The organism is Nonomuraea purpurea (assembly GCF_042650645.1).
Lineage (GTDB): Bacteria > Actinomycetota > Actinomycetes > Streptosporangiales > Streptosporangiaceae > Nonomuraea > Nonomuraea purpurea.
The window spans coordinates 1-56,635 of record NZ_JBHSBI010000048.1 but is presented as its reverse complement, the minus strand read 5'-3'; the positions used below and the strand labels follow the sequence as shown (position 1 = coordinate 56,635).

Here is a 56,635-nt window from a genome sequence, read left to right as displayed (position 1 = left end):
AGTTCCTGAGCCGCCTCATCGACGATCAGCCGGCTGACGACGACGCCCAGGGGGACCCCCAGCAGCAGCACCGCGATTACCGCGACGACCAGGGTTGAGGAGAGCAGTCGGCGGCGCATCTCCTACTCGCGCTCGAAGCGGAAGCCGACTCCCCGGACGGTGGTGATGTAACGCGGCTTGGCGGCATCGTCGCCGAGCTTGCGCCGCAGCCAGGAGATGTGCATGTCGAGTGTCTTGGTGGAGCCCCACCAGTTGGTGTCCCACACCTCCCGCATGATCTGTTCGCGGGTGACGACCTTGCCCGCGTCGCGTACGAGCACGCGCAGCAGGTCGAACTCCTTGGTCGTCAGGTGCAGCTCCTTCTCCCCCATCCAGGCGCGCCGGGAGTCGGCGTCGATGCGGACCCCCTGGACGACCGGGGTTTCCGAAGTTCCGCGGCGCAACAGTGCGCGAACTCGGGCCAGCAGTTCGGCCAGCCGGAACGGTTTGGTGACGTAGTCGTCGGCGCCGGCGTCGAGGCCGACCACCGTGTCGACCTCGTCGACGCGGGCAGTGAGTATGAGAACCGGGGTGCCATGGCCCTCGGCCCGAATCCGGCGGGCGACCTCCAGGCCGTCCATTTCAGGCAGGCCCAGGTCAAGGACTATAAGGTCGATACCGCCCGACAGAGCCCTTTCCAGGGCCTGAGGGCCGTCGGGGCTCACCTCTACCTGGTAGCCCTCACGGCGCAGTGCGCGCGCGAGCGGCTCGGAGATCGAGGTGTCATCCTCGGCGAGAAGTACGCAGGTCATAAAGCGATCGTAGGACCTTAGGCGATCGTTTCCCGGGCGCAGCGCGCGGTTTGACTCGTCGTTGACCTATCCATTGACCTGGGCAAACACGACTAAATATCGGTTAGTCGTGATTAAATTACCGCCTTTGCCGGCGCTTTCCCGATAGTTATCGAGAGGCGGTCGCGCCAAAGCGTCCCGAGGTATTTTCATCGGGAGGGCCGGACGCACCGCGGTGCGAGCGGGCGGGCGGGCCGACGGCCCGCCCGCCCGGAACGCGGTCAGTCGTCGGAGGACGGCGGCTCGGCGTAGCGGGCCAGGTAGAGCTGCTCGCCCAGCGAACGGATCAGCGAGAGCTCGGTTTCGAGATAGTCGATGTGCTCTTCCTCGTCCTCCAGGATCTCCTCGAAGATCCGGGCCGAGGTGATGTCGCCCTTCTCGCGCATCAGCGCGATCGCCGGTCGCAGCCGCTGCACCACCGACAGCTCGACCTCCAGGTCGGCCCGCAGTTGCTCTTCGACGGTCTGGCCGATGTGCAGGGTGCCCAGCCGCTGGTAGTTGGGCAGGCCCTCCAGGAAGAGGATGCGATCGGTGAGACGCTCGGCGTGGCGCATCTCGTCGATCGATTCCGCGCGTGTGTGCTCGGCGAGCTTGGTGTAGCCCCAGTTCTCCTGCATCTTGGCGTGCAGGAAGTACTGATTGATCGCGGTGAGCTCCGCGGTGAGCTGTTCGTTGAGGAGTTCGATGATCTGCTTGTCGCCCTGCATGAAACGGGCCCCTCGTAGCTATCCGACTATGCGGTCGTGAGTTCTTCAGACCGTTTCAGGATGGCACAGATCTTCCGTACACAACGGGCACAGTCACCACCAGCACCTGTGGTGTCGCGGATCTGCTTCGCACTCGTGGCCCCAGAGGCGATGCAGTCGTGCACCTCATTCTCGGTAACAGCACGACATATGCACACGTACATCCAGGGACAGGCCTCTCACGAAGGGGTGGGCACCATTAGGTTAGGCACACCTAAGATAGCTCACTTCGGTAAGGCTTGCCTATGTTAGTCGCGCCACACTCGCGTACCCCTAGTGACCTCGGGTGATCCACTCCTCCAGATGCGGGGCCTCCGCGCCGATCGACGTCGAGTCGCCGTGGCCGGTGTGGACGACGGTCTCGGGCGGCAGCCCCAGCAGCCGTTCCCTGATCGACTCGATGATCGTGTCGAAGGACGAGTAGGACCGGCCGGTCGCGCCAGGTCCGCCCTTGAACAGCGTGTCGCCGCTGAACAGCACCGACAGCTCGGGAGCGTACAGGCAGACGGCCCCGGGCGCGTGGCCAGGCGTGTGCAGGACCTGCAGCGCGATCCCGCCGACGGCGATCTTCTCGCCGTCCTCCATCGGCTCGTACGACACCGCGTCGCCGTAGTGCTGCTCCCACAACACCTGGTCGGCGGGGTGGAGGCGGATCGGCGCGCCGGTCAGCTCGGCGAGCTCCCCCGCGGCGTTGATGTGGTCGTTGTGCGCGTGGGTGCAGACGATGGCCTTGACCGTGCGCCCGCCCACCCGCTCGGCGATCGCGGCGGCGTCGTGGGCGGCGTCGATGACGACGACCTCGCGGGCGTCGCCGACCAGCCAGATGTTGTTGTCGACGTCCCAGGTGCCGCCGTCGAGTGAGAACGTCCCCGAGGTGATGACGCGGTCGATCATCTAGAGCCTCACCACCGAACGCAGCACCTCACCGCGGTGCATCTTGCCGAACGCCTCTTCGACCTGGTCGAGCGCGATGGTCTCGGTGACGAACTTGTCCAGCGGCAGCCTGTTCTGCAGGAACAGGTCGATGAGCATCGGGAAGTCGCGCGAGGGCAGGCAGTCGCCGTACCAGGAGGACTTCAGCGCGCCGCCTCGGCCGAACACGTCGAGCAGCGGCAGCTCCAGCTTCATCTCCGGGGTCGGCACGCCGACCAGGACGACCGTGCCGGCCAGGTCGCGGGCGTAGAAGGCCTGCCGGTACGTCTCCGGCCGCCCCACCGCCTCGATGACCACGTCGGCGCCGTTGCCGCCGGTCAGGTCGCGGATGGCGGCGACCGGGTCGTTCTCGCGGGAGTTGACCGTGTGGGTGGCGCCGAAGTCGCGGGCCCAGGCCAGCTTGCGGTCGTCCACGTCCACGGCGATGATCGTGGCGGCTCCGGCCAGCGAGGAGCCGAGGATGGCCGCGTCGCCGACGCCGCCGCAGCCGATGACGGCCACGCTGTCGCCGCGCGTCACCGCGCCGGTGTTGACGGCCGCGCCCAGCCCGGCCATCACACCGCAGCCGAGCAGGCCCGCGACCTCGGCGGGCGCCTCGGCGGAGACCTTGGTGCACTGACCGGCGGCCACCAGCGTCTTTTCCAGGAACGCGCCGATCCCCAGCGCGGCCGACAACTCGGTGCCGTCCTTGAGCGTCATCTTCTGCTTGGCGTTGTGGGTGTTGAAGCAGTACCACGGCCGGCCGCGCAGGCAGGCCCGGCACTGGCCGCACACCGCCCGCCAGTTGAGGATCACGAAGTCGCCCGGCTCCAGGCCGGTGACCCCCTCGCCGACGGCCTCGACGACGCCCGCCGCCTCATGACCGAGCAGGTAAGGGAAGTCGTCGCCGATCCCGCCCTCCCGGTAGTGCAGGTCGGTGTGGCAGACACCGCACGCCCGCACGTCGACGACCGCCTCGCCCGGCCCGGGGTCCGGCACGACAACCGTTTCGAGTGAAACTTCCTGGCCCTTGGCTCGGGCGATGACGCCCTGCACTTCGTACGGCATGGCAGCCATCTTGTGTCAGGAGGATGATCTCCGCAAGACACAGGGCTGGACGACGAGTACTAGCGTCCGTCGATCTCGCCGTCGGAGGCGTCCTCGACGAGCCTGAACAGGTCGGTGCGGACGTCCTGGATCCTGGGGATGTCGCGCAGCACGATCTCGCCCCGGTCGCCGGCGGATTCGACGGTCAGCGTGCCGCAGCCCAGAAACCGCTCGGCGAAGGTCTGGTCGGAGCTGACCGTGTTGACCTTGGCGATCGGGATCTCGTCCGTCGACTTGTTGAGCACGCCCGTGCTGATCGTGAAGCGGTGGGTGGTGAGCACGTAGCCGGTGTTCTTCCACTGCAGGTAGGGCACGAACGACCAGATCGTCAGCAGGATGAGGGCGATGACACCGATCGCGATCCTGACGTAGGCGGCGTACTGTCCCCAGTCGGCGGGGACGAAGTAGATCGCCGCGCCCGAGGCGGCGGCGATGAGGATCAACGCGACAAAGGGGCCGATGAGCCGCTTCCAGTGTGGGTGGAAGGACCGTATGCGCCGCTCACCCTGCGTCAGATGATGGTCGGGAATGGTCATGGCCCAAATCGTGCCACCAATCGCCACCCGGCTGCTACGTCGCGGGGCGCACGTGCACGACGTCACCGGCGCTCAGCGTGTACTGCTCGCCCTCCGCGTCCAGCAGGAGGTGCCCGAAGTGGTCGACGCCCGTCGCCAGGCCGGTCAGTGACTGCTCGTTCGGCAGCTCCACCCTGACCCGCCGTCCGATCGTGGCGCTGGCCGCCAGGTACGCCGAGCGCAGCCCGGACGCCTCGGCGTCGCCGCCCGCCTGCGCCCACTCCCTGTAGTGGGCCTCGACCTCCCGCAGGACGGCCCGCAGCAGCGGGTCGCGGTCGAGGCAGGCCGCCTCCTCGATGCCCAGCGACGTGGCCGTCTCGACGGGCAGCTCCTCCGGCCTGAGCGTGACGTTCAGGCCCATGCCGATCACGACGGCGTCACCGACGCGCTCGGCCAGCACGCCGGCCAGCTTGCGCTCGCCGATCAGCAGGTCGTTGGGCCATTTGAGGCGGACGTCCACCTCGGCCAGGCGGCGTACGGCCGAGGCGGCGGCGACGCCGTACAGCAGGGACAGCCAGCCCTGAGCGGCCGGCGGCGCCTCGGGGCGCAGCAGGATCGAGAACGTCAGCCCGGAGCGCGGCGGCGCGGACCAGGTGCGGCCCAGCCTGCCGCGGCCCGCCTCCTGGGCCTCCGCCACCAGCACCGCGCCCTCCTCGGCGCCCCGGCGGGCGGCCTCGGCCAGGTCGGCGTTCGTGGACCCGGTGCTCTCCACGACGGTGACGCCCGTCCACAGGGAGCCGGGGCGCACCAGGGCGCGGTTGAGAGCCGCCTCCGACAGGGGCGGGCGTTCGAGGTCGGAGTATCGAGAGTCGGGCATCCCCCTATCTTCGCAGCGAGGAGGATGGAGAGATGGATGCAAGGAACTCGCCACAGACGCACACCCCCGACGACAACGCCCTCAGGCCGCTGTGAAGGCGCGACCGGGCCCCACCACCCGGGTCAGGATCAGGGAGCTGTCCGGCGCGTCCGCCACCGACCGCCGCGACGACCTGGCCACGGAGGAGCCGCTGGAGATCCGCCTCGCCGCGCCCGACGGCACGCGCAGGACCGTCGCGATCACCATGCGCACGCCGGGACACGACTTCGAACTGGCCGCCGGGTTCCTGCACGGCGAGGGCCTGGCCGGCCCCGAGCGGATCGCCGCGATCGCGTACTGCACCGACGAGGACGTACCGCCCGAGGCCCGCTACAACACCGTCACCGTACGCCTGCACGGCCCCATCCCCGACCTGCCCGTGCTTGAGCGCCACTTCCTCACCTCCAGCGCGTGCGGCGTCTGCGGCTCGGCCAGCCTCGACGTGCTGCGCGACCGCTGCAGGCCCGTCCCGGGAGGCTCGCTGAAGCTCACCCCCGGCCTCCTGTACGGCCTGCCGGACACCCTGCGCGCGGCCCAGGGCGTGTTCGGCAAGACGGGCGGCCTGCACGCGGCCGGGCTGTTCTCGGCCTCGGGGACGCCGGTGGCGGTGCGCGAGGACGTCGGCCGCCACAACGCGGTGGACAAACTGGTCGGCTGGGCGGCGCTGACCGGGCGACTGCCGCTGGCCGAGCACGTGCTCATGGTGAGCGGCCGGACCAGCTACGAGATCATGCAGAAGGCCCTGGCGGCGGGCGTTCCCGCGGTGTGCGCGGTGTCGGCGCCGTCGTCGCTGGCCGTGGACGTGGCCAGGGAGTTCGGCATGACACTGGTCGGGTTTCTCAGGGGCGAGCGGTGCAACGTGTACGCGGGACAGGAGCGGATCGTCATGGAATAAACCACTTCGCTCCTGCCCCGCGCGCGGGTCAGCCGGTGTTCTGCAGGCCCGCCGCCACCCCGTTGACCGACAGCAGCAGGAGCGTGGACAGGCGCTCGCGCTCCTGCTCCGACGGCTGCCCCGTGCGCAGCGCGCGCAGGGCCCGCAACTGCAGGTGCGACAGCGCGTCCACGTACGGGTCGCGGAGCTGGACGGCCCGCGACAGCACCTTGCGGTTCTCCAGCAGCCGCTTGTGGCCCGTGACCCGCAGCACCAGGTCGCGGGTCCTGTCGTACTCCTCCATGACCTGCCGGCTGAAGTCGTCCCTGCCGCCGAGCGCCAGGTAACGCTCGGCGATCGAGCGGTCGGTCTTGGCCAGCGACATCTCGGCGTTGTCGAGCATCGCGTTGAACAGCGGCCACTCCTGGTAGGCCGCGCGCAGCTCGTCCAGGGAGCCGGCCTCGGCCAGGCCGGTGCCCAGGCCGTACCAGCCGGGCAGGTTGACCCGCGTCTGCGCCCACGCGAACACCCACGGGATGGCCCGCAGGTCGTCGAGCGAGCGCGGCGCGCCCAGGCCGCGGCGGGCCGGGCGGGAGCCGAGGCGGAGCGTGCCGATCTCCTCCAGCGGGCTGACCAGGGCGAACCACTCGGGGAAGCCCGGCGCCTCGGTGAGCGCGCGGTAGGCCCGCTCGGAGGCCGTGGCGACCTCTTCCGCCAGCCCGCGGAAACGGTCGGCGGCGGCGGCCGTGCGGGCGCCGACGGTGGGCGAGGAGGCCAGCAGGACGGCGTTGGTGACCTGCTCCAGATGGCGGCGGGCGATGGCGATGTGGCCGTAGCGGGCGAAGATGACCTCGCCCTGCTCGGTGACCTTGAACCGGCCCGCGACCGAGCCGGGGGCCTGGGCCAGCACCGCGCGGTTGGCCGGGCCGCCGCCCCGGCCGAGCGCGCCGCCCCGGCCGTGGAACATGCGCAGCTTGACGTCGTGCTCGGCGGCCCACGCGGTCAGCGCCTCCTGCGCCTCGTACAGGCGCAGCGTGGCGGCGGCGGGGCCGAGTTCCTTGGCCGAGTCGGAGTAGCCGAGCATGATCTCCATACGCCGGCCGGTGTCGGCGAGCCGTTCCTGGACCTGCGGGATCTCCAGCATCCCCGACAGCACGTCCGGGGAGTTGGCCAGGTCCTGGCCCGACTCGAACAGCGGCACCACGTCGAGCACGGGCGCGCGGTCGCCGAGCGCGTACCCGGCCAGCTCGTGGACGGCCGCCATGTCGGCGGCCGAACGGGTGAACGACACGACGTAGCGCGAGCAGGCCGTGGTGCCGAACCGCTCCTGGATCCAGCCGATCACCCGGATCGTGGCCAGGACCTCCTCGGTGCGCTCCGACAGCTCGCCGCCGGCCCGCAACTCCGCAAGGGCCGCCGCGTGCACCTGGGAGTGCTGGCGCACCTCCAGTTCGGCCAGGTGGAAGCCGAACGTCTCCACCTGCCAGATGAGGTGCTGCAGCTCGCCGTACGCCTGCCGCGGCGCCGAGCCGGCCAGCGACTCCTGCGCGAGCTTGAGGTCGGCCAGCAGCTCGGCGGGCGAACGGTAGGCCAGGTCGAGATCGCGCCGCCGGGTGGCGGCGATGCGGGCGGCCACGAACAGCAGCCACTGCCGGTGCGGCTCGCGCGGCGACCTGGTGGCCAGCTCGGAGACGACGTCGGGGTAGGTGTCGACGGCCGAGGCCAGCGCCGACTTCAGCTTGGGCGCGCAGGGGACGAACTGCGCGGAGGCGGTCAACGTGCGGCCGATGCGCGTGCAGGCGGTCTCAAGAGCGGTCAGCACGTGCTCGGACTGGATCTGGATGGTCTCGCGGGTGACCCTGGCGGTGACGTTCGGGTTGCCGTCCCTGTCGCCGCCGATCCAGCTTCCGTACCTGATGAAGGGCCTGGCCTGCGGCGGACGGGTGCCGGAGCCCCCGTCGAGCGCCGCGTCCAGCGCCCGGTAGACCTGCGGCACCATGCGGAACAGCGTCTCGTCGAAGGCGGCCATGGCGGTGCGGACCTCGTCGAGCGGGTCGAGCTTGGTGGAGCGGAGCTGGGCCGTGCGCCACAGCAGGTCGATCTCCTCCAGCATGCGCCGCTTGTTCTCGGCCCGCTCGGAGGCGCCGCGACCGGGCGCGTTGTACTCGGAGAGCTGGCCGCTGATCCGCTGGATGGCGGTGACGACCGCGCGCCTGCGCGCCTCTGTGGGGTGGGCGGTGAGCACCGGATGCAGCTCCAGGCCCTTGAGCAACTCGGCGACGCGCTCGTGGCCCAGCTCCTGCACGGCCTGCGCCATCGACTCGCGCTGCACCCTGCCCTCGGCGTCACGTTCGCGTAGCGTGCGGATGCGGTAGTGCTCCTCGGCCAGGTTGGCCAGGTGGAAGTAGCAGGTGAACGCGCGGGCGACCTCGACCGCGCGTTCGATTTCCCATTCGGCGATCATGGCAGTGATCTCGTCGGCCGAGACCTCGCCTCTTCGTGCTGCGATGACGGCTTTGCGGAGTTTTTCGACGTCGGCCAGCAGGTCCTCGCCACCCTGTTCAGCGAGTACCTGGCCGAGCAGTTTGCCGAGCAGACGCACATCGTGGCGCAGCTCGTCCGGCATCTCGGTTACGGCGGCACTGCGACGCTCGAGCCCCTGGTCAATCATGTTTCGCAGAGTATCGAGTCGCCCGAATCGCCCGTAGACCGGTCTCACCCACTGGACTAGACCATTCAGCTCCCCTTGGAGATGGCCGCCAGCAGCTCGGGGAGGCGGGCGTAGCCGATGCCGGCCGCCAGGCGCCTGCCAAGCACCTCGGCCAGCAGGCCGTAGAACGGCGCCAGCGCGCTGACCCACAGCAGCCCGAAGGCGAGAGACACCACGAGCGGCACCGCCAGCAGGACGACGCCGAACGTCGCGCCGAGGGCCGAGGCGAACGCCAGCCCGCCCTGCCCGGGTGCGGCGCCGCTGAAGGCGTTCATCCGCTCCGGGACGGAATAGGGCAGGACCACGCTGGTCACCGAGCCGACGCCGAGCCCGATCCCGAGTGCTCCCCACCCGGCCAGCGCCGCCGGCACGATCATGGCGGGATGGCCGGTGAACACCCCGGTCGCGACCGCGATGACGGCCAGCAGCGGGACGGCGATCAGCGCGTTGGCCAGGTGCCGCCCGGCCAGGTCGGTGGCCAGGGCGCGCCGGTCGCCGAACGCGACGGCGTTCATCCACAGCGAGCGCCCGTCGATGCCGAACACGTTGCCCGCCTGCAGCGCGATCATCAGGGCGCCGACCGAGGTGAGCACGATCGGCAGCCCTTCCGCGCCGCCCGCGCTGCGGCCCAGCGAGAACGACAGCGCGATCGTGACCACGATGGCGCTGAACCAGCCCACCCGGAACCTGGGCTCACGCCGGATGTACTTCAGCTCCTTGTTCACCACCGCCGCGAGCGGCCCGTCGGGCAGGAACCGGTCGGCCAGCCCGCTGCCCTTGCGCACCGAGGCGCCCTGGGTGGAGACGTCGGGCGTGACCAGGGCCCGGCTCAACGCCTTGATCCACAACCAGCCGAGCAGCACGACGAGCGCGGCCACCCCGGCCAGCTCGGCCAGGCCCACCAGACCGCCGTCGGCGATCGCGTGCGCCGCCATGCCGGGCGGCGTCCACCTGAGCACCGCGGCCATCTGGTGCAGCATGGCCTCGGGGTCGCCGAAGCCGCGGTTCATCAGCAGGTTGGGCAGTTGCGCGAGCACCACCACGAGCAGAGCGGCCACGCCCAGCACGTCGCGTCCGCGCCGGGTGCGCAGCGCGCTGGACAGCGACGTGGTGATCAGCCGTGAGGCCACCACGCAGAGCGCGAACTGCAGCAGCACGGCCGGCACGCCGAGCAGCAGGCCGCCGGGGCCGCGCGCCAGCCCGGCCAGCGCGCCGAACATCACGATCAGCGTCGCCACCGGCCACACGCCGGTGACGGAGGCGGTGAACATGCCGACCGCCAGCTCGCGCGTTCGCAGCGGGAACAGCGACAACTTGGCCGGGTCCAGCGTGTCGTCCAGGCCGAACGCGAGCAGCGGCACGATCATCCAGCCGATGAGGAAGGACGTGAACGCCACGATCACCAGCGAGGCGGCGATGTCGCCGGGGGCCAGCCGGAGCAGGCTCATCAGGAAGAAGCCGAGCACGGCCAGGCCGGCCGCGATGAGCAGGGTGAAGACGAAGCCGAGCCTGCGCTGAAGGTCGCCGCGCAGGTTGCCGGCCAGCAGGCGCAGCTTGAGCTGCGCGAACAGCAGGACGATGGTCATTCGCCGGCCCCAGGCTCGGCGGTCTTGGATCCCAGCCAGGTCAGGCCCGCTTGACCGCTTCCACGCGGGCCGCCCACCAGCTCCAGGAACGCCTGGTTGAGGCTGCGCCCGCCGCGTACGTCCGCCAGCGGACCCTGCGCCACGATGTGGCCCGCGCTCATCACCGACACCCAGTCGCACAGCCGCTCGACCAGGTCCATCACGTGGCTGGAGAAGATGACGGTCGAGCCGGAGGCGGTGAAACGCTGGAGGACCTCGGTGAGGGTGTTGGCGCTGACCGGGTCGACGCCCTCGAACGGCTCGTCCAGGAAGAGCACCGACGGGTTGTGCAGCAGCGCCGCCGCCAGCCCGATCTTCTTGCGCATGCCGGTGGAGTAGTCGACGACGAGCTTGTCGGCGGCGCCGGACAGGTCCATCACGGCCAGCAGTTCGTCCGCGCGCTGCTCGACGTCGGCCTTGGGGATGCCGCGCAGCCGGCCGTTGTAGAGCAGCAGCTCGCGGCCCGACAGCCGTTCGAACAGCCGCAGCCCCTCTGGCAACACGCCGATGCGGGCCTTGACCTCGACGGGGTCGCGCCACACGTGGAAGCCGTCCACCTCGGCGGAGCCGCCGTCGGGACGCAGCAGCCCGGTGATCATGCTTAATGTGGTCGTCTTGCCTGCCCCGTTGGGCCCGACGAGCCCCGCGAAGCTGCCCGCGGGCACGGTGAGGTCGACTCCCGCCACCGCGATCTGCCGGCCGTAGCGCTTGTACAGGCCGTGGGTCGCAACCGCAGTCGTCATGGATCCACCATAGGAGGAGGGACTAGCCTTGCGCGCATGAGCACAGCCGCGGCACCTCTACCGGGCAAGCCGGATATCCACACCACCGCCGGGAAGATCGCCGACCTGGAGCAGCGGCTCGACGAGGCCCTGCACGCGGGCTCGGCGGCGGCGGTGGACAAGCAGCACGCCAAGGGCAAGATGACCGCGCGCGAGCGGGTGCTCGCACTGCTGGACGAGGGCTCGTTCGTGGAGTTCGACGAGTTCGCCAGGCATCGGTCGTCGATGTTCGGGCTGGACAAGCGGCGGCCGTACGGCGACGGCGTCATCACCGGGTACGGCACGGTGGACGGGCGGCAGGTCTGCGTGTTCTCGCAGGACGTGACCGTCTTCGGCGGCTCGCTCGGCGAGGTGTACGGCGAGAAGATCGTCAAGGTGCTCGATCTGGCGATCAAGACCGGCTGCCCGATCATCGGGATCAACGAGGGCGGCGGCGCGCGCATCCAGGAGGGCGTGGTCGCGCTCGGCCTGTACGCGGAGATCTTCAAGCGCAACGTGCACGCGTCCGGGGTGATCCCGCAGATCTCGCTCATCATGGGCGCCGCGGCCGGCGGGCACGTCTACTCCCCCGCGCTGACCGACTTCGTGGTGATGGTGGACCAGACGTCGCAGATGTTCATCACGGGGCCCGACGTGATCAAGACGGTGACGGGCGAGGAGGTCACCTTCGAGGAGCTCGGCGGGGCCCACGCGCACAACACCAAGTCGGGCGTGGCCCACTACCAGGCCGCCGACGAGGAGGACGCGCTCGAGTACGTCAAGGGGCTGCTGTCGTACCTGCCGTCCAACAACCTCGACGAGGCGCCCGTCTTCGAGGCCGCCACGGACCTGGAGCCCGACCCCGGGCTCGACGGGCTGATCCCCGACTCGCCGAACCAGCCGTACGACATGCACCGGGTGATCGAGCACGTGCTGGACGACGGGGAGTTCCTGGAGGTCCACCCGCTGTTCGCGCCGAACATCGTGGTGGGGTACGGCCGGGTCGACGGTCAGAGCGTCGGCGTCGTGGCCAACCAACCCATGCATTTCGCCGGATGTCTGGATATCAACGCTTCAGAGAAGGCCGCACGCTTTATTCGAACATGTGATGCTTTTAATATTCCGATACTGACTTTTGTTGATGTGCCGGGTTTCCTGCCCGGGACGGATCAGGAATGGAACGGAATCATCCGCAGGGGCGCCAAGCTCCTGTACGCCTACGCCGAGGCCACCGTGCCGTTGATCACGGTGATCACGCGGAAGGCGTACGGGGGCGCGTACGACGTCATGGGATCCAAACACCTCGGCGCGGATGTGAACCTGGCCTGGCCCACCGCGCAGATCGCGGTCATGGGCGCCCAGGGCGCGGTCAACATCCTCTACCGGCGCGACCTGGCCGCCGCCGACGACCCGGAGGCCGAGCGGGCCAGGCTCGTCACCGAGTACGAGGACACGCTGGCCAACCCCTACATCGCAGCCGAGCGCGGCTACGTGGACGCGGTGATCCGGCCGGCCGAAACCCGGGAGCAGGTCGTCAGAGCGCTGCGGGCGCTGCGGAACAAACGGGCGACACTGCCGCCCAAGAAGCATGGGAACATCCCGCTGTGACGGCACATCTGCGAATTGTCCGGGGCGACGCCACGCCCGAGGAGATCGCCGCGTTGGCGGCCGTACTCGCCGCGCGAGGGACCTCGCGAGCCGAACCGAAGTCCGCTCCCGCACCCCCTCGACAAACATGGCGAAACCCGGCTAGAGGTATGCGTAACCCTGTCGTCCCAGGGAAGTCGGCATGGCGGATGAGCGCTCTACCCTAGATAGATCCTGGGAATCGGGTGTCAAGTTCCCCGGGAGTTGGGACTATCTAGAGAAAGTAGGCGTATATAGTCAGCCGATCAACTAACACCGCGGCCTGGAGGACGACATGGCCATCCCAGACCTCATGCCGCATCCTGTGGCAGCCAAGTACGCCGTCCTAGTGGATGTCGGTTATCTGTACGCTGCGGCAGGCGAAGTGCTGCTCGGCGCGAAGGAGCGCAAGGAATATCGGGTGGCCGCGGATGAGCTCATCCAGAGTCTACAGAAACATGCAGAGGAACGCATTTCCGGCGAACTCCTGCGGATCTATTGGTATGACGCGGCCCGAGATCGTGTGCCCACCGTCGACCAGCGTGTCATCGCCCAGCTTCCCTGGGTCAAGGTGCGGCTTGGCAACCTGAACGCCCGTGGTCAGCAGAAGGGCGTGGACGCGCAGATCCGCAGTGACCTGGAAGCGCTCGCCCGGCATCATGCGGTCACCGACACGATCCTGCTGGCGGGCGATGAGGACATGGTTCCCGCGGTCGAGGCGGCGCAGGCGTACGGCGTGCGCATCCATCTGTGGGGGGTCGAGCCGCCGTACGGCACCAACCAGGCCGAACGCCTGGTGTGGGAGTCCGACACCGTGGAAGTGATCTCCGCTGATTTCCTGAGGCCGTTTTTCAGCCGTGCTCCCCAACCCGTGCCGGTCGCACCGCCCGCCGCCGCGCCCTCGCCCGCCCAGGTGTTCGCCGGGCGCGCACCCGTCAAACCCCACGCCAAACCCGGCCAGGTCGCCAAACTCGGGCCCAGCCGGCCGCGCGTGGAGGACGTGGGCGAGCACGTGGCCCAGAAGTGGATCCTCACCCGAGGCCGCGACAACATCCGCGACCTGCTGCCCGGGCCGATCCTGCCGACCGTCATCGACACCGAGCTGCTGATCGAGGCGGAGAAGGAACTCGGCCACTCGCTGCGGCCCTACCCGGAGGCCCGGGTCTGGCTGCGCGACGGGTTCTGGGCTCGCGTCTACCGGGAGTTCGACCTGGGAGTGGGAGTCTCGTCGAAGTAGGCGGCCCCGGCGTGGTGGACGCGGCCCGCGCTCCCGCGTCCACCACGCCGGGCAGCTGAAATACTCACGTCCGATTTCCGCTGATTTCCCCACCTCAAATCGATGGACGTCCACGTCCGATTTCCGCCGGTCGGCTCCCCCGAGGAGCGCGTACTGTCGGAGACATGTCACCACTAGAGCTCGATTTCGACTCCTGCTATCGGGCCGTCTCCGCCAGGGACGCCCGATTCGACGGGCGCTTCTACACAGCGGTGACGACGACGCGTATCTACTGCCGCCCGATCTGCCCGGCCCGCACGCCCTCGTCCCGCAACGTGCGCTTCTACCGGCACGCGGCGTCGGCGGAAGCGGCCGGGTTCCGGCCGTGCAAGCGCTGCCGTCCCGAACTCTCGCCCGGTGACCCCGGCTGGGACCTGCGCGGCGACCTCATCGGCCGGGCCCTGCGGCTGATCGACGACGGGGCGGCCGACGAGCAGGGCGTGGCGGGGCTGGCCGGCCGGCTGCACATCACCGAGCGGCACCTGCACCGGCTGTTCGCGGCCGAACTGGGCGTGGGGCCGCTGGCGGTGGCCAGGACGAAGCGGCTGCTGCTGGCCAAGCAGCTCCTGACGGAGACCGGTCTGCCGGTCACCGAGGTGGCGTTCGCGGCCGGGTTCGGGAGCGTGCGGCAGTTCAACGCGACGATGCGCGAGACATACGGCTTCACGCCGAGCGAGCTGCGCGCCACGGCAGGCGGCCTCAAAGACGCCCACGCGACGGGCCCGGCCACGCTGCGGCTCCGGCTGCACCGGCGCGAGCCGTTCGACGTGGAAGGGGTCTTCGCGTTCCTGGCCTCCCGCGCGATTCCAGGGCTGGAGGTGGCCGACCGGACCTCATACACCCGAACCGTGCCAGGTGGGACGATCACCCTCACACCACGACGAGACCACATAGCCCTGGACGTCGCGGTCGACGACACCCGGCAACTCGCCCGCGTCGTGGCCCGCTGCCGCCGCCTGCTCGACCTCGACGCCGACCCGGACGCGATCACCGCCGTCCTCGGGGAAACGTCGCTCGCGCCCCTGGTCAAGGCCCGTCCCGGGCTGCGCGTGCCGGGCGCGTTCGACGGCTTCGAGCTCGCCGTACGCGCGGTGGTCGGGCAGCAGATCTCGGTGGCGGGCGCGCGTACCCTGCTCGGCCGCATCGTCGCCAGGGCCGCCGCCCCAGAAAGCCTCTTCCCCACCCCCGGCCACCTCCTGGACACCGACCTCACCGGCCTGGGCCTGACGAACCGCAGAATCGACACCCTCAAGCACCTGGCCGCCCGCCTGGCCGAGGGCCGCATCGACCTCGACGGCGGCCAGGACCCCGCCGAGGCGGTGGCCGGGCTGCTGGAGGTTCCCGGCATCGGCCCGTGGACCGCCAGCTACATCGCCCTGCGCGCGCTGCGCGACCCCGACGCCTGGCCCACGGGCGACCTCGTGCTCAAGAAGCGCATGGCCTGCCTGGGCATCCCTGACAACCACATCGAGCGGTGGCGCCCGTGGCGGGCGTACGCCGCCCTGCATCTCTGGAGCTCATCATGATCACCGCACAGCTCGTACCGACCCCTGTGGGGCCGCTGGCCCTGCTGTCCCGCGCGGGAGTGCTGGTCGCGGGCGGCTTCACCGCCGACCCCAAGGAGATGTTCGTCCGGCTCACGCCCGCGCTGCAGGCGGAGGGCCTGGAGGTCGTGGACCCCGCCGGGCCCGCCGTGGAGGCCGTCCGCGCGTACCTGGCGGGCGACCTGGACGCCCTCGACGCCATCCCGGTCGAACAGCCCGGCACACCCACCCGCAAGCAGCTCCACAAGGCGCTGCGCGAGGTCGGGGCGGGGACGACCGTGTCCTACGGGGAACTGGCCGAACGCGCTGGGCTGCCGAAGACGGCGGCCAGGGCGGCTGGCTCGGCCTGCGCCCAGAACCTGATCGCGCCGTTCGTGCCGTGCCACCGGGTGCTGCCGCGGGGCGGGGGGTTTGGCGGGTACTACTACGGCGTACCGGTCAAAGAGTGGCTCCTTGCTCACGAAGCCGGACATAAGTAATACGCATTGTAATGACCTGACTGCGTTCGGTAATGATTTCGACATGCCAACGCATGAGCACGAGTTCCTGCTCGAGCTTGTCCAGCATCGCCCGTCTCTGGTCGCCACACTTCTGGCCGAGACGGGTGTGCCGGTTCCTGCCTACGAGAAGGCTCGTCTGGAGAGTTGCGATCTCAACGATCGCGAGCCCAAGGAATACCGCGCCGACTCTGTCGTCGCCCTAGTGGACGGCAAGGGGAAACCGCTGACAGCCGTCATCCTGGAGGTACAGCGCAGTTACGATAAGAGCAAGCACTGGCCCTGGCCCGTTTACCTGGCCACGCTCCGGGGACGGGTGAAATGCCCGACCGTACTCCTCGTCTTCTGCCCTGACACCGCAGAAGCCCACAAGTGTGCCGAAGCCATTCACATGGGGCATCCCGACTGGGTGCTCCGCCCCATTGTCCTCGGTCCGGACAATACGCCCATGATCACCGACATCCAGCGCGCCATCGCCGAGCCCGAACTCATGGCTCTTTCCTCGATCGTGCATGGTGCCGGCGACCAAGGCATAAAGATCCTCCAGGTGCTGTTCGAATCGCAGCAGCATCTAGCCAAAGAGCAGCAGAGTTATGCTGACTTCGTACTCAAATTGCTGCCCGAGTACATCACCGCCAGCTTCAAGGAGGCCGCAGTGGCAGTCCTGGATGACATCGAGGTCCCGTGGGTCCGCCGCTGGATCGACCACGGAGAAGCCAGGGGAGAAGCCAAGGCGCTCCTGAGAATCCTGGACGTACGCGGCCTTCCGATCACCGACGAAGCCCGCGCCCGCATCCAGGAGTGCAAAGACGAGGAGACCCTGTTCTCCTGGATGGACAAAGCCATCACGGCCACCAGCATCGACGAGGTGTTCGACTAAGTCGTGAGCCGCATCCCGAACCAAGCTACAATCCCCTGGGTCCACGAATGGATCGGGTACGCCAAGGGGCTGGGCATGGCTGTGGCGACGGCTAGAGCCATCCTATTCACCCTAAAAGTGCGCGGCATTCCGATTCCCGACGAAACGTACGCACGCATCTTGGAGTGCGGCAACCTGTTCATCCTGAGGCCACGCCTCGAAAAGGCGTTCACCGTGAACAGTGCCGAGGAGCTGTTCGAGTAGATCAGTAGGTAGGGCTGGCGCGCTGCGCCAAGCCAGCCCCGCCCAGTGGGATCAAGCGGGCACGAGACGCCGACGGGCCTGGGCCCCGGCGACGCCCGCCACCCCCAACCCCACCACTCCCAGCAGGGCAGCGGTCCAGGCAGGGGCCGTGTAGCCGAGGCCGGCGTCGATGGTGAGGCCGGCGGCGAAGGAGCCGATGGCGTTCCCGAGATTGAAGGCGCCGATGTTCGCGGCGGAGGCCAGTGTGGGAGCCCCGGCGGCGGTGTCCAGGACGCGGGTCTGCAGCGGCGGCACCGTGGCGAAGGCGGCCACCCCGAAGAGGGTGATGGCGACGACGAAGGCGACCTGGTTGCCCGCCACCAGCGCCACCATCACGGCCAGCAGTGTGAGCAGCGCGACCGATCCGTAGATGCTGGGCATGATCGCCCGGTCGGCGAGCCGGCCGCCTATGAGGTTGCCCGCGACCAGGCCCACCCCGAACACCGCCATCACCACCGGCACCGCCCCGGGCGAGAAGCCTCCGACCCCGGTCATGATCGGCGAGATGAACGTGATGATCGCGAAGACGGGCGCGAAGCCGAAGACGGTCATCGCCAGGGCCAGCCAGACGCCGGCGGTGCGGAACGCGGCCAACTCCCGCAGCACACCGCCCCCGGAGGGCCGGGGCTGACGGGGTACGAGGGCGAGGACGCCGGCGAAGCCCACCACGCCGATGCCCACCACGACCCAGAACGTGGCCCGCCAGCCGAACGCCTGCCCGATCCAGGTGCCGAGGGGCACGCCCAGGACGTTCGCGAGGGTCAGTCCCGTGAACATCAGGGCGATCGCGCTGGCCCGCTTCTGCGGCGCGACGAGGTCGGCGGCCACCACCGAGCCGACCCCGAAGTACGCGCCGTGTGCGAAGGCGGCCAGGAAACGGCCGACCATGAGCACCCCGTACGTGGGAGCCAGCGCCGACAGCAGGTTCCCCACGACGAACAGCACCATCAATGACAGCAGCATGGTCTTGCGCGACAACCGCCCGCCGAGCATGGTCAACGGCGGCCCGCCGACGGCGACGCCCAGGGCGTATCCGGACACGAGCAGGCCGGCGACGGGGATCGTCACGTCGAAGTCCGTGGCCAGGTCGGGCAGCAGCCCGTTGATGATGAACTCGGTGGTCCCGATGCCGAAGGCGCTGATCGCGAGGGCGAACAGGGCGAGAGGCATAGAATACTCCTCAGACGATGTTAGTAAGCGTAGGCATTATTTGCACACGCCGACTAACTCACCATACAAGCTTGCCGAGGAGGCCGTCACATGGCCATAGCCGACGACGCCGTGGAGGCGCGCGCCCAGGGCTGGCGCACCCTCGCCGCACTGCACGCCAAAATCGACGACAAGCTGGAGAAAGCCCTGCAGAAGGAGCACGGGCTCAGCGTGAGCGAGTACACCGTGCTCGACGTGCTCGGCCGCCAGGACGGCTGGCACATGCGCATGCAGCAGCTCGCCCGCGCCGTCGTGCTCAGCCAGAGCGCCACCACGCGGCTGGTCACCCGGCTGGAGAACCGCGAGCTGCTCAGGCGCTACCTGTGCGAGGACGACCGGCGCGGCATCTACTCCGAGGTCACGCCGGCCGGGCGCGAACTGCTCGACCAGGCGAGCCCGACCCATGACGCGGTGCTGAAGGAGGTGCTGGCGGAGGCGGCGGAGCAGCCCGAACTCGCCCCGCTCGCCGCCGTTCTGTCCTAAGGCCGGACGTTGCTCTGGATCTCGCCGACCGGAACGTCCCGGCTCGTGCTCACCTGCACGGGCTCGAACTGGGCCGGCACCACGTTGTCGACCACCTCGACCGGCCACACGGTGGTGACGGTCAGCACGTACTTCTCGCGCGACTGGTCGATCGACGAGCGCAGGTAACGCACGCCGCACGAGAACGTGCCGTCCTTGACGTACGGCCGGCCCGAGGCCCCGCACCCGTCCTCACGCACCTCGGCCCGATCCTTGCCGGCACCCGGATCGATCTTGATGTCCTGGAGCGTGGCCACCACGGTCGCGCTCATCACACCGGGGATCTCCGCGGTGACCGAGCGGCGCGGCTGCCCGATGCCTTCCAGCCAGACCCAGGTCGGCAGGTTCACGTAGCTCTTGGCGTCGGGGTTGAGCTTGATGGTCGGCTCGGGCACGGTCAGCGCGGCCCTGGCGATCTCGGCCAGTTCCTGAATCGTGATGCCGGACGGCGGCGTGTTGCCCGGCGGGACGAACACGAACGGGTCGAGGTCGGCCCAGCACGCGCGGCCCTTGGGGTCGGCGGCGTTGTAGGCGGGCCCCCACCAGCGCCCCTCCTGCCCGACCTTGTCCTTGAACTGCTTGAGGAACTCCTGGAACTTCTCCTCGGTCGGGTTCGGCGTGAACCTGAACCAGAGGTCCCGCACGCCCTCCTGCGTCTTCAGCATCTCGCTCGCGTCCGGGCCTGGCTCGTACCAGCAGGGCCGTTTGAGCACGTAGCCGTCACTCTTACCGCTCTTGGCGCCGTCCCCAGAGATCACGATCTTGGAGAAGGCCAGCTCGACGCCCCTGGTACGGCCGTTCGAGATGGTCTCGCCGGTCGGCGGCTCCTGAAGCAGCATCAGGCCGGCGACGGCCAGCGCGATCAGGCGGTTCATCCGGTGCACCCCTTTTGGTCGTAGAGGAACGCCCTGATCCGCCACACGCCATCGTCACCGCGATGCGCGAGCACGGCCTGGAGGTAGGGCCGGCGCACCCAGTCGGGCTGCGACGCGACGGCCTTGCCGGTACGGGCGGAGATGACGCGTACCTTCGTCTCATCCACACATGCGTTGACCTGAACGCCCTTGCCCACTTTTTCGGCGACGCGCAGGTTGTACAGCCGGGTGGTGCCTTTCACCGTCAGGTCCTCCTCGGTGAGCTTGTGCACCCAGTCGTACGCTTCGCGGACGCCGGAAAGTTCGAGATCCAGATCCTGCAGGTATCGATCGTTTCCCGACGCGAGCGCCTTCCTGGAGGCGCGGTAGAAGTCGGTGACGAGGTTGAGGAGCGGGTCGCGGTCCTGCGGCCACTCGATGACCAGCCGGTGCCGGCTGCCGGTCGTGTCCGTCTCCGGCCCGGAGGTGGGCGTCGACGGGCCGGAACTCGCGGCTGTGCTGGGCGACGGGACCTGCTGCGGCGCGTACGGCCGTTCGGCCTGCCCGCACCCGGCCACGATCACGATCGCCACCAACGCCATCACACGTCTCATGCCGTCGACTCCCTCACCACATGGATGCGCCACGTGGGCAGCAACTCCTCGATCAGCGCCTCGGTCTCCGGGGCCATGCCTTCGCCGTACGGATGCGAGGCCGACCTGCGGGTCAGTCCCTCGACGACGGCGCGCAGCCGGACGATGTCCCCGGTCGCGTGCGTGGCCCGCAGCAGGTCGCGCCAGAGGCCCTCGTCGTCGGCGGCCAGGAGCAGCGCGGCGCGTACGGCGGCCACGGCGGCGTCCGGCTGGCCCTGGGCGAGCCGGAGCTCGCAGAGCTGGTGGGCCGCGTCGGCCACGCCGGCGGCCACGTCGTACTCCAGGTCGTCTGCCGCCAGCCAGGCGTAGCGTCCGGGCTGGCGGCCGGTCAGCAGCGGGCCCCTGACCAGGCCGAGCGCCTTCTCCAGCAGGACGGCCCTGGCCGTGGGATCGTTCTGCGAGCGGCGTACGAGCTCGCGGAACAGCACCCAGTCCGTACGCACCTCGGGCCCCAGCCTGAGCCGGCCCGCCTCGTCGGTGAGCAGATGGTCGGGCCCGAGCCATTCCGCGACCCTGGCGATCGTGGCGTCCCTGACCATGGCCTGCACACCGCGCGGCCACAACACCCCGCCGAGCACCACGGGATGCACCCCTCCCGGATGCGTGGCCAGGTAGACCAGCAGCTCGGTGGCCAGCGCCATCCGGCCCTCCTCCAGCGGGCCGAGCCCCACGACCTCGACGGGGCCGAGCATCCTGATCTCGACGGCCGGCGGATGCAGCCCGGACAGCGGCTCCGTCTCGGGGATGAGCTCGCCGTCGAGCCGCTGCGCGGTGCGGAACAGGTCGATCAGGGCCTGGTAGTGGCGGCGCGGCAGGAGCTGGGCCTCCACCTCGAAGCCCAGCTCGGCGATGCTGGCCTTGCCGTCGTCGCTGATCTCCAGGGTCCAGGTGGCGTGCGGGACCTCGCCCGCCACGACGTACCCGGCGGTGTCCTTGCGGGCCAGCAGCGCCAGCCGTCTGGCCTCCTCGTGGGTGGGCGCCACCGCGGACAGCAGGTAGTGGGCCTCGCGCGGGCTGCCGGTGATGCGCCCGGTCATCACCTCCCTGCGCGGCGCCGCGATCGCCTCCAGCTCGGGCAGGACCTCGACGAAGCCGCCGACGGCCCTGATCCGGTCGGGCGCGATCGCGGTCAGCTCCTCGCCGAAGCCGACAAGTGTTATGCGCATGCCGTCGGACCAGCGGTTCGTGGCCAGCTCGACGGCGAGGGCGGCCAGCGCGGCCGTGGTCTGCGGGCCCCGCACGTTGATCAGGCCCTGGGCTGCCTCCAGGTCGATCAGCACCCGTCCGCCGGCGTCCGTGCCGATGGAGACCAGCCCCGGGTACGGCGCTCCGCCCGGCTGGTTCTCCAGCAGGCGGCCCTCGTGGGCGGGCAGCCGCCAGACCTGGCCGCCGTCCTGGGCCGTCCACGGTTCTGGCGGGTCGTTGTCCGGCGGATGGATCCACAGGTCGAGTGTGCGGGCCGACAGGTGCGCCCCGTACACGACGGGCGGCGTGCGGCCCTGGGCGGCCAGTTCGGCGCCGAGCAGCCTGAGTCCGATGTCCAGGATGCGGGCGCCGGGCGCGTCGCCGCCGAGCCGGAGTGCGACCTCGGCCTGGGCGGCATCGTCGCGCGGCCGGACGATCCTGCGTCCGAACATCCTGTGCCAGAGCTGCTCACGGCGTCGCTTGGCGAGCACGAGCAGCAGGCCGGCGGCGGCCAGCGAGGCACCGGCGAGGTAGGGGGTCAGGTCGGCGCCCTGGTTCTCCTGGATGATGGGCTGCTGCTGGTCCGGCTGGCGGTGCTTGGCCTCGGTCCGTTGTTCCTGTTTCGCCTCGGCTTGGTCGGTCTTCGAGCCTCGCTCGACGGGGCGCTCGACCTGCTTGGGCCGGTCGACGTGAGCTTTGCCGGGATGCTCCCGGAGTGTGCGTTCGCGGGACTGGTCGGCGGGGACGATGTGGACGTTCCTCGCGTCGTCCGGCATGTCGAGCACCCAGCCGGGCCTGATCAGGTCGGCCATGCGCAGGCGGGATCCGTCTGGCTGCTCCTTGGCCTGGTTGAGCCGGTAGATCTCGGGGTATCGGCGGCCGTCCCCGAGGCACTTCTCGGCGATCTCCCACAGGCTTTCGTGGTGGCGGCCGTGTGGCGGCTGCACCACGTACACCTTTTTGGTGTTGTTCGTCTCCAGCGCCTTCTCGACGATCGGCGCGGAGTACGCCACCGTCGTCACGGGCGGCGCGGCCGGCATCGGCGCCAGCTTGGCCAGCGGCACCACCATCGCCCCCGTCGTGAACAGCAGCAGCACTGCCCCGACCAGTTTGTTGGCCAGCGTCTGCATGCCGCCGGAGAGCGGCACGCGGGCGGGCATGCCGACGCGGCGGACCCCCGCGTACATCTCGACGATCACGCACACGAAGAGCTGGAACCAGGCCAGCCACACCAGCAGCCGCAGCACGGCGATGATCGTGCTCGGGCCGACGGTGTCGGTGAGCACGTCGAGGTTGAGCAGTTCGGGCGCGAGCGGCGGCCCGACGTAGGTGAGCAGCGCGTACGGCACCCCGCCCACGAGCGCCACCAGCACGGCCAGCGCCCCGAGCCCGGCGAGCACGTCGCCTGCGCTGCGCCTGGCCGGGACGCGCACCGGCACGTGGCGGCCGGGTGGACGCCCGGGCTCTCGCGTCGCCATCGCCCTCTCCCTTCGGTCTATCTCGCTTCGGGTGCGGCGGTGGCCTCGCCGTTCATTTCGGCGCCGGGGAACCCGACCGCGCTCAGGAAGAACGCCTTCCAGCGCACGGAAACGGTCACCGTGACCTGCGCCTGGCCCTGGCCGACGGAGCACGAGCCGCTGGTCACGTCGTCGCCGCCCTGGGCGGCCACGATCTCGTCGGCCCTGGCGCACACTCTGTCCTCGCCCAGCAGCCGCGCCTGGCCGGTGGTACGCAGGTGGTCGACGTCAAGCTGGTCGGCGCCCGCGCGGGCGGCCTGCTCGGCCACGTCGGCGGCGCGGAGCCTGGCGTTGATCGCGGAACCGCCGTCCACCAGCAGGCCGGCCAGCAGGAAGACGGCCACGGAGAACAGCACGGTGAACACGGACATGGATCCGCGCTCGGCTGCCCTGCCCTTGCGGCTCATTCGATCCTCCTGAACTGTTCCAGCGGCACCACCGCCGTGCCGGTCAACCGCTTGGTGCCGCCGAACCCCAGGAAGCCCAGGTCCAGCTCGCAGGTGACCTCGGCCTGGACCTGGCCGCCCTGCTCCCATTCGGAGCCGTCCAGGGACACCGCCGAGGACTGGCACTTGCCGTCGAGGGTGCCCGTGCCGATGGTCTGCGCCGCGGACTCGGCCTCGTCGAACGTCCGCTGCACCGACGCCGCCCGCGCCGCGTCCCTCGCCGCCCCGTCCACCCGTCCCTGCGACTCGACCAGCACCCCCGCGCCGGCCAGGAACAGCAGGAACAGCAGGAAGACCGGGGCCAGCATCACCGTCTCCACGGCCATGGAGCCGCGCTCGGTGTCGGTGCTCATTCGCAGTCCTCGCCGCCGTTGTCGGGGCGGAAGCATTCGACGGGCCCTCCCGCCGTGGCGGTGATCGTGAACGTGAGATCGGGCAGGAGCGGGATCACCTGCACGGCGCTGCCGGTCACCGTGACGAACCGCTCGTCCGGCTCCTTTTCGGACGTCGTCGCCTTGGCTCCGCTGAGCAGTTGAGGCCCGATGGCGCGCACGATGTCGGTGGCCTTCGTGCTGGCCAGGCCCTCCCAGTCGCCGGAGTCGAACGGTGCGGCCCTGGCCACGCGGGCTCCCTCCCTGGCGGCCGCCTCCGCGACCTGCCGGCCGTGGAACCAGAGCGCCACCTGCACGATCAGGAGCACGACGGCGAGGATCACCGGCATGAGCAGCGCCAGCTCGATCACCGTGGCACCGCGTTCGCCGTTGGACGTGGCCCCGCGGCCCTGCGTGGTGGCGCCGCGCTCGCCCCGGCTCTCAGCCGTTGTCGCCACCACCGCCGCCCCCGCCGAAGGTCTGCTCCAAATTGCCCTGCTGCTGCTCGACCAACGTCCTGATCAACGTGGCCAGACCGAGCGCGACACCGGCGATGATGGCGGTGATGATCACCCATTCGACAGCGGAGGCACCGCGGCTGGGCGCGGTGCGGGCGCGGTGCACGCGTTCGCCGAGGTAGGCGGTGAGGTAGACGATCCAGGGATGGTTCTTCACGAGACCCCCAACATCTTCATAGCGGCGGGAAAACTGAGAAAGATCACAAAACCGGCGCAGAGGAGGAGTTGGGCGACGAGCATCGACTGCGAACGTTCGCCCGCCCGGCCCTCGATCTCGGCCAGCTCGCGGCGGCGCAGCGTGGCGGCCCTGGCGGTCAGCGACGCGCGTACCTTGGCGCCGTCGTCGGCGACCAGGCCGAGCGCGGCCGACAGGTCGCGCAGCTCGTCGACGTTGATCTCCTCGCCGAGCTGGCCGAGCGCCTGCCACGGGGTGATGCCGACGATCCTGGCGCCGCTCAACGCGTCGCGGATGCGGCCCATCGCCCAGTTGGGCTGCTCGCCGCTGACCGAGACGGCCATCATCAGGGCTTCAGGGACGCCGCGGCCGCCGGCCAGATTCATGGAGACGAGGTCGAGGAACGCGCCCACGACGTGGCGGAAGTCGCGCCGCATGGCCGCCGCGTCCCTCTTGATCTGCAGGTCGGGCAGGAAGAAGAACACCATCGCCACCAGCACCGCCGCCCAGAACGGGATCGCGAGCGAGGTGGCCCAGCCCATGAGCGCCAGCCAGCCGAGCAGCAGCGGGAAGGCCAGCAGGCCGCTGGCCGCGAGCAGGACCTTGGTGGCCAGGAACGCCTCGAACGAGCGGCCCAGCAGGGCCAGGTCCGCCCTGATCGATCGTGCCTCCCAGCCGCGGGCGCCGTACAGGCGGGCCAGCCGGACGCCCAGACCGCGTCTGAACGCGCTGACCTCCTCGTCCGGCAGGACCAGTTGGATGCGGGGGCCGTCGGCGTCCTCGCGGACGGCGTCGAGGGCCAGCAGACGGGCCACCAGGCCGGGACGGGCCGGGAAGAGGGCTCTGAGCAGCACGAACAGACCCAGGCCGAGCGCGGCGCCGGCCAGCGTGCCTTCAACCATCACGGCCTCCTCTCAACGGCCCATCAGCCTTCGCCACCTGAAACGACCCGGCAGCCCCGGCCGTCATGAGCGGCCCGTCAACCCCCGCCGCTTGGAGCGACCCCGTAGCCCCGGCAGCCTTGGGCGGCCTGTCAGCCCTCGCCGCTGACAGGCCGCCGCCGGCCGTCACCGCTGAGAGGTCCTCAGCCGTCACGCCCGTTGTCGTCTTCGTCGAGTCGTCAGCCATCGGCGCTTCCCCCCATCAGCAGCCGGGTCGGCTTGTCGAACCTGGCCAGGCGCCGCATCCAGGCGAACCCCGCCCCGAACAGCCCGGCCACGACCACCAGAACGGCCTGGCCGAGGAACGAGGTGTACTCCTCGACGTAGGAAGGGTTGAACACCACGAGAATCCCGGCGAACGCCAGCGCGGTGCCCACCACGATCTGGACGCTGCGCCTGGTGGAACGGCGTTCGGCCTCGACGCGGCGGCGCATGTCGAGCTCTTCGCGGGCCGAGACCGCCAGCGCGCCCAGCACGTCGCGCAGCCCGGGCCCGCGCAGCCTGGAGTTGAGGATGAGCGCGGCCACCACCAGGTCGGCCGAGGGGTCGTCGAGTTCGTCGGCGAAGAGCGCGAGCGCCTCCGGCAGCGCCATCCTGGTGTGCAGCCGGTCGATCATGGCGCGCAGATGCGGCCTGAGGGTGGGCGCGGCGGCTCTGATGGACGAGGGGATGGCCTGTTCGAGCCCGGCCGCCCCGGCGATCGTGTCCCGCAGCGACTCGGTCCAGGCGGCGAGTCCTTCCAGGCGGCGCATGGCGGCGCGTTCCTCGGCGGCGCCGCCCGACAGTCCGCGCCAGGCGAACACGAGCAGCACCGTGCCCACCGCCATCACCGGCCAACCGGTGATCACCAGGACCATGGTGGCGGCCACGGCGGCTATCGCGGTGCGGGTGGTGAGCATTTTGACGAGGTGGCGCTTGGGCTGGGGCGGACGGGGGCGCAGGCCGTACAGGGCGACGAAGAACAGGAACAGACCGCCGCCCGCCACGGCGCCGGCCAGCATCGCGAACGGCTCGAAACTGATCACCATGGGTCACCAGCCCCCCGGGTGGTAGCCGTGGGCGGCGAGTTCTTCCAGGCAGGAGACGGGTGCGTGCGGCAGGGCCGTGCCGTCGGGGCCCGGCGCGAAGACCTCGCTCGACAGGACGCGCCCGTCGCAGCCGTTGACCTCGCGGACGCTGGAGACGTAACGGCGCAGCGTGCCACCGACGTGGTAGTCGTTGCGCTTCTCGATGAACACCACGAAGTCGATCGCTCCCGCGATGAGCATGTGGGTGGCGTCGATGGGCAGGCGTTCGCCGGCCTGGAGCGCGTAGGTGGAGATGCGGTTGAAGACCTCCATGCTGGAGTTGGCGTGGATGGTCGACAGGGAGCCGTCGTTGCCCTGGGTCATCGCGTTGAGCATGGTGACGATCTCGTCGCCGAGGACCTCGCCGACGATGACGCGGCTGGGGTTCATGCGCAGGGATCGTCTGACCAGTTCGGCCATCGAGATCTCGCCCTGGCCCTCGGAGTTGGGCAGGCGCTGCTCGAAGGCGACGACGTTGGGGTGGAGTTCGGGGAACTGGTCGAGGCCGAGTTCGAGGGCGCGTTCGACGGTGATGAGGCGTTCGCTGGGCTGGATCTCGTTGGCCAGGGCTCTGAGCAGGGTGGTCTTGCCGGCGTTCGTGGATCCGGCGATCATGATGTTCTTGCGGGCGGCGATGGCGGCCGAGAGGAACTTTCCTACGTCCGGGCTTAGCGTGCCGTTTCCAATCAGATCGGACATGAACACCTTGCCCAGGCGGGCCCGGCGGATCGAGACCGCCGGCCTGACCGTGACGTCCATGACCGCGCTCAGCCGGGAGCCGTCGGGCAGGCGCAGGTCGAGCTGTGGGTTCGCGGTGTCGAACGGTCTGCTGGACAGGCCCGAGTACGCCGCCAGGATCTGGATCAGCTCGGTCAGCTCGTCGTCGGAGTCGGCGACCGGATCGTGCATGATCTCCTGGCCGTCGGCGTAGCTCACGAAGACCCTGTCGCAGCCGTTGATGTCGATGTTCTCGACCTCGGTGTCGTCGAGCAGGGGCTGGAGGCGGCCCACGCCGAACAGCGCCGCGTGGATGCCGGCCGCGAGCGCCTCTTCCTCCTCGACCGTGGGCGGGGTGCGGCCGAGGCCGATCTCGCTGCGCGCGTGCTCCTCCAGCACCTGGGAGATCAGCGCCCTGGCGAACTGACGCTCGTCCTCCCCGGTCATCGCGGGCAGGCCGTTGGCCTGGTCGAGTCTGCGTTGATGGGCCAGGCGGTCGCCGACCTCCTGGCGGAATCGTTTGACGAGCGAATGATCGATCATCGGTGGCTCACCAGCCTTGCCGCCAGGTCGCGGGCCGTACGGATGAGAAGAGAGCGGTCCAGTCGGCCGCCCCACTGGCCGCGCAGGAGCTCGGCGCCCTTGGGGTCGTACGCGAGGCCGTAGACGAACTGGACGTTCGGGCCGACGATCCTGCGTACTTCCTCGATCGAGCCTCGGTAGTTGCGTGGGTCGGCGATCACGACGACGCCGTGGGCCTTGGTGATCTGGAGGCGTTCGCGCAGGTGGGCGACGTGGTCGAGGGTCGCCCTGGTGAGCAGCACGACCTGCTCGGCCTCGGCGGTCAGGTCGGCGATCTGCGGGTGGGCGCCGAGCCGGCCGCAGTCGGCGATGACGTCGGCGTTCGGGACGGCGGCCAGCGCCCTGCCCAGCGGGCCCCAGAGCCAGGTGAGCCCCGCGGCCTGTTCGCCGTGGGTGAGCCCGGCCAGCACGTCGAGCCCACCGATGATCTTCTGGGTGTGCTGGTGGATCTGCGCGGGTTCGAGGCCGCGCCGCGCCGTGGCGCCCAGCGTGAGCAGGCCCTTGCCCGGGTTGACCACGCCGCCGTCAGCGGCGGGCAGCCGGTAGGCCAGGTCGCCGCCCGCCGGGTCACACTCGGCCAGCAGGACGGGCCTCGGCCATACCGCCGCCAGGGCCGTCGCCGCTGTGGTGACGCCCGGCGCGCCCTTGTCGGCGGCCAGTACGATCAGCGCCACGTCAGCGTGCCCCCGGGAGTTCGGCCACAGCGATCTCTCCACTGGAGGCGAAGGCCACTATTTCCGGCGACGCCGATGAATCCACGACCACCGTAATCTGACCGGAATTATTGCCCGTTCTGGACTTGTCGCCGACCGCGGACACGAGCGCGCTGGCGGCGAGCACGCGGGTTTCTCCCTGGCTCGCCCTGGTGGGGACATATACGATCTGGACGCGGTCGCCCTGTTCTATGCCCGCTGGCATTTGCCCTGGTTTGAGGGAGAGTCCGACGGTCGCCTTCCCCTGGCCCAGTTCGGTGCTGACGCCGACTCCCATCTGGTGTGTCAGCAGGGTTCCGGGGAGGATCGTGACGGCCGCGAAGCTCTCGGACACCTTTTCCCGCTGGGACCAGGAGACGTATTGGATGTCGTTCACCGCGATCTTGACTTCCTGGAGCGCCGCCAGCGGGAACTTCTGGCCCGCGCCCACCTGCTGGGTGACCCGGATGGCGGAGACACGGTCGCCGCTGCGCAGCACGAGCAGGGTCGTGGCCAGCGCGCCGCCGAGTATGAGCAGGACGGCCAGCGCGGCCAGGGCCGGCTTGCGTTCGCGGGGTGGCACGGGGAGCTTACGCGAGGCCGGGCCGGACAACCCCGCCGCCGCTGTCCTGACGTCGGCAGGCTTTTCACTGGTCCTCATGGGTGGGGGGCTCCCAATGTGAATTGTGGAATTCACGCCATTATGTGGGCCTGAGTGGAGTGGTGGGGGCGGAATGCGAGGACCCATGCTCGTTTCGCAGGTGGCAGGATGTCAACTCGGAAAAATTGATGCCTGTTCTTTCTAACGAGTTGACGGCCAGTGATTTTTCCGGCTAGCCACCACTTGAATCACTTTGTTGATCTTTTTTCACATTTTTACCTTCAACCCCACCCACACCAGCCGCCCTCACCGCGGAGATCCAGACACGTCTCCGCCCCTAACCCCCGCATCAACCCGCCGCAATGCCACAATAACGCTCTGTAACTCTCTCTCGCCTCCGCATTCCTGTGCAGGCGATGTGTCCGCACCGCCACATCCCACTCACCAACGCATCGCCCACGCCACCACCACGCACCCTCGCGTGCACCACCCGGTCCCCGACCCCCGCCGGCACGCTCCTCGCACCGCCGCGCGATCTTCACCACGCCCCACATCGCCGTGGTCATTACGCCCCGTATCACGGCATTCATCACGCCCTGCATCCTCTGCCACCACCTCCCAGGCAGTCGGTCAGCCAGGCCGCCCAATCAGCCACCACGCCCATCCCGACCCCGAGTTATCCACAGGCGGTTGGAACTCCACCCACCCCCATCCGCAGAACCGTTCAACCATGCCTTTGCCGTCAACCAACGCGCCTACTCTCGCTGCGGGCGCTACCTTGGCGCCCGAAGTCGACCGAGGAGACGGCCCATGCGGATCATGCTCACCGTGCTCGGCGGGCAAGGCGACCGTGACGTCGTGATCGACGGCGACGACGGCGCCACGGTGGCGAAGGTGAGCGAGGCGCTCAGCGATCACGGCCCGTTGGCGAAGGTCGTCCGCCTGCCCAGATCCCGAGCCCCCTACGGCCTGTCGCCGACCGGCGGCAACGGCCCCCACGTGCCCCGCCCCCGCAAGCCGGATCGCGGGCCTGAGCTGCCCGCCGACCAGCCGTCCACGCTCTGGCGCAACGGCAGACCGCTCGATCCGCACATCGCGGCGGCCACCGTGCTGCGCGACGGCGACAGGGTCACGCTCGACGCACAGCTCGCCCGTGCCACCATCATCGAGGAACCGGCCGGGGTGGCCGAGGTAAGAGTGGTGGGCGGCCCGGCCGCCGGGGCGGTGCACCGGTTGGGGCTCGGCGTGCACGTCATCGGCTCCGATCCGACGTGCGCGATGACGGCCGCCGATCCCGCGCTCGCGCCGGAGGCCGTCACCGTACGCGTGACGCCGGAGAAGATCACCGTCGATCGCGCGTGGCGACAACACCCCGGCGAGGCCCCCAAACTCAAGCTCAAAGGACGCTGGGCCGAGGAGGTCGCCGAGCTGACGGCGCGGGTCGCGGAGCGGGAGGTGGCCGAGTTCCTGGCCGACTACGGAGAGAACCCGGAGCTGGACGGCCGGCCGCTCACCGAGCCGGTCGAGTGGCCCGACCAGGCGGTGCTGACCTGCGGCTCCTCGGTGTTCGTGCTGACGGCGATCGAGCCGAAGGACGCGCACCTGGCGCCGAGGAGCGAGGGCGGCGTGGCCTACAACCGTCCGCCGCGGCTGCGCCGTCCCGAGCCTGAGCGCACGTTCGTCCGGCCGAAGGAGCCGAGCAGGAACGAGGGCATGCGTCTCCAGTTGCTCGCCGCGTTCCTGCCCGCCGTGCTGGGCCTGACGCTGGCGATAGCCCTGCGCCAGTGGTACTACCTGCTCGTCGCCCTGATGACCCCCGTGATCATGATCGGCCAGTGGTGGAGCGACCGCCGGCACGGCAAGAAACAGCACAAAATTGCGATCAAGGAGTACAAGGAGCAGCTCCAGGCGTACGACGAGGCGGTCGAACGGGCCAGGGTGGCCGACGAGGCGGCGCGCAGGTCCGACGCGCCGGATCCCGCCCAGGTGCTGCTCACGGCCACCGGGCCACGCAGACGTCTGTGGGAGCGCAGGATCCACGACACCGACGCGCTCAGGCTCAGGGTCGGGCTCGCCGACCTGCCCGCCGACCTGGCGCTGTCGGAGGAGCAGGGCGGGCCGCTAGAGCCGCCGATCTGCCGTTCCGTGCCGGTGGCGCTGCCCATGCGCCGGCTGGGGGTGGCGGGCGTCACGGGTCCGCGTACGGCCGCGACCAGCCTCGCGAGCTGGCTGATCGCCCAGGCCGCGACCCTGCACAGCCCTCGCGACCTGGCCATCGTGGTGGTGTCGGCGCACCCCGACGCCGAGCGCCGCTGGGGCTGGATGCGCTGGCTGCCGCACTGTACGCCGCGCGCCGGCGAGGAGTGCGTGGCGCTGATCGGCACCGACCCCGAGTCGGCCGCCCGCCGCGTCTCGGAACTCGCCGCCCTCATCGACGAACGCCAGAACACCAAGATCCCCGAGCTGGGCAAGGTCCCCAGCGGCTGGGACGATCTCGGGGGTCCCGAGAAGCCCTCGTTCTCCTCCTATGACGTACGCCCGTACGACGTCCTGGTGATCCTCGACGGCGCCCAGGTCCTGCGCGGCCTGCCCAACATGCCGCAGGTGCTGCGGCAGGGCCCGCGTTCCGGCGTGTTCACCCTGGCCATCGACGACGACCAGCGTCTGCTGCCCGAAGAGTGCCAGACCGTGGCCGCGTGCGGCACCGACGGGCTCGTGCGCCTGCGCGGCGGCGGCCTCGACGTCATCGGCCCGGTGCTGGCCGACCTCGTCTCGGCCACCTGGTGCGACCGTCTGGCCAGGGCCCTGTCCCCGATCCGCGACGTGAGCAGGGACGATCCGTCGGGCAACCTGCCGGGCGCGGTCCGCCTCCTCGACCTCATGGGCCTGACCGCCCCCTCGGGTCAGGAGCTGGCCGCGCAGTGGCGGGTCAGGGGCTCCACCCGCGCGCTGATCGGCATCGGCCCGGACGGCCCGTTCACGGTCGACCTGAAGCTCGACGGCCCCCACGGCCTCATCGCGGGCACGACGGGCGCGGGCAAGTCCGAGCTGCTGCAGACGCTGATCTGCTCCCTGGCGGTGGCCAACCGGCCCGACCAGCTCACCTTCGTGCTGATCGACTACAAGGGCGGGGCGGCGTTCAAGGAGTGTGTACGCCTGCCGCACACCGTCGGCATGGTCAGCGACCTCGACGGCCACCTGACGCAGCGCGCCCTCGACTCCCTGGCGGCCGAGATCCGCCGCCGCGAACGCCTGCTGCTGTCCGCCGGGGCCAAGGACATCGACGACTACACGGGCACGGACATGCCCCGGCTGGTGTTGATCATCGACGAGTTCGCGGCCCTGGTGGCTGAGTTGCCCGACTTCGTCACGGGCCTGGTGGACATCGCCCGCCGGGGCCGCTCGCTCGGCATCCACCTCATCCTGGCCACCCAGCGCCCTGCCGGGGTGGTCACGGCCGACATCCAGGCCAACACCTCGCTCCGGATCGCCCTGCGGGTGACCGAACCCGCCGAATCGAGCGACGTCATCGACACCCCCGACGCCGCCCACATCTCCACGTCGACGCCGGGTCGCTGCTACGTCCGTTCGGGAGTCGGGGCGGCCACCGCCGTACAGACCGCCAGGGTCGGAGGCCGCGCTCCTGCGCTCTCCCAAGACTCGCTCAGCGAATCGGGCGGCAACGTCCGCGTGGTCGCCGTCGACTGGCGTTCGCTGGGCAAGCCCCTGCCGCCGCCACCCGCGCCGCAGGAGGAGACGACGACCACGGACCTCACCCTCGTGGCCGACGCCCTCATCGAAGCCACCCACCTGGCCGGTGTCCCCCGGCAGCCCAGCCCGTGGCTGGACCCGCTCCCCACCCACTTCGTGCTGGACCTCACCCCCTCCCAAACGAGCACCCCGCCGGCACCGAACACCACCTCATCGGCGAACGACACCTCTTTCCCCGCCTCAGCGCAGAACTCTTCTCTCGGCCTGCCGGGGTCCCCCGCCCATGACCCACTCCAGGTGGTGTCCGGGAAAGGCTCCGGCCAGCCCTCCCTGAGACACCGTCCCCATGGCTCGGAAGACTCCTTTGCGGGAGGGCACCCCAGCCACCCAGCCGACGCCCAGGGAGCCCTCTCCCCGAGCGACCGCCTGCCGCATCCCACCACCCACCGTCCTTCGGACAACGCGGGATTCACGGTGGTGAGGCACCCCGCCGATGCCTCGGGACCCCTTCCTGCACGCAACCCGAACCCGGAGCAGTCCTATCCAGCGGTCCCAGGACATCCGCATGCGACATCCACGCCCGAGGGGCACCTTGCGGCATCAAGCACGGACAGCCACGAACCACCACCAACGGGCACAGGAGACTGGCAACAACCATCAAGCCTGACAACCGGCCACCAACCAGGCGGCCTGCGTCCTGGACAGCCACCATCCGGCGGAGACGGACAGCCGCCAGTCAGCCGGGCGCCCTGGGGAGAGCCGAACGGGTTCGTTGAGGTGGCGCCGGTGGCCTTCGGCATCACGGACCGGCCCTGGGCGCAGGACCGTCGCCCCCTGGCGCTCGACCTGGCCCACGGCGGCCACCTGCTCATCGCAGGCTCAGCGCGCAGCGGCAGATCCACGGCGCTGCGCACGATCGCAGGCTCGATCGCCGCGCACGCCTCCCCCGAAGACGTCCACGTCCACGCGGTGGACTGCGGCTCGGGAGCGCTCCTGCCACTGGTCGCGATGCCGCACTGCGGCGCCGTGGTGACCCGTGATCAGCTCGACCGGGTGGAACGCCTGCTGACCCGCCTCCGGGCCGAGGTGGGCCGCCGCCAGCAACTGCTGGCCGAGGCCGGACACGCCTCGCTCGCCGAATACCGCCAGGCCGGCCACCGCCTCCCCTGGCTGGTGTTCATGCTCGACCGCTGGGAAGGCTTCGTCGCCGCGTTCGAGAGCTACGACTACGGCCGCCTGATCGAGGCGCTCCTCCAGCTTCTGCGCGAGGGCCCGGCCGTGGGGTTCAGAGCAGTCGTCACCAGCGACCGTTCCGGCCTGCTCGGCCAGGTGTCGACAGTCTTCGAAGACCGCCTGCTCCTGCGCCTCGCGGACTCCTCCGACTACGGCCTGGCCGGCTTCCCGCTCAAGGGCCTGCCGGCGTCGATGCCGCCCGGCCGCGCCCTCTCGATCGGCGAGCACGGCATCGTGGAACACCACATCGCCCTCCTCACCTCCGACCCGGCAGGCCCAGCACAGGTCGCCGCCCTCCAGTCACTGGCCCGCGCGGCCGCCTCAGAGGAGACACCAGCTCGTACCACCTCCTCGGAGAACGCATCGGCCCGCACCACCACCTCGGATGGGACACCGGCCCACACCGCCACCTCAGGGAACGCACCAGCCCGCACCACCACCTCGCAAGACACGCCAGCCCGCACCACCACCTCGGAGGACACGCCGGCGGGTCGGCGAGGCTCCAGCCCGGCGCACGCACGCTCAACCACCGGCGGCAGAGGCACGCCGACCGGGGCCGGCACGAATGCCACGCACGGCTGGCACTGGGAGGGAACGCCGCCGTTGCGCGTGGACGCCCTCCCGATGCGCATCACCGCCTCCCAAACGATGGCCTTGGCCCCCGGTTTCACTCCTCCTTCCCCGCTGTGGGCGCTCATCGGCGCAGGCGGCGACGCGCTCGCCCCGCTGGGCCTCGACCTTCTGGCCCAGGGGCCGGGCGCCGTACTCGCGGGCCCGTCCCGCTCCGGCCGCTCATCAGCACTGCTGACGGCCGCCCGTTCCCTCATCGACCAGGGCACACCGGTCATCGCCATAGCCCCCAGACGCAGCCCGCTCCGCGACCTGACCAAAGCACTGGCCGTCCTGGACGGCAACGCCACCAACCTGCAGGAACTCGTCGCCGACCTGCAGCACTACATGGTGCTGGTGGACGACGCGGAACTGATCAACCCGGACTCTCCGCTGGGGACGGCCCTGGAGGAGGTGCTCCGCTCGGGCCGGGACGGCGACCACGGGCTGCTGATCGCCGGCACCACGGGAGACCTGGCCGTGGCCTACCGAGGGTTCGTCGCCGAGACACGCAAGTCCCGAACGGGCCTGCTACTCGCCGTACAGGGCCAGACCGATGGAGACATCTTCAACGTCCGGCTCCCACGAGGCACAGTCGGAGGCCCACCAGGCCGAGGCTTCCTGGTGACCACGGGAAACATCACCCCCATCCAGGTCGCCCTCCCGGCCAACGGCTGAGATCGTGTTCATGTCTCAGGTGGGGACGGGTTCCCAGGCCGACCCGACTCCGCTCGGGTGGGGGCGGGTTCGCAGGTCGACCCGACTCCGCTCGGCTCGGCGGCGCACGACATCCTGTTGGAGCGTCCGAGCATTGCGGCTAAATGCCACTCTTGGGACCTCTGGGGCTTGGGGGCGTTTATGCTGATGCGCGGGTTTTGACTCGGGGAGGGGTTGTGCAGACCAAGAAGGACCTCTATCAAGCCCACCGCCTGATGCAGCAGCGGCTCGGCATGGCACTACTGCAGGCGGAGCCCGACGTGCCCGAGTCGCCGATGCGGCGGCAGAACGTGGCCACGTTCGGCGGGATCCTGATCGGGGTCCTGGTCGTGGCGGTGTTCGGGATCTGGGGGCTGGTCAGGCCCGGCAACGCCACCAAGCTGACCGACCCTGGGCAGTTGCTGGTCGAGGAGGAGAGCGGGGCCAAGTTCATCTACAGCGAGCAGCAGCGCAGGCTGCTGCCCGTGGCGAACTACACCTCCGCGCGCCTGGCGCTCGACGCCGGGGAGATCAAGACCAGGAACGTGACCGCCGCCTCCCTGGCCGACTACCCCCGTGGGCCGCTCATCGGCATCTCAGGGGCGCCCGACTCACTGCCCGTCAAGGAGAAGCTGGTCAAGGCCCCATGGTCGGTCTGCATCGTGGAGGGGCCCGACAACGTGGGCGGGCGCAAGCCGTACACGACCCTGGTCGGGGGCACGGACGTCGGCGGGAGGCCCGTGGGCGGCGACGCGATGGTGGTCTCCGACGGACAGGCGAGCTGGGTGATCTGGAACGATCGCCGCATGCGGACCAACGAGCACGGCGTGCGGGCGCTCAACGCACAGCCCAGAAAGGTCCCCGCGGCCTGGCTGAACGCGCTGCCGGTCGGCCACGAGTTCAAGGCCCCGTGGGTGGCCGACCGGGGCAAGAAGGTGAAGGCCAAGGGCAAGGTCACGGCGGTGATCGGGCAGGTCTTCACGGTGTCCGCCATGCCGGGAACGCCCGCGCGCTGGTACGTGCTGCTCAACGACGGCCTCGCGCCGATCTCCGCCGTCCAGGCCAGGCTGCTGCTGGAGGATCCCAACAGCAAGAAGGCGTACGGGAACCAGCCGGTGCAGGCCAAGCCGATCGACGCCGCGTCGGCCAACGCCGCGCCCTCACGCCAGAACGTCATGGACACCACCCTGCCGTCGGCCATGCCCAAGGTGATCAGCGTGCCCGGCTCGACTCCGCTCTGCTCGGTGTACCCGAACACGGCGACGGGCTCGGTGGTGACGAAGGTGACGGTCGGCAGCAAGATAGCGATCCCGACGCCGTCGAACTCGGCCATCCAGGGCCGCTTCGACCAGGTGCTGCTGCCGCCGGGAAGCGCCGTCGTGGCCGGGCTGCTGCCCGGTGAGGGGCAACTCGCCGCGGCGCCCGCTTCGCTGTCGCTGATCAGCGACCAGGGGGTGCGATTCCCTGTGCCGTCGGCGGACGTGCTCGGCAAGTTCGGGTACGACGCCGCGGACGTCGCACCCGTGCCGGCCGCCATCATGCAGGCGATCCCACAGGGACCGGCGCTGGACCCCAAGGCCGCCCTGGCACCGCTGGCCGTCGGAGGCCGCTAGGCCCCCTCAGGTCAGAAGCCGAACTCGGGCCCCATGTCGAACTGGCCAGGGTTGAACTGGGACTGCGGGGAGTCGACGATGTTCGCGGTTGTCGGGTCCCACATGGCGCTGGCCTCCATCAGGTTCGGCGTGCTCGCCGACACCGCCTGCAGACCCGGCAGGTCCTTCGCGAACTGGTTGTAGAGGACTGCCGCGCCCATGAGGCTCAAGGTAGCCGTCGTCATCAACGTTCGGTGATTCGTGACCCACGTGGAGAGCTTTTCGCTCATCTGTGCGACAGCGCGCATCGCCTGTATATGAGCTGCCTGGCCGGTTAGCGGGTGGGTTTGCGACCATATGACGAACCACTGCAGCGTCACCAAAATACCCGCGATGACCAAGAAGGTGTACATCAGAACGCGACATCCGGTTGCCGTGCACTTCAGGGTGTCGCCGGTGCCGGCTCGGTTCCTGTCCAGCGCTTCCAAGTGCCCGTCGAGTTCGTTGATCTTCTCCATGAACGACGTGTACGCTCGGCCCTCCCAGTCCCCCGACTGGCCGATCTCCCTGCCCAGCCGATTCAGTTCGCTCCGCAGGTAGGCGATGTCGCTGGAGCCGTCCTGGCGGGCGGCTGGTGACGCCGCCATGGGCGGATGCCACTCCTGCTGCACCGGTGGGCCGATGAAGGGTGACCCGGCATTGTTCGCCGTCGGCCAGGTGATGACGGAGTTGGGATTGAGCCACTGCTCGGCTCCCCGATCTTGTGCATCGGGGTCAGCGATCGCCATTAACATGAAACCGACGATCGGCCAGGCGTATGGCAGCGTCGTCGCCGCCTTGGCCGCGACCGCGACAGCGCCCAAGGCGTGCGTTCGGATGTCCGTGGCAACGCTGTAGGCGCCACTGGCGACTTCCTGGATATCTGGCATCTGTCCTGCCCTATTCCTCTTCCATTCCGAGCACCGCCGGCGCGTACTCCTCGTCCGTGCCCCAGACGCCTTCCTCTTCGGCGAGGTGCGGGCCGCGCTCGCGGTCGTTGTCCTGGTTGTTCGCACCGGCCCCGCCCATGGCGCCCGGTGGGTACATCGGTGGGACGCCGCTGTTCAGCGCGCGGGCGATGCTTCCTGGCGCCCCCGCTCCCGATCCTGCGCCGCCGCCAGGACCCATGGAGCCGTCTGGGCCGAGCGACGTCCGTGGCATGGAGGCGCGCGGATCGAAGGTCGACGTGTCCGGGGTGCGGGTCGGCGGGACGTTGGTAGTCGGCAGGTTGGGGTTCGTCCCGGCCAGGTCGGTGTCAGGAGGCTTGGGGATGTTGCTCGGGTCGGGGACCTGGGGGGTGTTCAGTTCCGGAGTCTGTGGGGGGTTCAGGTCAGGCTGCTGGATGGCGCCCGGGTCCGGGGTGTTGATGTCTTCAGGTTGGGGGGCGTTGATGTCGCCGGGGTCCGGGGTCTCGATGTCTCCAGGGTCCGGGGTGTCGATCCCGGGGGGCTTCTTCATGTCGAGGTCGCTCGGGTCGACGCCGCCCATGGGACCGAGGCCCTTGTCCTTCGGCAGGCCGCCCAGGCCGCTCGGCCCGCCGAGGTCGCCCAGTCCGCCGGGCCCACCGGGTCCTTTGAACTCTGGCATGCCGTCGTTCTTGGGAGCCTTACTGGCTTCCTCGGCCGCCTCCGTGTTGGTGGCTGCGGTGTTGAGGGCATCCTTCCACGAGTCGAGCACGTTCTTGGCCTGCCCCAGCGCGTCGGCCGCGCTGTCGCGTACCGAGCGATGCGCCACGTTGAGGCCGCCGCCGATCACGCCGAAGGCGAATTCGTGGATGTCGATGCTGCGGGTGCTGTCGCTCAGATCCGTCAGGTTCTGTCCGTAGCCGCTTACGTTCGTGCCCAGCGTCCTGACGCTGGAGTGCCGCATGCTGAAGTTGGGGTCGACGCTTCGCGGGTCCATGGCGCCGCCGACGCCGCTGGACGAGGATGAGTTGGACACGCGCCCCCCCTTGTCACGTATGGCCTCATACGCTACGCCAGTCCCACCGGTGTCGTACAGCAGACATAAGGGGCGGTCGAGACTCCCATCGACCAGAGCCCCAAACACCTGCATTTCTCCCAATACACCCACCATCCGCCACGAGGATGTGGAAAATTAACTCGATCACGTGCGACGCTAGGTACGTTTGTTCACTAATGTGACCAAACAGCCGACACAGGGTTGTCGGCTCGCGTTAGCCGACCAGCAAGGGAGGGAGACCCTGTGGGGGCACAACCGCAGTCTCAAGTAAGTGAATCCGATCTCAGGGCCGCGGTCCAGTTGATCGAGGACGCCGCCGAGCGGCTGCGCGGCATTCAGCGCAACCTCGACACCGCCGGCGTGACCCTCAAGGCCAACTGGGTCGGTCAGTCGGAGGCCGCGTTCGACGCCGTGCACAAGAAGTGGCACGAGCGGATGGACGTCGTCCTCAACAGCCTGAGGGAGTTGGCGGAGAAGGTCGGGGCGAGCAACACCAACTACGCCGCGTTCAACCAGGAGCGTTTGGAGGCGACCAACCAGATCGCCGCCCTGATCAACCAGAAGTTCGAGTCCAGGCTCTGACCAGCAGCATCTGACGAGCAGCAGAGGAGGCCGCGATGCCCGCGGACGACATCTTCGATATTACAAAGGTCAACTACAACGGTCTTGGCCAAGGTGAGGAAGCCTTCGCCAAAGCGTTCAACGACATGGTCACCACTCTGGACAACCTGGAGCGGGACCTGCTGGCCAAGAGCGCGGTCTGGGAGGGCGAGTCCAAGACCGTCTTCCAGGAGGTCCGCGAGCTCTGGAAGCGCGAGGCCAACGACATGTCGCAGTTCATCGACGCGTTGAAGACGAACATCAACGTCACGAACATGAACATGCAGCAGGTCGAGCGGGTCAACGCCCAGATCTTCGACGGCAGGTAGGACAGACGGGTCGGTAGGACAGGCGCGGGCGATACCGCCGGGAGCCCTGACAGCGAAGGGGGAGCATGGGCACCGATCAAGGGGTGGATCTCAGCAGGCGAGCGATCAGAGCCGCCAGGACCGACCTGCAGGAGGCGCTCAGGATCCTGAGCCCCGGCAGGGAGAACGGCGGCACCGCCACGCCTGCCAGCACGGTGACGACGACGGCGAGCCAGCTGTCCGGCGACTTAGAGGCCATGGGCGGTTACTGGCCGGCTGCCATGAGCTTCCACGAGAGCACCCGCAACGGAATCACCGCCGTCACCAGCTCCTACGACAGCATCGTCATCCAGCTCGAGAACGCGATCGACCTGCTCAGGCAGGCGCTGGACAACTATGACGGCGCCGAGGGCGACAGCAGTGACCGCTCCCAGACTGCGCAGATCTGATGCCACAGGAACAGCAGCCGATCAGGGCGACGATCAGCACCGAGGAGCCCGCGTTCGCGGACCTCGGGCAGCTGCGGGAGATCCTGGCCAAGAACAAGCCGGAACTGGTGCGCCAGGCGGCCGGCGAGCTTCTCACCGCCAAGCGGCACCTCGACAACCTGGTCGAAGTGATCGACCGGCACCTGCGGGAGTTGGACGCTCGCTGGACCACGGGCGAGGACGCCAAGACGGTCAAGACCTCGCTCCGCAGGCTGCGCGACTCCGCCGCTGAGGTGTCCACCACGATCAGCGCGACGCCCGCCGACGCCGACCGCTGCCCCACGAACCCGCGCGGCGTGGCACCCGCGCTCCTGCTGCAGGCGCACACGATCTCGGTGTTCAGCGGCAAGAACCTGCCGGAGTCCGCAGACCGGGACATCAACGTCCTCGAAGGCGCCTTCCAGGGCGGCGCGGTCGGGACCATGGGCGGGATGGTCGGTGGGCCGCCGGGAATGGTGATCGGCGCCGTCGTGGGCACGCTGGCCGGTGGCGTCACCGCCCTGTTCACCGACGGCCCGTTCCAGAACCTGATCGGCGACTCCAAAGAGGAGAAGGACAGGAAGGCCGCCAAGGAGCACATCCGGCTGCTGACCGAGGCGACCAGGCAGAACAACGAGGCGTTTCCTGATTCGTTGAGGACCGACGTCCCGCAGTTCGACATGCTCAACCCGAGGATTCCCGAGATTCCGTTCAACGGTGGCGGCAGGTTCGACGGCGTGGTGCCGGCCGGCTTCAACCAGCCCATCAACTCACCGGGAGCCGATCTGGACGGGCTGGGCTATCCGAACCAGGACGGCCTGCGGGACCCGAACCTGCACCAGATCCCCGGCCTCGGCAACAACGGCCTCGGGAACGGGTACCCCGACGGCTCCGGTGTCGGGGCGGGCCCGGACGGCAGTCTCGGCGGAGCTCCCGACACGGACCTCAGCGGCGTGGGCGCCAACACGCCTGGCACGCCGGGCACCCCTTCGGGGAACATCCCCGACGCCAACGTGAACGCCCCCCGGACCTCCCTGGCGGGCATGCCCGATCCGTCCCTGACCGGTCCCCCGTCCACGAACCTGCCGAACACCACGGGCATCGGCAGCCCGTACGGCGGCGGCACGTCCGCTGGAGGCGGCTTCGGAAACGGGATGGCCAACGCCGCGGCCAACGCCCTGCGCGGCATGGGCAACCAGGGCTCCGCGTTCCCGGTGATCCCGCCGGTGGCCGCCGGCGGCCAAGGCCGCAAGGGCGAGCAGGAGGAATCGACGCGGACCACGTGGCTCCTGGAGGACGAGGAATACTTCATGAGCGACGAGACGACGACGAACCCGTACATCCGCGGTGATTCGAAAGGCAAGGCATGAGTCAGGCCCCAGAACGCGGCAGCCCGCCGCCTGAGCTCGAGCTTCCCAGAGATTTCCCCGGTCTCGACGGGGACGACGGCGGCGGGCCGTTCGTCGACCACGGCGAGGTCAGGAGGGCCATTCGGGACCTTCGCGCCGGCATCACGGCACTGCGCGGCTCCACGCTACCGGGGATGAGCGCCACCTGGACCGGGCCTGGCACGGTCAACGAGGTGAGCTACCGGGGCAACGTCGGGCGGGAGCAGGCCGGGTCCTGGGATGCGGCCGACGCCTTCGGCGGGAACATCGAGCAGGCCTACGCCGTGTTCGGCCCGAGCTACGAAAGGCTCATGGAGTACGTCGAGAACTGGGCCGACGCGGTTGAACAGGCGATCTCCAACTACGAAAAGGGTCAGCGAGACAGCAGTGCGTAAGAAACGGCAGGGGTGAACGATGGCCGATCATTGGGAGCCGATCAGGGTCTACGAGGTCGGCGTCACCGCACCCGATTCCAGCACCACCAGGGCCCAGGTCGTCGGGTGGCTGGACAACACCGACCCCGGCGGAATCGAGTCCGCCGGGGAAAGCTATGTCTATGCGGCCCAAAAGCTGCGGGGGGACGAAGGAAGCGTCCAGAGCCACCTCATGACCGCGGCGAACAAGCTGACGGGCGCATGGCGCGGCCAGGACGCCACCCAGGTCCTGGAGGCGCTGCGGCTGCTGTACGCCAGCGCCGGCGCGCTCGGTGAGGCCATGCACGGCACCGGCACGCAGATGAAGGAGTACGGCCAGGCGGTCAGTCGCGCCCGCTCCTCGGTGCCCGCGGAAACCCCCACGGACGAGGGTGACGGCGGCGGGATGGGGTCGGTCCCCAGCAGCGAGATCATGTACGAGGCTCCTTCCACCGACCCGGACGCGGCCGCTCGCCGGCACATGGAGCGGCTCAACAACCAGATCTCCACGATCAACTCCCAGATCTCCGAGGGTCTCGCCTTCCAGCTTCCGGAGATCACCCCCATCGAGGTGACCACCCGGAGGCAGGATCGCCTCGACCCCAACGGCGGCACGAACGTGCCGACCGGCAGGACGACGTACTGGGACGGCGGCGGCGACGGCACGGGCGGCTCGTCCGGTTCGAACGGTTCAGCCGGCTCGGACAGGACGACCGGCGGCGGCGACGGTTCGGGGTCCCAGCGGGACACGCCTCAGGACCAGGACCAGCGCACGCCCCCCGACCAGCGCGGGGACGATCCGTCCGCGGATCCGCAGCACCCCGACCAGCCGGGCGGCGCCGACGACTCCCAGAACCAGCCCGGCGACCAGGGCCAGAACCAGGACGGCTCCGACCGGCCGCAGGAGGACGTGCCCCCGGTCATCGGCGGCAACGACGACCGGACCCAGCTGGCCGACACGAACACCCCGCCGACCACGACGACGCCCAACGGGAACCCCACCACGAACCCGTACCAGCACACGCCGAATACGGTGTTCCCCACCCAAACGCCCTCCGGCACCTCGACTCCGTTCGGGGGCGGGGGTGGAAGCACGTGGTACGGCACGAGCGGCGGGGCTCCGGCGGCCAGCCCCGCGGTGCTCAGGGGCGGGGCCACCCCCGGTTCGGGCCTCATGGGCTACCCGCCTCTGGGGATGGGCGCAGCGGCCGCCAACGAGGGCGGTGAGCGTGAACGCGAGATCTACGACCCGGACCCCGGCGTCTGGCACATCCCGCACAACACGAGCCCCGACAAGATCGGCTGAGCGCCCGAGCACCGAAGGTCCGTGAACCGCGTGCGGCCCCTCCCGTTTCGAGGAGGGGCCGCACGCGGTTTTGGCGAGAGAAGAGGGACCGCGCGGTTTGAGAAGGCTTGAGGAAGGCCACGCGCGGGTCTGAGAGGGCTTGGGAAGTGCGCGTGTGGCCCGGGAAAGGATCGGGGAGGACCGGGTGGGTCTGAGGGGCCGGTGACACCGTAGAGCCCGGCGCAGGCCCCGAGAGTCAGCCCTCCATGCGCTTGCGGATCTGGTCGAGCTGCCCCATGAGGTCCTCGAAGGTGCGGTTGTAGGCCGCCTCGGCCTGCCGCACCATCTCCATGGAGCCCTCCGGGTCGGTGCCGAAGCGCATCGGGTTGTCCTCCCCGAACGCCTCCTCGAACATCTCGTTCATCTTCCGCTGCAGATCAGCCGCGGCCTCCTCGATGACGATCTTGATGCGCTCGGCGAGCTCGCCCGAGGTCAGGCGCATGGCCTTCGGGTGGAGGGTGAGCTCCTTGATCCCGCCGCCGGCGAACTCCACGATGACCAGCCCGTCCTCGTCCTCGGCCCGGCCGACCAACTCGGCGACGGAGGTTTGCAGCTCGGCCATCCGCGACATCTGCCCTTCGGCGTTCTTGAGGATCTTGTCGAAGTCCAGCGCGCCGAAGTCCCGCTCGATCATGGCCACACCTCACATGCCGCAAAAGACGCTTTCGTCACAACCTTATTGTCACAGAGCCGGGGATATCTCCTGCTTCAGCGCGACCACTCGAAGTCCTGATATCCACCGCCAGTTCACCGAGTTCCACCAAATGTTCACCGCCAAGACGCTGTGAGCGGAACAAACGGATTCGGCGGGAGGATTCACCCGGCCAGTCCCCTGACCCAGGTGTAGACCTCAAGCACGCCCAACGCCAGCGGGAAGAGGGCGATGAGCAGGATCACGTCCACGATCTCGGCCGCCCGGCCCCAGAACGGCGACGGCCGCCCGGACGGGAGCCACAGGCCGAGCCCGACGACCAGCATGGCCAGCCAGAGCAGGGCCATCACGACCGCGGCGGCGGCCACCGTGCCGGAGCCCGCGCTCAGCACGATCGCCACCGCCACCAGGCCGGCCAGGCCGGTGCCGAGCAGCCAGAGCCGCTGGCCGAGGCCGTGGAAGACGCGGGCGCGCAGCAGCAGCACCAGTGAGAGCACGACGGCCATCGAGATCGCCATCCAGGTCGGCGTGGTGACCAGGTAGGCCAGGGCGCCGATCGCGGTCAGCGCGATGCCGGTGATCATGCCGGTGGCGTACCGGCTGGCCTGCGCGGTGCGGGTGAGCACGGCCTCGCTGTCGAGCCGCTGGTTGTCGGCGCGCAGTTCCTCCGCGTTGGTCGGGAGGGTGGGCAGCGGCACCCGGGCGATCTTGAACGACAGTCCGGGGATCAGCGGGCTGAGCGAGATCAGGATGGTGACGGTCATGGCGGCCACGCCCTCGGCGGGCAGTCCGAACACCATGACCACCGCGGCGCCGATCGCGGCCACCACCGCCGCGATGGCCGTGCCGAGGAAGCCGGCCACGCCGTCGGCGACCAGGGTGCCGCCGATCGTGGCCACGAGCGCCGTACAGGCGAACGCGGCCAGCAGGTGGGGCGCGCCGAGCCCGGCCACGGTGGAGCCGCCTATGAGGCCGTACAGGCCGGCCAGGAAGGCGTAGGGCAACGCGGAGTAGCCGATCAGCGCGCCCGCCGAGGAGTCGCCCACGGCCCTGGACAGGGCCGCGCTGACGGCGACCAGCAGCACCGCGAGCATGCCCGCGACCACGGTCACGCCCAGCGGCGGGCTGCCGGACAGAACCAGTGCCGGCGTGCCGAGCATGAGCAGGATGGCCGCCGCGCCCGTGCCCATGGCCTTGGTGTGCCGGCTCTCCCACTTGCCGGTGTTCTCCTGCACACCGGTGGCCACCACGTCGGCCACGTCGTCGTAGAGCGCGGGCGGCAGCACGGCCTGGCGGGGCCGCAGATAGAGCAGTTCGCCGTCGAGCACCCCCAGGGCGGCGAGCGTCTGGCCCAGGTCGAACGGCGTGCCGCCCAGCCGCTGGAGCACCCAGCCCGGAGAGGAGGCCGCGTCGCCGCCGTCCTCTCCGACCGCGCGGAGCAGGCCGGGCAGCACGTGCGGCAGCGGGATGTCGGCGGGCAGCGCCAGGTCGACCCGGCGGCGCGGGGCCACGATCGTGACGTGACACAGCGGCGCCAGCGGGGATCGCGGCTGCTGCGGCGGCATCGCACCCGGCGGCATCGGGGGCATGGGCTGCATCGGCTGCATCGGCTGATGGGCGAGCGAGGTCACGGTCACTCCAGGTCCGGCTGGCTAAATCCGACATGCCGAACATATAGGGATGGCTGGTCTGGTAAGAAAGTGTTTCAGGTGACAGGAGGGTTGTCCCGTAAGTGAGCATTGTTGTTGTACGGCGCCCTGAGCGGCGCCCAGCCCCAAAACCTCCGCGTGGGGAAATCCTCTTGGAGTCTCCTCCGGAAATTCCAGAGGTGCAGCCGGCCGGGCTCAGCGGCGTCCTCATGTACGTCCCGATGCTCGCGGGCGGCGCGGCCATGGGGCTGATGTTCACGGCGGGCGGAAACTCCAACCCGATCATGTACGTGGCCAGCGGCCTGTTCGCCGTCTCGATGCTGGGCATGACGATCGGCCAGTTCGGCCGTCAGGCAGGAGAGCGCAAGAACCGGCTCAACGGCCTGCGCCGCGACTACTTCCGCTACCTCTCCCAGATCCGCAGGCGGGTCCGCAAGGCCGCCGTCCAGCAGCGTGAGGCCCTGGAGTGGAGCGGCCCCGCCCCCGACACGCTCTGGTGGGTGGCCATGGGTCCGCGCCTGTGGGAGCGCAGGCCGCGCGACGAGGACTTCGGCACGGTACGCCTGGGCACGGGCGTGCAGAAGCTGGCCGTGCAGCTCATCCCGCCAGACTCCAAGCCGGTCGAGGATCTGGACGCGCTGACGGCGGGCGCGCTGCGCAGGTTCGTCAGGGCCCACTCGACGGTCGCCGGGCTGCCCGTGGCGGTCGCGCTCAACTCTTTCGCCAGGATCCGCCTCAGCGGCGACCAACGGGCCATGCGGAGCCTCGTCCGGGCCATGATCGCGCAGTTGACCACCTTCCACTCCCCCGACGACATGCGGGTCCTGGTCTGCGCGAGCAGGGAGTGGATGCCGCACTGGGACTGGGTCAAGTGGCTGCCGCACGCGCTGCACCCGGAAGAGGTGGACGCGGCCGGGCAGGTCCGGATGATGGCCGAGAACATGGCCCACCTCGACCGGCTCGTGGGTGACGAGCTCAAGGAACGGGCCAGGTTCCGTCCTGGCACGGCGGCCGACGCGCTGCCGTACCACGTGGTGATCGTGGACGGCGGGCACGTGCCGCACGACTCGCAACTCGGCACGGACGCCATCCAGGGCGTCACCGTGATCGACCTCTCGGACGCCACCGGGCCCGCCGAGGAGGCCAGCACGCTCAGGCTGGAGATCCAGCCCGACGGGTTCCACATGGTCAAGATCGACCACGCGGGCAAGCGGTCCACGAACCGGCTGGGCGATCCCGACGCTCTGGACTACGCGCGGGCCGAGGGGCTGGCCAGGCAGCTCGCGCCGCTACGGGCCTCGGTGGGCTCGGGCGGCGAGGCGCAGGACCTGCTCGGCACCAACACCACGCTGACCGACCTGCTCGGCGTGGGCGACCCTGGCAGGCTCCAGCCCTCGGTCACCTGGCAGCCCAGGGCGGGCCGCAACCGGCTGCGGGTGCCGATCGGCCTGGGCGGCGACGGCCGGGTGGTCGAGCTGGACATCAAGGAGTCGGCGCAGGGCGGCATGGGGCCGCACGGGCTGGTCATCGGCGCGACCGGGTCGGGCAAGTCGGAGCTGCTGCGCACGCTCGTACTCGGGCTGGCGATCACGCACTCGTCCGAGATCCTCAACTTCGTGCTGGTCGACTTCAAGGGCGGCGCGACGTTCCTGGGCCTGGAGACGCTCACGCACGTCTCCGCGGTGATCACCAACCTGGAGGACGAGCTCCCCCTGGTCGACCGCATGCACGACGCGCTGCACGGCGAGATGGTGCGCCGCCAGGAACTGCTGCGCGCGGCGGGCAACTACGCCTCGCTGCGCGACTACGAACGGGCCAGGGAGCAGGGGGCCGACCTGCGGCCGATGCCGACGCTGTTCATCGTGCTCGACGAGTTCAGCGAGCTGCTGGCGGCCAAACCGGAGTTCATCGACCTGTTCGTGATGATCGGCCGGCTGGGCCGTTCGCTCGGCGTGCACCTGCTCCTGGCCTCGCAGCGGCTGGAGGAGGGACGGCTGCGCGGCCTGGACACGCACCTGTCCTACCGGATCGGCCTGCGGACGTTCTCGGCCATGGAGAGCCGGGTCGTGCTGGGCGTGGCCGACGCCTATGAGCTGCCGTCCGCGCCGGGCAACGGCTTCTTGAAGTTCGACACGACCGGTATGACCAGGTTCAAGGCCGCGTACGTCTCGGGCGCCCACCACGACGACTTCTCCCAGACCGCGGCCGCCGACGGCCCGGCGGTCCTGCGCGAGGTCGTCGAGTACGGCCCGGCCCACATGCCGCTGCCCGAGATCACCACTCCGGTCCAGACGACGCCGCAACCGGAGGACGAACCGGCCTCCAGCAACCAGCGCAGCCTGCTCGACGTGGTGGTCGGCCGGCTGGCAGGGCACGGCCCCGCCGCCCATCGCATCTGGCTGCCCCCGCTGGCCGAACCGCCGACCCTGGCCCACCTGCTGCCGCCGCTCTCGGTCACCCCGGATCACGGCCTGACGACGGCGGGCTGGCAGGGCAGGGGACGGCTGCACGCGGTCATCGGCATCATCGACAAGCCCTTCGAGCAGCGCCGCGACCCGTTCTGGCTGGACGTCTCCGGCGCCGCCGGCCACGTGGGCGTGGCGGGCGGCACGCAGAGCGGCAAGAGCACCGTGGTGCGCACGCTGGTGACGAGCATGGCACTCATGCACACCCCGCGCGAGGTCCAGTTCTACTGCCTCGACTTCGGCGGTGGCGCGCTCGCCTCGCTGGAGGGGCTGCCGCACGTGGGCGGTGTCGCCTCGCGCCTGGACGGCGACCGGGTGCGCCGGACGGTGGCCGAGGTCAAGGCGATCCTGGAGCAGCGCGAGCGGGACTTCGGCGAACACGGCATCGAGTCGGTCGCGTCCTACCGGCAGATGCGCCAAGAGGGCACGGTCGAGGGCGACGGCTGGGGCGATGTGTTCCTGATCGTGGACGGCTGGCTGACGCTCAGGCAGGAGTTCGACACGCTGGAGCCGGTCATCACGGACATCGCGGCCCGCGGCCTCGGTTACGGCATCCACCTGGTCGGCACGTCCAACAAGTGGTCGGAGTTCCGGCCGAGCATCCGCGACCTGCTCGGCACCAAGATCGAGCTCAAGCTGGGCGACGCCTACGAGTCGGAGGTCAGCAGGAAGAAGGCGCTCGGCGTGCCCGAAGGCACACCGGGGCGCGGGCTGACCAAGGACGGCTTCCACTTCCTGTCGGCGCTGCCCAGGATCGACGGGGTGCAGAACGCCTCGGACCTGGCGACCGGGGCGCGCGGGCTGGTTCAGGCCGTCCGCGAGTCGTGGCAGGGCCCTCCGGCTCCGCCGGTCCGGCTGCTGCCCGCTGTCCTGCCGGTCTCCGCGCTGCCCGAGGACCCGGACCGCATCCCGATCGGCATCGACGAGACCTCGCTGTCGCCCGTGGCGCTGGACTTCGACACCGACCCGCACTTCGTCGTGTTCGGCGAGAACGAGAGCGGCAAGTCGAACCTGCTGCGCCTCATCGCCGAAGGACTCGTCCGCAGGAAGCAGCCGAGCCAGGCGATGATGATCGTGATCGACTACCGGCGGGCGCTGCTCGACTCGGCGGCGACCGACCACCGCATCGGCTACGCCGCGTCCAGCGCCGCCGCCGCCGACCTGATCAACGACGCCAGGGGCGCCCTGCTCAACCGCCTGCCCCCGGCCAACCTGACGCCGGACCAGCTACGCGAGCGGAGTTGGTGGCAGGGGTCGGACCTGTACATCTTCGTCGATGACTACGACCTCGTCGCGACTTCGTCCAATCCGCTGCTGCCGCTGGTGGACCTGCTGCCACAAGCCCGCGACATCGGCCTGCACCTCGTGCTGGCCCGTCAGATGGGCGGCGCCAGCCGCGCCATGTTCGACCCGCTCGTCCAGCGGTTGAAGGACATGGCCACCCCGGCGCTGCTCATGTCAGGAAGCAAGGACGAAGGCTACCTGTTCGGCAACGTCCGCCCTCAGCCGCTCCCGCCGGGGCGCGGCCAGCTCGTGGACCGCCGCTTCGGCGCCCGGCTGATGCAGACGGCGTTCCTGGACGCGGGCGAACCTGAACGGAAATGACCAACGAGGGGACGGGGACGGCTGGACATGGCGGATCTTGACATTCACCTCTCAGCGCTGGACAGGTGCCGTACGGCCATCAACACGGCCACCGGGCAGTACGAGGACACCCTGTCCGAGCACAACCCGGGAGAGCTCACCTACAACGACAACGGCAGGCCACGCAGCAACCGCCCCCCGATCAACGCCGACACCTTCGGCGACCTGACGGACTCGGCCACGCTGGCCACGGCCTCGAACGACGTCTGGGACACCATCATCGGCGAGATGGACGAGGCCCGCAGGAAACTGGCCGACGCCGAGCGCGGGCTGAACAGCGTGGAGGAGAACATCCGCAGCACCCACAGGGCCACCTCATGAGCGTCTCCGACCTGCCCGGAGGCGCGGCCCTCCAAGAGATGCTGCGCAAGGTCACCGGCGACACCGTCGGGATCACCTCGATCGCCACCAGCTGGCGGAGCGTCTCCGGCGACGTCGACGAGTTCGGCTCCGCGCTGGCGGGGGCGGTCCGCACGGTGGACCAGGCCTGGAACGGCCGCTCCGCCGACGCCTTCGACACCTACATGCGCAAGTACGGCACCGCGGCAGGGGATCTGAAGACGGCGCTGACCAACTCGGCCACCTCGCTCGACAACGCCGCCCGCGCTCTGGGGGAGGCGCACTCCGAGATCAGCGCCATCTGCCGCGATCTGAACACCACAGCCGCCAACTACAAGACCACCTACTACGCCGACAACCCCGACGCCACGGAGGATGACGTCAAGCCGGGGCTGACCAGGCTGGTCAACCAGGCCAAGGAGGACGCCCGGCCGTGGGTGAACTCGGCGAACACGGCCGTGACCAAGGCCAAGAACGAGATAGACCGTTTTCTGGAGGAACGCGGGACGACCTTCCGCGGAATTCCCGAAGTGGCGTCCCAGCACTTCACCCCTGCGCCGGGCAGGACCATCGACTGGAAACGCGATCCCGGCTACCAGGAGCAGAACGGCACCTCCACGCAGAGCGCCAACGGTGGCGGCGGCGGCGGTTTCGGCGGGTACGGCTCGAGCGGCCCGCCACCGGCCGTCATGCCGTCGGGCGAGGTCAAGGGGTGGATCCAGGACGCCATCAGGATCCTGGAGGCGCGGGGCGTGCCGGCCTCCAAGATGAACCCCGACCACATCGCGATGATCATCCAGCACGAGTCCGGCGGCAATCCCAACGCGATCAACACCTGGGACTCCAACGCGGAGAAGGGCACGCCGTCCAAGGGGCTGATGCAGACCATCGACCCGACGTTCAACGCGTACGCGCTGAGCGGGAAGAACATCTACGACCCGGTGGACAATATCGTCGCCGGCGTCCGGTACGCGATCGCCCGCTACGGCTCAGTCTCGAACGTGCCCGGCGTGGTCAACGTGAGTAACGGCGGCGCCTACGTCGGCTACTGAGCAACAGAACGGGCCCGGACGTGATGTCCGTCCGGGCCCGTTCTGTTTCGAGCGGGCTCAGCCGCAGTTCGCCCAGCCGGCGCTGGTGCTGCCGGAGCCGGCGCTGCCGGAGAAGCGCACGCACTTGCCCTTCGCGGTGAGCTTGACCGGCCCGGCGTAGTACTCGAAGTTGCCGGAGTCGGTCTGCTGGCCGCCGCCCTGGACCTCGAGCGTGGCGCTGACGGGCGTGTTCTTGCCCACGTCCGCGGTCTTCATCGTGACCACGCAGTTCTGGCTGGTGCCGTTGTTCCAGAGCTGGTACGTCACGCCGCCGGCGAAGGACTGGGAGCGCTGCACCGAGAAGCCCGAGCCGCACACCTGCGTGGGCGTGTACGGGTTCTTCTTCGGCGGCTCAGAGGGCTTCGTCGGGGTCGGCTTGGCCGTGGTCTTGGTCGGGGTCGGCTTGGCCGTGGTCTTCGTCGGGGTGGGCCTGGCCGTCGTCTTGGTCGGCGTCGGCTCCGGTTCCGGCTCCTTGGTCGGCGTCGGCTTCTTGGTCGGCTCCGGTTCCTTCGTCGGGGTCGGAGTCGGGGTGGGTTTCCTGCTGGGCTCCACCGTCCTCGTGACGGTCGCCGTCGGCCGGTGACGCCCCTTCGTGGGCGTCGGCGCGGCCGTCTGCGTCACGGTCGGCTGGGTGGGCACCGCGACCGGCTGCGTCGGGATCGGCACCGGGGTGGTCGGCGCGGTGGTCAGCTCGGGCACCGACGGCGCCGTCGAGGCCGGCGCCCAGTTGGTCGGCAGCACCAGCGGGCCGACGCCGGACTCGTCGGGCGCGGCCGTGGCTCCCCACGGGACCGTGGCTTCGGGCTGCGGCTGCTGCGGGTCACCGCCGACGGGGCTGGATCCCTGCGGTACCGAGGCCGCCGAAGCGCTGGGAGGCGCCGGGATCTCGTTCGTGTTGGCCTGGGCCACGGAGGCCGAGCCGACCTGCTCCAGCCGCACGTAGCTGTTCGCGCCCCACAGGCCCAGGCCGGACAGGAGCGCGACCACGCCGACCCCGGCGACCAGCGCCATGGGAAAGCCGCGGCGCGGCGTCTGGGAGCCGGAGCCGGACGGCACCGCTTCCAGCCTGATGTGCTGGGGGTGCTGCTGCTCGGAATCCGGCGGCCCCCACATGGGGGTCTCGGGCTGCGGCGGCATGGGGACGCCCCGCATGGGCGGGCCCTGCATAGGAGGACCCTGCATGGGGGGACCCTGCACGCGCGTGGGCGGCCCCTGTACGAGCGGAGGCCCCGGCGGACCTGCGAGGGGCGGCGGCCCTTGGACGGGCGGCGGACCCTGCATGGGCACGCCCGAAATCGGCGGCGGCGCCTGGACCGGCACCCCCTCGATGGCGGACTGCGGGGCGGCCGGCGGCTTGGCCGCGTTCGCCTCGCCGAGCACCTGCATGAGGGCGCTGTACGTGGTCGGCCGCCGCCCGACCTCCTTGGCCAGCGCCGACAGCAGCACCCTGCGCATCGGTTCGGTCTGGAGGTCCACCTCGGGCTCGGCGTTCAGCACCGCGTCCCGATCGGCGAACGGCGGCTTGCCCGTCGCCGCGAACACCATGCTCGCGGCCCAGGCGAACACGTCGGCGTACGGGCCGTACTGCAGGCCGGAGAGCTGCTCGGGGGCCTGGTAGACGGCCTCGCCCACCGGGTCGCCGAGCCCGGCGTCGGTCACCCTGGGCCCTTCGGCACCGAGGATCACGTTGTGCGGGGTGAGCGACCTGTGGGACAGGCCCGCGAGGTGGATGGCCGACAGCGCGGTCAGCACCCCCACCGCGACCCGTTCCAGGGTGTCGCCGCTCAGCGGCGCGTCGTCCGCCACCACCTGGGCCAGGCTCTTGCCCTCGACGTGCTCGCGCACGATGTACGGCCGCTCGTCCAGGAATCCGGCGTCCAGAACCCGGGCCACGTACGAGCTCGAAACTCGCTGAGCGTCCAGATATTTGGTCAGCGCGTCAGGACCGGCCTCGGTTTCGGCCGGGAGCAGCTTGATGGCGACGACGGGCGCGTCATCGGATTCGCGTCCGAGGAAGACCTGGCCCCTCGGCCCTTCTCCCAGCAGCCCAACGATGCTGTAATCGCCGATCCGCTCTGGGTCACCAGGGCGCAAAGGGTTCATGACCAAACCTTTCGCAACAAAGCATGATCTAGATACATTCAACCAGATCCGTCACATCAGCATCAGTCGTTTCCGGCCCAATCCGACAATTCACCGTCCCGTTTCCTTGCGGACCCAGTGAGACGGATCATTCGTCACGGCCGGCCCGCCATCCCCTGCGCCGCCCCATGGGAATCATGATCCGGGCGACGGCCACGAGCAGGGCCGCCCCCAGCGCGGACCCGGCGATGAGCACGGCCAGGTCGATCGCGTCGTGATCCACCGGCGCGACCTTGGCCACCGCGCTCGCGGGCAGCGGGCTGGGCGGAGGGGGAGCCACGACGGGCGCGTTGGCGGGCTCATAGGGCAGAACCGCGCTGAGCGCCATCATGGGGTTCACCATGCCCGCCCCCTTGCCCTCGCCGGTCGCGCCGTTGGCCGTGGCGATGATGCGCTGGCGTACCTGGGCCTGGTCCAGCGTGGGGAAGCGGGCTCGGACCAGCGCCGCCGTCCCCGCCACATAGGGGGTGGCGTAGCTGGTGCCCTCAAGGTCCTTGAAGTAGGCCCGGCCGGTCCAGGTGGCGGTGATGCCCTGACCGGGACCGAGCACGCCGACGGGGGTCTTGACGTTGGAGAACTCGGCCAGGCCGCCGTCCTGCTTGGCCGCCCCTACGGCGAGGACCCCGTCGTAGGCGCCCGGATACGCGGGAGTCGGCGTGCCGTCCTCCTTCTGCACGTTTCCCGCCGCGGCCACGACGACCGCGTCCTTGGCGATCGCGTACTCGACGGCCGCCTTGAGCGCCGGCTGGTCGCCCGTCTTGATGGACACGTTGATGACCTTGGCGCCCTGGTCGGCGGCGGCCTTGATGGCCCTGCTCAACAGGGTGGGGTCGCCGCCCGTGGCGGAGTCGGTCTGCTTGTACGACAGCAGCCGCGCCCCCGGCGCCATGCCGTAGAACAGCACTCCCTGCATGTACTGCGCGCCGATGATCCCCGCCACGGCGGTCCCGTGCCCGACGCAGTCCTGGTAGCCCTTGCCGGTGAGGTCGGCCCTGCCCGCCAGGCGGATCTGCGGATGCTGCAGGTCCACGCCGCTGTCGACGATCGCGACGGGCACGCCGGAACCGGTGGAGAGCGACCACAGGCGTTTGGGGTCGAGCAGCTTCTGCGCCCACGACTCGCCGACCTGCAGGGTGCCTCTGGGCGGGTCGCAGGCGGCCTGAGCGGCCGCGGGCACCATTGGGACCTGCAGAGCGAGCACGCTCGCCAGGAGGACGCGACCAATCATGGCGAAAAAGCCTAGCTTGTCGTGATTCGACAGCTCGACCGGTTCACCAGAACGTCGCCTTTTTCACCGAACCATTCAGGAACGCGGAAGGAAGCCCCGGCGTCCTTGCCAGGGCCCCATCCGTTGATCACTTCGTGGCGGACTCGATGTTCTGCCGGTAGGTCCCGATCACCCGGGACGCCTCCGCAAGCTCCTCCGTCATCCGCTGGAAGGCCGTGCGGTAGTTCTGCCACGCCTGCTGGAAACGCTGGGCACCCGGCCCGGTCCATGCGGTGCCGACCTTGGCGGCCTCGCGGTCGAGCGCGGTCATCGTGGTGCGGACCGCCTCCGACTGCTGGGTGAACTGGGTGGCCATCGTCTGCATTTCCGCGGGGTCGCCGCCGAGCATGCTTTGGCTCATGCATACCTCCTGGAACTTGGGAAAGGCGCACTCACCTTAAAGAAGACTCGCCACCCGTCGCCGGTGATATACCGAGCGGCTATGGTCTACCCGAGGATTGTTCGGATCCGTTGGGAGCAGTCGGGCCATGCGTGAGGTTGTGGTGACCGGCGGCGGCACCGGCATCGGATACGCGGTCGCCGAGGCGTTCGCCGCGCTGGGCGACCATGTCACGATCACGGGGCGTCGCGAGCACGTGCTGAAGGAGGCCGCGCAGCGGATCGGCGCCGCGTACGCGTCCTTCAACGCCGCCAGTCCCGTCGCCGTCAACGAGGCGCTCGACAGCCTGCCCGAGCACGTGGACGTGCTGGTCAACAACGCGGGCGGCAACACCAACCTCGACCGCAGGCAGTCCGGCGACCTGATGGACGTGGCCGAGGCCTGGTGGGCCAACCTGAACGCCAACCTGATGTCCGCCGTGCTCATGACGACCGCGCTGACGCCGCGCATGGGCGCGGGCGGGCGGGTCGTCTCGATCGGCTCCATCGCCGCCAGGGGCACGGGCTCCGGCTCCTACGGCGCCGCCAAGGCGGCCGTCGAGTCGTGGACCGCCGACCTCGCCGCCGAACTGGGCCCCAAAGGGATCACCGCGAACGTCGTCTCCCCCGGTCTCGTCGTCGACACCGAGTTCTTCCGCGGCCGGCTGACGGAGGAGGGCATCCGCGCCCGCGTGGACAACACCCGCAACGGCCGCCCCGGCACGCCCGCCGACGTGGCCGATACCGTTCTTTTCCTGGCCTCACCTGGTGCCAGGCACATCACTGGGCAGGTGCTGCACGTGAACGGCGGGGCGTACCTTGGCCGTTGAGTCTCAGTCGTCAGGGAAAGGACGGGAGAGCCGGTGCGGAAGGTTCTGATCGCCAATCGCGGCGAGATCGCCGTACGGGTGGCCCGCGCGTGCAAGGACGCCGGGATCGGCAGCGTGGCCGTCTACGCCGACCAGGACCTCGACGCGCTGCACGCCAGGGTCGCCGACGAGGCGTACGCGCTGGGCGGGCAGAGCCCCGCGCAGACCTATCTCGACATCGGCAAGCTGCTCGACGTGGCCCGGCGATCCGGCGCGGACGCGGTCCACCCCGGATACGGCTTCCTGGCCGAGAACGCCGCCTTCGCGCAGGCCGTCATCGACGCCGGACTGGTCTGGATCGGTCCGCCGCCGGCCGCGATCGCCGCGCTCGGCGACAAGGTGCGGGCCAGGCACATCGCCCAGAAGGTCGGCGCGCCGCTGGTCGCGGGCACCAAGGACCCGGTCTCCGGGGCCGAGGAGGTCGTGGCGTTCGCGGAGGAGCACGGGCTGCCGATCGCGATCAAGGCCGCGTACGGCGGCGGCGGGCGCGGCATCAAGGTCGCCCGCGAGCTGGGCGAGGTCGCCGAGCTGTACGAGTCGGCGGTGCGCGAGGCCGTGGCCGCCTTCGGGCGCGGCGAGTGCTTCGTCGAGCGCTATCTCGACCGGCCCCGTCACGTCGAGACGC

Annotated in this window: 53 protein-coding genes (1 of these 53 cut by a window edge); 22 read left to right on the top strand and 31 right to left on the bottom strand. The window is 69.8% G+C overall.

The window, feature by feature from the left end:
* The 8 genes from ACFOY2_RS51370 to ACFOY2_RS51335 form a co-directional block, all read right to left on the bottom strand.
* Positions 1-119 carry the 5' end (the start) of an ATP-binding protein gene (locus ACFOY2_RS51370; RefSeq protein WP_379535497.1) on the bottom strand. Its footprint begins 1,162 nt before the window's first position, so only the first 119 of its 1,281 coding nucleotides appear in the window; its start codon is at positions 117-119; the stop codon falls past the left edge of the window.
* 3 nt (positions 120-122) lie between these two features.
* Entirely contained in the window at positions 123-791 is a 669-nt protein-coding gene (locus ACFOY2_RS51365; protein WP_043620820.1) for a response regulator transcription factor, read from the bottom strand.
* Positions 792-1,051: 260 nt separating this feature from the next.
* Positions 1,052-1,537 (bottom strand): bacterioferritin, encoded by a 486-nt coding sequence (bfr, locus tag ACFOY2_RS51360; RefSeq protein WP_192790157.1) that lies wholly within the window; start codon positions 1,535-1,537, stop codon positions 1,052-1,054.
* A gap of 26 nt (positions 1,538-1,563) precedes the next feature.
* Positions 1,564-1,740 carry a (2Fe-2S)-binding protein gene (locus ACFOY2_RS51355; RefSeq protein ID WP_127939836.1) on the bottom strand — a complete coding sequence of 59 codons (177 nt, stop codon included), beginning with the start codon at positions 1,738-1,740 and terminating at the stop codon, positions 1,564-1,566.
* 109 nt (positions 1,741-1,849) lie between these two features.
* Complete coding sequence (locus ACFOY2_RS51350) at positions 1,850-2,470, bottom strand: MBL fold metallo-hydrolase (RefSeq protein ID WP_379535496.1); 621 nt, start codon at positions 2,468-2,470, stop codon at positions 1,850-1,852.
* Positions 2,471-3,556 (bottom strand): S-(hydroxymethyl)mycothiol dehydrogenase, encoded by a 1,086-nt coding sequence (locus ACFOY2_RS51345; RefSeq protein ID WP_379535495.1) that lies wholly within the window; start codon positions 3,554-3,556, stop codon positions 2,471-2,473.
* Between the two features lie 59 nt (positions 3,557-3,615).
* Complete coding sequence (locus tag ACFOY2_RS51340; RefSeq protein WP_379535494.1) at positions 3,616-4,131, bottom strand: PH domain-containing protein; 516 nt, start codon at positions 4,129-4,131, stop codon at positions 3,616-3,618.
* A 34-nt stretch (positions 4,132-4,165) separates the two neighbouring features.
* On the bottom strand, positions 4,166-4,987 hold the full coding sequence (locus ACFOY2_RS51335; protein ID WP_379535493.1) for a biotin--[acetyl-CoA-carboxylase] ligase: 822 nt from the start codon (positions 4,985-4,987) through the stop codon (positions 4,166-4,168).
* Positions 4,988-5,078: 91 nt separating this feature from the next.
* Here ACFOY2_RS51335 and fdhD point away from each other — a divergent pair, with 91 nt between their 5' ends.
* Entirely contained in the window at positions 5,079-5,921 is an 843-nt protein-coding gene (gene fdhD, locus ACFOY2_RS51330; protein ID WP_379535492.1) for a formate dehydrogenase accessory sulfurtransferase FdhD, read from the top strand.
* 28 nt (positions 5,922-5,949) lie between these two features.
* Here the strand turns inward: fdhD and ACFOY2_RS51325 are convergent, their stop codons facing one another.
* The 3 genes from ACFOY2_RS51325 to ACFOY2_RS51315 form a co-directional block, all read right to left on the bottom strand.
* A complete protein-coding gene (locus tag ACFOY2_RS51325; RefSeq protein ID WP_379535491.1) occupies positions 5,950-8,571 on the bottom strand; it encodes a phosphoenolpyruvate carboxylase in 2,622 nt (873 codons plus the stop codon).
* 65 nt (positions 8,572-8,636) lie between these two features.
* Positions 8,637-10,196: a hypothetical protein gene (locus tag ACFOY2_RS51320; protein WP_379535490.1), complete on the bottom strand. Its 1,560-nt coding sequence runs from the start codon at positions 10,194-10,196 to the stop codon at positions 8,637-8,639.
* Positions 10,193-10,978, bottom strand: coding sequence for an ABC transporter ATP-binding protein (locus ACFOY2_RS51315; RefSeq protein ID WP_379535489.1), 786 nt, complete (start codon positions 10,976-10,978; stop codon positions 10,193-10,195). Before ACFOY2_RS51315 ends, ACFOY2_RS51320 begins: the two co-directional genes overlap by 4 nt.
* A 36-nt stretch (positions 10,979-11,014) precedes the next feature.
* On the opposite strand from ACFOY2_RS51315, the gene ACFOY2_RS51310 reads away from it, so the two are divergent.
* From ACFOY2_RS51310 to ACFOY2_RS51280, 7 genes are all read left to right on the top strand, one after another.
* On the top strand, positions 11,015-12,604 hold the full coding sequence (locus ACFOY2_RS51310; RefSeq protein WP_379535488.1) for an acyl-CoA carboxylase subunit beta: 1,590 nt from the start codon (positions 11,015-11,017) through the stop codon (positions 12,602-12,604).
* Complete coding sequence (locus ACFOY2_RS51305) at positions 12,601-12,810, top strand: acyl-CoA carboxylase subunit epsilon (protein ID WP_379535487.1); 210 nt, start codon at positions 12,601-12,603, stop codon at positions 12,808-12,810. Before ACFOY2_RS51310 ends, ACFOY2_RS51305 begins: the two co-directional genes overlap by 4 nt.
* A gap of 107 nt (positions 12,811-12,917) precedes the next feature.
* Positions 12,918-13,859, top strand: a complete 942-nt coding sequence (locus ACFOY2_RS51300) for an NYN domain-containing protein (protein WP_344893383.1) — start codon at positions 12,918-12,920, stop codon at positions 13,857-13,859.
* Positions 13,860-14,023: 164 nt separating this feature from the next.
* Positions 14,024-15,424 carry an AlkA N-terminal domain-containing protein gene (locus ACFOY2_RS51295; protein WP_379535486.1) on the top strand — a complete coding sequence of 467 codons (1,401 nt, stop codon included), beginning with the start codon at positions 14,024-14,026 and terminating at the stop codon, positions 15,422-15,424.
* The gene (locus ACFOY2_RS51290) at positions 15,421-15,921 is read left to right on the top strand and encodes a methylated-DNA--[protein]-cysteine S-methyltransferase (RefSeq protein WP_379535485.1); all 501 of its coding nucleotides are present in this window, start codon (positions 15,421-15,423) and stop codon (positions 15,919-15,921) included. Before ACFOY2_RS51295 ends, ACFOY2_RS51290 begins: the two co-directional genes overlap by 4 nt.
* Before the next feature lie 43 nt (positions 15,922-15,964).
* Positions 15,965-16,819, top strand: a complete 855-nt coding sequence (locus ACFOY2_RS51285) for a hypothetical protein (RefSeq protein WP_379535484.1) — start codon at positions 15,965-15,967, stop codon at positions 16,817-16,819.
* A gap of 75 nt (positions 16,820-16,894) precedes the next feature.
* Positions 16,895-17,062 (top strand): hypothetical protein, encoded by a 168-nt coding sequence (locus ACFOY2_RS51280; protein ID WP_379535483.1) that lies wholly within the window; start codon positions 16,895-16,897, stop codon positions 17,060-17,062.
* Positions 17,063-17,113: 51 nt separating this feature from the next.
* Here the strand turns inward: ACFOY2_RS51280 and ACFOY2_RS51275 are convergent, their stop codons facing one another.
* Complete coding sequence (locus ACFOY2_RS51275) at positions 17,114-18,271, bottom strand: MFS transporter (protein WP_379535482.1); 1,158 nt, start codon at positions 18,269-18,271, stop codon at positions 17,114-17,116.
* Between the two features lie 90 nt (positions 18,272-18,361).
* Here ACFOY2_RS51275 and ACFOY2_RS51270 point away from each other — a divergent pair, with 90 nt between their 5' ends.
* Entirely contained in the window at positions 18,362-18,793 is a 432-nt protein-coding gene (locus ACFOY2_RS51270; protein WP_379535481.1) for a MarR family winged helix-turn-helix transcriptional regulator, read from the top strand.
* On the opposite strand, the gene ACFOY2_RS51265 is transcribed toward ACFOY2_RS51270, so the two are convergent.
* From ACFOY2_RS51265 to ACFOY2_RS51210, 12 genes are all read right to left on the bottom strand, one after another.
* Positions 18,790-19,707 (bottom strand): hypothetical protein, encoded by a 918-nt coding sequence (locus ACFOY2_RS51265; protein WP_379535480.1) that lies wholly within the window; start codon positions 19,705-19,707, stop codon positions 18,790-18,792. The two genes, ACFOY2_RS51270 and ACFOY2_RS51265, sit on opposite strands and share 4 nt — an antisense overlap.
* Complete coding sequence (locus ACFOY2_RS51260) at positions 19,704-20,300, bottom strand: hypothetical protein (protein ID WP_379535479.1); 597 nt, start codon at positions 20,298-20,300, stop codon at positions 19,704-19,706. Before ACFOY2_RS51260 ends, ACFOY2_RS51265 begins: the two co-directional genes overlap by 4 nt.
* Positions 20,297-23,002 (bottom strand): BTAD domain-containing putative transcriptional regulator, encoded by a 2,706-nt coding sequence (locus ACFOY2_RS51255; protein WP_379535478.1) that lies wholly within the window; start codon positions 23,000-23,002, stop codon positions 20,297-20,299. The genes ACFOY2_RS51260 and ACFOY2_RS51255 overlap by 4 nt, the downstream gene beginning before the upstream one ends.
* A 17-nt stretch (positions 23,003-23,019) precedes the next feature.
* Complete coding sequence (locus ACFOY2_RS51250; protein WP_379535477.1) at positions 23,020-23,448, bottom strand: pilus assembly protein TadG-related protein; 429 nt, start codon at positions 23,446-23,448, stop codon at positions 23,020-23,022.
* Positions 23,445-23,840: a TadE/TadG family type IV pilus assembly protein gene (locus ACFOY2_RS51245; protein ID WP_357812218.1), complete on the bottom strand. Its 396-nt coding sequence runs from the start codon at positions 23,838-23,840 to the stop codon at positions 23,445-23,447. The genes ACFOY2_RS51250 and ACFOY2_RS51245 overlap by 4 nt, the downstream gene beginning before the upstream one ends.
* Positions 23,837-24,316, bottom strand: a complete 480-nt coding sequence (locus ACFOY2_RS51240) for a TadE family protein (protein ID WP_379535476.1) — start codon at positions 24,314-24,316, stop codon at positions 23,837-23,839. The genes ACFOY2_RS51245 and ACFOY2_RS51240 overlap by 4 nt, the downstream gene beginning before the upstream one ends.
* A complete protein-coding gene (locus ACFOY2_RS51235) occupies positions 24,300-24,533 on the bottom strand; it encodes a hypothetical protein (RefSeq protein WP_379535475.1) in 234 nt (77 codons plus the stop codon). The genes ACFOY2_RS51240 and ACFOY2_RS51235 overlap by 17 nt, the downstream gene beginning before the upstream one ends.
* On the bottom strand, positions 24,530-25,453 hold the full coding sequence (locus ACFOY2_RS51230) for a type II secretion system F family protein (protein ID WP_379535474.1): 924 nt from the start codon (positions 25,451-25,453) through the stop codon (positions 24,530-24,532). Before ACFOY2_RS51230 ends, ACFOY2_RS51235 begins: the two co-directional genes overlap by 4 nt.
* Positions 25,454-25,671: 218 nt before the next feature.
* Entirely contained in the window at positions 25,672-26,520 is an 849-nt protein-coding gene (locus ACFOY2_RS51225; protein ID WP_379535473.1) for a type II secretion system F family protein, read from the bottom strand.
* Between the two features lie 3 nt (positions 26,521-26,523).
* A complete protein-coding gene (locus ACFOY2_RS51220; protein WP_379535472.1) occupies positions 26,524-27,819 on the bottom strand; it encodes a CpaF family protein in 1,296 nt (431 codons plus the stop codon).
* Complete coding sequence (locus ACFOY2_RS51215; RefSeq protein ID WP_379535471.1) at positions 27,816-28,532, bottom strand: hypothetical protein; 717 nt, start codon at positions 28,530-28,532, stop codon at positions 27,816-27,818. The genes ACFOY2_RS51220 and ACFOY2_RS51215 overlap by 4 nt, the downstream gene beginning before the upstream one ends.
* Before the next feature lies 1 nt (position 28,533).
* Positions 28,534-29,211 carry a hypothetical protein gene (locus tag ACFOY2_RS51210; RefSeq protein ID WP_379535470.1) on the bottom strand — a complete coding sequence of 226 codons (678 nt, stop codon included), beginning with the start codon at positions 29,209-29,211 and terminating at the stop codon, positions 28,534-28,536.
* 750 nt (positions 29,212-29,961) lie between these two features.
* Between ACFOY2_RS51210 and ACFOY2_RS51205 the strand changes: the two genes are divergently transcribed.
* Together ACFOY2_RS51205 and eccB are read left to right on the top strand one after the other, a co-directional pair.
* The gene (locus ACFOY2_RS51205; protein ID WP_379535469.1) at positions 29,962-35,382 is read left to right on the top strand and encodes an FtsK/SpoIIIE domain-containing protein; all 5,421 of its coding nucleotides are present in this window, start codon (positions 29,962-29,964) and stop codon (positions 35,380-35,382) included.
* A 215-nt stretch (positions 35,383-35,597) separates the two neighbouring features.
* Complete coding sequence (eccB, locus tag ACFOY2_RS51200; RefSeq protein ID WP_379535468.1) at positions 35,598-37,013, top strand: type VII secretion protein EccB; 1,416 nt, start codon at positions 35,598-35,600, stop codon at positions 37,011-37,013.
* A gap of 11 nt (positions 37,014-37,024) precedes the next feature.
* On the opposite strand, the gene ACFOY2_RS51195 is transcribed toward eccB, so the two are convergent.
* Both ACFOY2_RS51195 and ACFOY2_RS51190 read right to left on the bottom strand, forming a co-directional pair.
* Positions 37,025-37,921 carry a hypothetical protein gene (locus ACFOY2_RS51195; RefSeq protein WP_379535467.1) on the bottom strand — a complete coding sequence of 299 codons (897 nt, stop codon included), beginning with the start codon at positions 37,919-37,921 and terminating at the stop codon, positions 37,025-37,027.
* 10 nt (positions 37,922-37,931) lie between these two features.
* The gene (locus tag ACFOY2_RS51190) at positions 37,932-38,972 is read right to left on the bottom strand and encodes a hypothetical protein (protein WP_379535466.1); all 1,041 of its coding nucleotides are present in this window, start codon (positions 38,970-38,972) and stop codon (positions 37,932-37,934) included.
* A gap of 264 nt (positions 38,973-39,236) precedes the next feature.
* Between ACFOY2_RS51190 and ACFOY2_RS51185 the strand changes: the two genes are divergently transcribed.
* The 6 genes from ACFOY2_RS51185 to ACFOY2_RS51160 all read left to right on the top strand — a co-directional run bounded on the left by ACFOY2_RS51185 (position 39,237) and on the right by ACFOY2_RS51160 (position 43,475).
* Complete coding sequence (locus tag ACFOY2_RS51185) at positions 39,237-39,575, top strand: WXG100 family type VII secretion target (RefSeq protein WP_379535465.1); 339 nt, start codon at positions 39,237-39,239, stop codon at positions 39,573-39,575.
* Between the two features lie 35 nt (positions 39,576-39,610).
* Complete coding sequence (locus ACFOY2_RS51180; protein WP_379535464.1) at positions 39,611-39,922, top strand: WXG100 family type VII secretion target; 312 nt, start codon at positions 39,611-39,613, stop codon at positions 39,920-39,922.
* Between the two features lie 65 nt (positions 39,923-39,987).
* A complete protein-coding gene (locus ACFOY2_RS51175) occupies positions 39,988-40,350 on the top strand; it encodes a hypothetical protein (protein WP_379535463.1) in 363 nt (120 codons plus the stop codon).
* Positions 40,350-41,738 carry a WXG100 family type VII secretion target gene (locus ACFOY2_RS51170; RefSeq protein ID WP_379535462.1) on the top strand — a complete coding sequence of 463 codons (1,389 nt, stop codon included), beginning with the start codon at positions 40,350-40,352 and terminating at the stop codon, positions 41,736-41,738. The genes ACFOY2_RS51175 and ACFOY2_RS51170 overlap by 1 nt, the downstream gene beginning before the upstream one ends.
* Entirely contained in the window at positions 41,735-42,151 is a 417-nt protein-coding gene (locus tag ACFOY2_RS51165) for a hypothetical protein (protein WP_379535461.1), read from the top strand. The genes ACFOY2_RS51170 and ACFOY2_RS51165 overlap by 4 nt, the downstream gene beginning before the upstream one ends.
* Positions 42,152-42,170: 19 nt before the next feature.
* Positions 42,171-43,475, top strand: a complete 1,305-nt coding sequence (locus ACFOY2_RS51160) for a WXG100 family type VII secretion target (protein ID WP_379535460.1) — start codon at positions 42,171-42,173, stop codon at positions 43,473-43,475.
* A 235-nt stretch (positions 43,476-43,710) separates the two neighbouring features.
* Here the strand turns inward: ACFOY2_RS51160 and ACFOY2_RS51155 are convergent, their stop codons facing one another.
* Both ACFOY2_RS51155 and eccD read right to left on the bottom strand, forming a co-directional pair.
* Complete coding sequence (locus tag ACFOY2_RS51155; protein WP_379535459.1) at positions 43,711-44,148, bottom strand: YbaB/EbfC family nucleoid-associated protein; 438 nt, start codon at positions 44,146-44,148, stop codon at positions 43,711-43,713.
* Between the two features lie 182 nt (positions 44,149-44,330).
* On the bottom strand, positions 44,331-45,797 hold the full coding sequence (eccD, locus tag ACFOY2_RS51150; protein ID WP_379535458.1) for a type VII secretion integral membrane protein EccD: 1,467 nt from the start codon (positions 45,795-45,797) through the stop codon (positions 44,331-44,333).
* 170 nt (positions 45,798-45,967) lie between these two features.
* Between eccD and eccCa the strand changes: the two genes are divergently transcribed.
* The 3 genes from eccCa to ACFOY2_RS51135 are packed head-to-tail and all read left to right on the top strand — an operon-like array spanning position 45,968 to position 51,315.
* Positions 45,968-49,885, top strand: coding sequence for a type VII secretion protein EccCa (gene eccCa, locus ACFOY2_RS51145; protein WP_379535457.1), 3,918 nt, complete (start codon positions 45,968-45,970; stop codon positions 49,883-49,885).
* A gap of 27 nt (positions 49,886-49,912) precedes the next feature.
* The gene (locus tag ACFOY2_RS51140) at positions 49,913-50,245 is read left to right on the top strand and encodes a hypothetical protein (protein ID WP_379535456.1); all 333 of its coding nucleotides are present in this window, start codon (positions 49,913-49,915) and stop codon (positions 50,243-50,245) included.
* The gene (locus ACFOY2_RS51135; RefSeq protein WP_379535455.1) at positions 50,242-51,315 is read left to right on the top strand and encodes a transglycosylase SLT domain-containing protein; all 1,074 of its coding nucleotides are present in this window, start codon (positions 50,242-50,244) and stop codon (positions 51,313-51,315) included. Before ACFOY2_RS51140 ends, ACFOY2_RS51135 begins: the two co-directional genes overlap by 4 nt.
* Before the next feature lie 57 nt (positions 51,316-51,372).
* Here ACFOY2_RS51135 and ACFOY2_RS51130 read toward each other — a convergent pair whose 3' ends face one another.
* The 3 genes from ACFOY2_RS51130 to ACFOY2_RS51120 form a co-directional block, all read right to left on the bottom strand.
* Complete coding sequence (locus tag ACFOY2_RS51130; RefSeq protein ID WP_379535454.1) at positions 51,373-53,457, bottom strand: serine/threonine protein kinase; 2,085 nt, start codon at positions 53,455-53,457, stop codon at positions 51,373-51,375.
* Positions 53,458-53,584: 127 nt separating this feature from the next.
* Positions 53,585-54,724 (bottom strand): S8 family serine peptidase, encoded by a 1,140-nt coding sequence (locus ACFOY2_RS51125; RefSeq protein WP_379535453.1) that lies wholly within the window; start codon positions 54,722-54,724, stop codon positions 53,585-53,587.
* Positions 54,725-54,851: 127 nt separating this feature from the next.
* The gene (locus tag ACFOY2_RS51120; protein ID WP_357812270.1) at positions 54,852-55,124 is read right to left on the bottom strand and encodes a WXG100 family type VII secretion target; all 273 of its coding nucleotides are present in this window, start codon (positions 55,122-55,124) and stop codon (positions 54,852-54,854) included.
* Between the two features lie 127 nt (positions 55,125-55,251).
* Here ACFOY2_RS51120 and ACFOY2_RS51115 point away from each other — a divergent pair, with 127 nt between their 5' ends.
* Positions 55,252-55,971: an SDR family NAD(P)-dependent oxidoreductase gene (locus ACFOY2_RS51115; RefSeq protein WP_379535452.1), complete on the top strand. Its 720-nt coding sequence runs from the start codon at positions 55,252-55,254 to the stop codon at positions 55,969-55,971.
* Between the two features lie 33 nt (positions 55,972-56,004).
* A partial coding sequence (locus ACFOY2_RS51110) for a biotin carboxylase N-terminal domain-containing protein (protein WP_379535451.1) occupies positions 56,005-56,635 on the top strand: 631 nt, incomplete at its 3' end.

Coding starts and splice junctions, on each gene's coding strand:
- ACFOY2_RS51280 (WP_379535483.1), top strand. CDS start 16,895: ATGGCTGTGGCGACGGCTAGAGCCATCCTATTCACCCTAAAAGTGCGC.
- ACFOY2_RS51275 (WP_379535482.1), bottom strand. CDS start 18,271: ATGCCTCTCGCCCTGTTCGCCCTCGCGATCAGCGCCTTCGGCATCGGG.
- ACFOY2_RS51225 (WP_379535473.1), bottom strand. CDS start 26,520: ATGGTGATCAGTTTCGAGCCGTTCGCGATGCTGGCCGGCGCCGTGGCG.
- ACFOY2_RS51205 (WP_379535469.1), top strand. CDS start 29,962: ATGCGGATCATGCTCACCGTGCTCGGCGGGCAAGGCGACCGTGACGTC.
- ACFOY2_RS51270 (WP_379535481.1), top strand. CDS start 18,362: ATGGCCATAGCCGACGACGCCGTGGAGGCGCGCGCCCAGGGCTGGCGC.
- ACFOY2_RS51130 (WP_379535454.1), bottom strand. CDS start 53,457: ATGAACCCTTTGCGCCCTGGTGACCCAGAGCGGATCGGCGATTACAGC.
- ACFOY2_RS51325 (WP_379535491.1), bottom strand. CDS start 8,571: ATGATTGACCAGGGGCTCGAGCGTCGCAGTGCCGCCGTAACCGAGATG.
- ACFOY2_RS51165 (WP_379535461.1), top strand. CDS start 41,735: ATGAGTCAGGCCCCAGAACGCGGCAGCCCGCCGCCTGAGCTCGAGCTT.
- ACFOY2_RS51210 (WP_379535470.1), bottom strand. CDS start 29,211: ATGAGGACCAGTGAAAAGCCTGCCGACGTCAGGACAGCGGCGGCGGGG.
- ACFOY2_RS51335 (WP_379535493.1), bottom strand. CDS start 4,987: ATGCCCGACTCTCGATACTCCGACCTCGAACGCCCGCCCCTGTCGGAG.
- ACFOY2_RS51345 (WP_379535495.1), bottom strand. CDS start 3,556: ATGCCGTACGAAGTGCAGGGCGTCATCGCCCGAGCCAAGGGCCAGGAA.
- ACFOY2_RS51320 (WP_379535490.1), bottom strand. CDS start 10,196: ATGACCATCGTCCTGCTGTTCGCGCAGCTCAAGCTGCGCCTGCTGGCC.
- ACFOY2_RS51340 (WP_379535494.1), bottom strand. CDS start 4,131: ATGACCATTCCCGACCATCATCTGACGCAGGGTGAGCGGCGCATACGG.
- ACFOY2_RS51115 (WP_379535452.1), top strand. CDS start 55,252: ATGCGTGAGGTTGTGGTGACCGGCGGCGGCACCGGCATCGGATACGCG.
- ACFOY2_RS51350 (WP_379535496.1), bottom strand. CDS start 2,470: ATGATCGACCGCGTCATCACCTCGGGGACGTTCTCACTCGACGGCGGC.
- ACFOY2_RS51160 (WP_379535460.1), top strand. CDS start 42,171: ATGGCCGATCATTGGGAGCCGATCAGGGTCTACGAGGTCGGCGTCACC.
- ACFOY2_RS51255 (WP_379535478.1), bottom strand. CDS start 23,002: ATGGCGACGCGAGAGCCCGGGCGTCCACCCGGCCGCCACGTGCCGGTG.
- ACFOY2_RS51140 (WP_379535456.1), top strand. CDS start 49,913: ATGGCGGATCTTGACATTCACCTCTCAGCGCTGGACAGGTGCCGTACG.
- ACFOY2_RS51120 (WP_357812270.1), bottom strand. CDS start 55,124: ATGAGCCAAAGCATGCTCGGCGGCGACCCCGCGGAAATGCAGACGATG.
- ACFOY2_RS51315 (WP_379535489.1), bottom strand. CDS start 10,978: ATGACGACTGCGGTTGCGACCCACGGCCTGTACAAGCGCTACGGCCGG.
- ACFOY2_RS51245 (WP_357812218.1), bottom strand. CDS start 23,840: ATGAGCACCGACACCGAGCGCGGCTCCATGGCCGTGGAGACGGTGATG.
- ACFOY2_RS51265 (WP_379535480.1), bottom strand. CDS start 19,707: ATGAACCGCCTGATCGCGCTGGCCGTCGCCGGCCTGATGCTGCTTCAG.
- ACFOY2_RS51230 (WP_379535474.1), bottom strand. CDS start 25,453: ATGGTTGAAGGCACGCTGGCCGGCGCCGCGCTCGGCCTGGGTCTGTTC.
- ACFOY2_RS51175 (WP_379535463.1), top strand. CDS start 39,988: ATGGGCACCGATCAAGGGGTGGATCTCAGCAGGCGAGCGATCAGAGCC.
- ACFOY2_RS51310 (WP_379535488.1), top strand. CDS start 11,015: ATGAGCACAGCCGCGGCACCTCTACCGGGCAAGCCGGATATCCACACC.
- ACFOY2_RS51155 (WP_379535459.1), bottom strand. CDS start 44,148: ATGATCGAGCGGGACTTCGGCGCGCTGGACTTCGACAAGATCCTCAAG.
- ACFOY2_RS51295 (WP_379535486.1), top strand. CDS start 14,024: ATGTCACCACTAGAGCTCGATTTCGACTCCTGCTATCGGGCCGTCTCC.
- ACFOY2_RS51195 (WP_379535467.1), bottom strand. CDS start 37,921: ATGCCAGATATCCAGGAAGTCGCCAGTGGCGCCTACAGCGTTGCCACG.
- ACFOY2_RS51365 (WP_043620820.1), bottom strand. CDS start 791: ATGACCTGCGTACTTCTCGCCGAGGATGACACCTCGATCTCCGAGCCG.
- ACFOY2_RS51180 (WP_379535464.1), top strand. CDS start 39,611: ATGCCCGCGGACGACATCTTCGATATTACAAAGGTCAACTACAACGGT.
- ACFOY2_RS51300 (WP_344893383.1), top strand. CDS start 12,918: ATGGCCATCCCAGACCTCATGCCGCATCCTGTGGCAGCCAAGTACGCC.
- ACFOY2_RS51250 (WP_379535477.1), bottom strand. CDS start 23,448: ATGAGCCGCAAGGGCAGGGCAGCCGAGCGCGGATCCATGTCCGTGTTC.
- ACFOY2_RS51220 (WP_379535472.1), bottom strand. CDS start 27,819: ATGATCGATCATTCGCTCGTCAAACGATTCCGCCAGGAGGTCGGCGAC.
- bfr (WP_192790157.1), bottom strand. CDS start 1,537: ATGCAGGGCGACAAGCAGATCATCGAACTCCTCAACGAACAGCTCACC.
- ACFOY2_RS51355 (WP_127939836.1), bottom strand. CDS start 1,740: ATGTACGTGTGCATATGTCGTGCTGTTACCGAGAATGAGGTGCACGAC.
- ACFOY2_RS51285 (WP_379535484.1), top strand. CDS start 15,965: ATGCCAACGCATGAGCACGAGTTCCTGCTCGAGCTTGTCCAGCATCGC.
- ACFOY2_RS51170 (WP_379535462.1), top strand. CDS start 40,350: ATGCCACAGGAACAGCAGCCGATCAGGGCGACGATCAGCACCGAGGAG.
- ACFOY2_RS51135 (WP_379535455.1), top strand. CDS start 50,242: ATGAGCGTCTCCGACCTGCCCGGAGGCGCGGCCCTCCAAGAGATGCTG.
- ACFOY2_RS51290 (WP_379535485.1), top strand. CDS start 15,421: ATGATCACCGCACAGCTCGTACCGACCCCTGTGGGGCCGCTGGCCCTG.
- ACFOY2_RS51125 (WP_379535453.1), bottom strand. CDS start 54,724: ATGATTGGTCGCGTCCTCCTGGCGAGCGTGCTCGCTCTGCAGGTCCCA.
- ACFOY2_RS51260 (WP_379535479.1), bottom strand. CDS start 20,300: ATGAGACGTGTGATGGCGTTGGTGGCGATCGTGATCGTGGCCGGGTGC.